Below are 57,671 nucleotides of genomic sequence, written 5' to 3'. Positions count from 1 at the left end.
AAGCTGAATACGCGCCTTCTCACCACCGCTTAAGTCATTAACACTTTTCATGACTTCATCCTGGGTGAATAAAAAGCGGCCCAGAATTTTTCGGACATCACTTTCATTCATATGAGGGTATTCATTCCAAAGCTCATTCAGAACATTATTGTTCGATGTGAATTCGGCCTGTTTCTGGTCATAATAGCCGATTGAGACGTGGGTGCCGTATTGAATGGTGCCGCCGAGTGTCTCAAGTTTCCGGGCAATCGTTTTGACAAGGGTGGACTTACCGATTCCGTTCGGCCCTAAAACGGCCATACGGTCACCCTTATCAACATAAAAATTAATGTGGGCATTTAAAGGTGTATCGTATCCGATGGATATATCCTTTACTTTTAAGACATCATTGCCGCTTTCCCGCATGATATTGAAGCTGAAATCTGCATTCCGGTAATCCTGTCTCGGTGCCTGGATACGGTCCATTGATTCTAATTTTTTCCGGCGGCTTTTGGCCATATTGCTGGTCGAGGCCCGGGCGATATTTTTTTCTACAAAAGTCTCGAGCTTACTGATTTCTTTCTGCTGCTCTTCGTATTGTTTCATCAGCAGACGGTGCCGTTTTTCTTTTTCTGCCATATATTTAGTGTAGTTCGTATGGTAGAGTGTGCCCCGGTTGAGTTCGAGTTCATAGATTTTATCCACTGTTTTATCAAGGAAGAAGCGGTCATGACTGATGATAACGACAGCACCTTGGAACTGCCTTAAGTAACCTTCCAGCCACTCTACAGTTTCCATGTCCAGGTGGTTGGTCGGCTCATCCAGCAGCAGCAGATTCGGCCGGCTTAAAAGAAGCTGCCCGAGAGCAAGGCGTGTTTTTTGGCCGCCTGAAAATTCACTGACATGTCTCTTTAAATCATCCGGTTCAAAATTAAGTCCGGTAATGACGGATTTTATTTCAGTTTCAATATGATAGCCGTTCTGATTTTCAAAAGTATTTTGAAGTTTTTCAAACTTATCAATATGCGCCTCATAATCACTGTGCGTATATTCATGTTCGCTGAGCCACTGTGTCTCAAGGTCCATATCTTCTTTTATCTGTAATATATTTTTAAACGGCTTCATCATTTCATCATAGACAGTCTGTTCAGACTCGAGTGTCATCTGCTGGGTCAAGTATCCGACAGAGACATCTTTCGGCATGCTGATTGTACCTTCATCATAGCTGAGTTCCTGTGCTATAATTTTCATCAGTGTAGATTTACCGGCACCGTTTTTCCCAACGATACCAATGGTTTCCCCTGATTTAATTTCGAGTGTGACGTTATTGAATATCAAGTCTGTCACAAAAGATTTTTTCAAATTTGATAACTGCATTACAATCATTATTATTCCCTCACTTTCTTCAAGTTTACAACAATACAGACAAAAAAACGATGAAATTATATACCTATAATGTATACTAAAAAATTATGACTGTGCTATAATTAAATGACTAGTATATCAGGTAGGTGTAGTTGAAGTGAACAGTAAGAAGAAGATTCCCAATGCAACAATGAAGCGGCTTCCGTTATATTATCGGTATTTTAATCAGGCGGAAGAGGCAGGGACTGACCGTGTATCTTCCAGAGAAATAAGTGAAGCACTGGATATCGATTCTGCGACAATCCGCCGAGACTTTTCTTATTTTGGTGAACTGGGCCGTAAAGGCTACGGATACAATGTTAAAAGTTTACTCAAATTCTTTATGGAACATATTCAGGGTACGGATAAGAAGAATGTGATTATTATCGGTGCAGGTAACCTGGGCAGTGCCTTAATGAATTATAAATTCACTAATTTAAATGATAAGATGACTGTTGTCGGGGCTCTCGACCACAATAAGCATTTGGTAGGAACAGAGGTCAACGGTGTAGACATTTATCATACTGATGAATTAGAGGATATTATCAGCCGTGAGAAAGTTGAAGTGGCAATTCTTACACTACCGGCGTCAGTTTCTCAGGAAATGGCAGAACGTTTAGTTGCTGCAGGCGTAAAAGGTATACTAAACTTTACACCCATAAGATTGAACCTGGATAAAGATATCTATGTACACAATATAGATTTAGGTGTAGAATTACAGGCATTATTCTTTTATATGAAGAATTTATAGGAGGGGCAAATTTATGTTAGAATTACTTATTCCACAAACTTTAATGGCAGTAGGACCTGCAAGCCTGATTGTGATTGCGGTTGTTGCTTTAATTATTTTCGGACCGAAAAAGCTTCCGCAGTTCGGTAAAGCGATCGGCTCAACTTTAAAAGAATTTAAAGATGCGACAAAAGGTCTGGCAACTGATGATGACGACGAAAAAGAACAGCCTAAAAAAGTGGAAGCAAGCGTAGAAGAACCAAAAAAAGTTGAATCAAATAGTTAATAAGGTAAATGAGGTGGCGTAAGCCGCCTTTTTTTAAAGAGGTGAGTTTCTCAGTGAATGAAGAAGAAAGAGAGATAACAGAGCATATAGATGAAATGAGGAAGCGGATTTTAACCGCGGCTTATTTTTTTGCAGCTGCCTTAATTATCGGCTTCTTTTTATCCAAGCCGCTGATATATCAGATGCAGAATGCACCATGGACGGAAAATGTTCAGATGCATGCATTTCAAGTGACGGATCCGCTCAGAATATACATTCTGGTTATCGTTGTGATTGCATTTGTGATTATACTTCCTGTAATTATGTATCAGGTCTGGGCGTTTATCACGCCGGGATTGTACAGTAACGAGCGGAAGTTAACATTGTCCTATATACCGATTGTTGTCGTATTAATGCTGACGGGTATGGCATTCAGTTATTTTGTAGTGGTTCCTTATATTATCAGATTTACATTCGACTTATCTGCTGAGATGGGAATTCAGACTACAATCGGTATCAATGAGTATTTCGGCTTTTTATTCCGGACAGTACTGCCGTTCGGGGTGATTTTTCAAATGCCGATTCTTGTATTGTTCATGACACAGCTCGGTATCATCACACCGATGTTTTTGAAGAAAAATCGTAAGTATGCATATTTTATTCTGTTCATAGTGGCTGCAGTAATCGCACCGCCGGATTTAATGACGCATATCATACTAACCATTCCGATGATTATGCTTTATGAAATCAGTATTATGATTTCGAAAACAGGGTACAGAAGATATTTAAAAGCTGAACAAAAAGCGATAGAAGAAGAACTGGAGTAATCAGGAGGGCTGGACATGAGAGATTTTAATGATGACTATTATAAAAAAATTGAATCACTGGATCGTGAAGCACTCGTCCGGCTGATAGAAAAAGTAGATTCGAGTCCGTGGCGTCAAGGGTATCATACACAGCCGGTGACAGGATACATGTCGTCTCCCGCAGCATTTTTCTATAGAGACGGCAGGTATCATCTGTTTTATAACTGGCATCCTTTAACGGATAAAAATAATATTAATTACTGGTATCACGTGTCTGCGGATAATCTTTCCGATTTTCATAATGAAGGTGTTAAGCTCAGACCGGACGATTTGTATGACAGTCACGGTCTGACGGCAGGTTCGGCAGTGGAAATAGGCGGTGAGCTGTTTGTATTTTATACCGGCCTGTTTGAAAAAGCGGGGAAAGAAATCGCGCCGGTGCAGCTTGCTGCAGAATTCAAAACGGATAAGAAACTCTATAAACATCCCGTACCGCTTATCGAAGAAATGCCGGAAGAAATTAAAACAGTGCGGGACCCTTTTGTATTTAAACAGAGGGATACATATTATATGATGCTCGGCATTGAGAAAGCTGACGGCTACGGCGGTGCGGCACTTTACCGATCAACGGACGGCTTACGGTTTGAGTACAGCGGGGTTCTTGATACACCTTTGACAACATTCGGTGATATGTGGGAGCGTCCGGAAGTATTTGAACTGGACGGCTTTGATGTACTGATGTTCTGCCCAAAAGGGATTGATAAGTACGGTTATAACTTTTGGAATACGGATCAGGCCGGATTCGTCATTGGCGAACTGGATACAGGAAATGTATCAATGGATCACGGTACTTTTTTTGAATTTGACTACGGCTTTGATTTTAATATGCCGATGACAACTGTTGATGCGTGCGGCCGCCGGGTGATGATCGGACTTCTCGGTATGCATGATACAGATTATCCGACAGCTGAGTATGACTGGGCGAACTGTCTGTCTGTACCAAGGGTGCTGAGTATTGAAGACTACAAATTAAAACAGCGTCCGCATCCGGACATAAAGAAACTGAGACAGTCTGAGATTAAAGCAGAAGGTTATTTTGACCACCACCCAAAGCGGCTGAGAGATTTTTACGGAGACAGGTATGAGTTTATTATTAACTTTATAGAGAATGACGCAAGTGAAGTCTACATTAAGTTAAGGGTTTCAAAACGTGAAGAAACGGTCATCACATATAAGAAAGAGCAGGATGAAATTATTCTGGATACGACGTTCAGCGGTGAACTGCCGGTCGGTGTCGACGGGACAAGGCGGCACCTTAAACTGAAGGGTAGCCTCAGACAGCTGCATATCTTTATGGATGATTCAAGTATTGAAATCTTTATCAATGACGGAGACCGTGTCATGTCATCCCGTATTTTTCCGGATAACAGCTCTAAAGGGGTTGAATTATCCACTGAAATCGGGCAGTGTTATGTGGAGATGACACAATATAAATTAAAGGAGTCTGAGCATGAGAAAATTATATACAGTTGGAGAGGCACTGATTGATTTTATACCAAAGCAGCGTGAAGTGGCTCTGAAAGAAGTACAGGAGTTTGAACGCCGTGTCGGCGGTGCACCGCTTAATGTTGCATGTGTTGCCGGTAAACTCGGTGCAGAAGTGAATATGGTTACACAGGTCGGCAGAGATGCATTCGGTGATTTGATTATTGATACTTTAAAAGAGAATAATGTGGATGTCAGTCATGTACAGACAACAGAACAAGCGAATACTGCACTTGCTTTTGTGTCTCTGAAAAATGACGGGGAACGGGATTTTTCATTCTACCGGAAACCTTCGGCGGATATGCTTTATAAAATAGAAAATACAGAAAATGTAAAGACATCAAAAGAAGATATATTATATTTCGGCAGTGTATCATTGAATACTGATGATATGAGAAAAGCGCATGATGCACTGATTGAAAAGCATCAGCAAACAGGCGGAATAATATTCTTTGACCCTAATGTAAGACTGCCACTCTGGGAAGATGAAGCAGAGTGCAGCGCAGTGATTAATACGTATATTCCGCATGCAGATATTATCAAAATCTCGGATGAAGAACTGGAATTTATTACTGGAATTAAAGATGAAACAGAAGCTGTACAGTCTTTATTTAAAGGTAATATAAAAGTCGTTGTCTATACTAAGGGAAAAAACGGTTCAGAATTGTATGTTAATGGTGAGAAGTTGTATGAAGCACCGGGCCTTAATGTGAAGGCACTGGATACAACAGGTGCCGGTGATGCGTTTTCCGGTGCGTTCTTATTTCAACTTTTAAACCGTGATGAAGAAAGTTTAGAATGCTTTTTAAGAAAAGAATTTGAAACTGTCTTAACATTGTCAAACAGACTGGGTGCATATCAAACATTGAATTACGGGGCTGTAGAGAATCTGCCAACTTATCAGAATCTTTTAGAGTTGGATATTTAAGTGCTTTCTTCTTATAATATTTATAATTAATTATGAAATGAATGCGGTTTTATTTCAAAACATGCTATAATTATTTTAATATTTAATAAATATTTTATATGACATTACAAAAGGGGGAACGGCAGAATGTTTTCAGTACTCAGTCAAATATCAAAGCGATTGGAATATATGACACCTGTTGAGCAGAGAATTGCAAGGTTTATGCTGGATAATCCAACGCAGGTGATTAATATGCCTGTAAAAGATATCGCGGAGCAAAGTAATACGAGTGATGCGGCAATTGTCAGGTTTGCAAAGAGAGTCGGTCTTGCGGGAATAAAAGAGTTGAAAGTGGAGCTTGCGAAAGAATTACATACGCTTGAAAAAGAAAAAATTTCCCGTGTGATTGATCTCGAAGTGGATAATCATAAGGATATTTTTGAAAAAGTATTTAAGAATACGATACAGGCATTGTATAACACTGAAAAGATTGTCAGTCGTGAAGTGATGAAAGAAGCGGCACATGAGATACTGAATGCCAAAAATACATTTATTTATGCGGTAGGAGATTCATCCAATGTCGGTCAGGACATTGAACAGAAACTGCACTGTGTAAATGTAAATGCATTCTTTACTTCTGATAAGTATTTGTGTTTAACGCGCCTTTCCAATGCGTGTGAAAGTGATGTGCTTTTTGTGATTACCTTATCCGGTAAAACACAGGAAGTCATCGAAGTGGTGAAAAAAGCAAAAAGTCTCGGCATCAAAACAATTATTCTAACACAGAATCATGCATCAATTGCCAAGCGTCATTCAGATTTGGCAATAGAAATCACAGAGGAAGAGACAAATATTCAATATATGAATATGACCAGCCGTATCGCGGAACTTGTGATTTGTGATGTATTGTTCTTCTATATTTGTAAAGAGCTCGGAACAAAGGCTTACGACAATATCATTAAATCTTATGATGCTACACATTAATACCGGCACACAGAGTCCATTTTAAAATGACTTCTGTGTGTTTTCTTTGTATTACGGACTTCATGTTTGCAATATGAATGAAATATTTACTTCTGCATATTAAGGTTATGTAACAACTTATGGTAATTTATAGATATGACTGTCTTTGTCTAATATACTTAGAATATCGAAATAACTATAAAGTAAAACAGCCTTCGATGGCAGGGGGTTTTGATATTGAAAAAAGGCATTAAAATATGTGCTGGAACTGCACTTGTTTCATCAATGTTGTTTACAATGCCTGTAATTGTATATGCTGATGATGAAGAAAGCATGGACGAAAATACAGATAGTGAAACAGAAATAATAGACGGGGACAGCGATGAACCCGGCGGTTATGAAACATATACAGAACCATCAACGAACATCAATGATACAGAGTCAAATCAGACGGAGAATACTCAGTCCGACAGTGTTGATCTTGAAGCGGATGAAGAGAACCCGGGGATTCAGGAAACACCTGACTCCGGTGAAGAAAGTCCGGACAATGAACCGGGAGGTCCTGTTGACAACGGGAATAATGTAAATGAACCAACAGAAACACCGGATAATGAAGTCACTGAAGAACCTGAAAGTGAAGAGCCGTCTGAACCGGAAGGCGGGAACCAGGGGAACGGTCCTTTAATTCCTGTGGAAAACGGTGAGGACCCGGTTGAAGAAGTGGAAACGCCGGAGAGTGGAACTGAAGAACCGTCTGAGCCTGAAGCATCTGAAGAGGAAAATCTTTCCCCTGAGCCTTCACCTGAACAACCGGATAATGAATCTTCTGAAGAAGGTACTGTAACTGATTATCCAGAGGAAGAGGCGCCGGAAAGTGAAACGGAAGTTCCGGAAAATAATGAACCGACGCAGACTGAGGAAACAGAACAGAATACGACGGATTCAAATCAGGGAAATAATGAAGATAATGTACCTGAGCAGGAATATGAAGAACCTGTTGAGGAAGATACTGTGGATTATTACGAATCGACGTGGGAAAGTGATGTAACAGATCCTGCTGACTTGGACATTTTGGAAAGTGACACTAATACGGTTGAGGAAGACACTGCATCTGAAACTTCCTACAACAGCCGTTATGCAGGAAAACAGCTGTATCAATATAATTTTGGAGATATCTTGAATGGTGTCGATCTTAGACCCGGATCATCTGAAGATTCATTGGCTTTGCTGGATCAGAGAATTCATCAGGTGATGACGTCTAAAATTGTAGGAATGGAAGGCTTATCTGACGAAGATCGTGCAGAACTCGATGAGCAGGTTAAAAATGAAGAGGCAGTAGCGGGTCTTGAGGAACTGCCGAATACAGGTGAGAAATCATATAATATCTTTTACAGTGCAGTATTATTTATTGCGGGTGGAATGTTATTTTATGTAACGAAATACAGTAAGCAGTAATCAAAAGCTCAGGCGGGTTTACCCGCCTGAGCTTTTCTGAATTATAATGAAGTATCATCAATTGTATCGAGATAGGATTTAATATCGGTAACTACCGATTTGACTGTACCGTCTTCAAAAGGAGATTTCAGCCCTGCTGATTCAACAAGTGCACCAAACGGCAGAGAGCCTCCAAGCTTACAAAGGTTCAAATAATCTTCCCAGGCAGAGTCAAAGTTACTTTCTGCTTTCTGCCAGAACTGCATTGCACATACTTGTGCCAGCGTATAATCGATATAGTAGAACGGGCGTCTGAAGATGTGCATCTGTCTATGCCAGAATGCACCGCTTTCCAGAGGCTCGATGCCGTCATAATCTCTATCGGGCAGATATTTTTCTTCGAGCTTTTTCCATTCTTTGCGTCGTTCTTCCGGTGTGAGTTCAGGGTTCTCATAAATAATATGCTGGAACTCATCTACCGCAACACCGTAAGGCAGGAAAGACAGACTGTTTACCATATGGGTGAACTTGAATTTTTCAGTATCATTTCCGAAAAACAGCGGCATCCAGGGGTAAGTCAAATACTCCATACTCATTGAATGAATTTCAGCAGATTCCAGTGTAGCATGGCGGTACTCAGGTGTTTGAAAGTGTCCGGACATATACTTTTGAAAAGCATGTCCCGCTTCGTGTGTCAGAACTTTAACGTCACCGAGTGTACCGTTAAAGTTTGAGAAGATGAAGGGTGAGTTGTATTCCGGTATATATGCACAGTAGCCGCCGGATTCTTTCCCTTTTTTAGCCTCTACATCAAACAGTTCCCTGGCAGACATGAACTGGTAAAATTCATCAGTCTCTTTTGAGAGTTCACTGTACATCTTTGCACCGTTTTCCATAATATCAGAAGCGGAGCCTTCAGGTGTCGGTGTGCCGTCTTTAAATGTAAAACCTTCATCATATGTTTTCAGTTCGCTGAGCCCGATCCGTTTTTTCTGACGCTCTTTTAATTCTGTCACAAGCGGTACGACATGTTCTGCGACCTGATCTCTGAAGTTTTTAACCATATCCGGGTTATAATCGATTCGGTTCATCAAAATATAGCCGACTTCAACAAAGTTGTTATATCCAAGTCCTTTTGCGATCTGATCTCTGGTTTTTACCAGTTCATCAAACAATTGGTCGATATTATCGAGATTGTCGCGGAAGAAGCTCTGCATCGCTGCAGTGGCTTCTTTTCTTATATTTCTGTCTTTATCCTGGGTATATTTCCCGAATTCATTCAGGTTCAGAACTTTGCCGTCGAATTTAATTTCAGCAGAAGCAATCAGTTTAGAATACTCTGTAGACAGCCGGTTCTCTTTGACGTAAAGATCTTTTAATGCTGGATCAAATATCTTTTGGGCATTTTCAGAAAGTGCGAATAACTGGCTGCCGAATGTTTCTTCAAGTTCAGTCCGAAAAGGGCTGGTTGTCAGAGATTTTCTGTACCGGTTTGTAATTTCGGTGACTGCCGGACTGTTTTCATTGAAAAAATTTCTTTCATTATCATAAAACGCATCTTTTGTATCGATGGATGCCCGGATTGAAGCGAGTGACTGCATTGTTCTTAAATATTTTTGATGTTCATAATACTTCTGTAAAATTTCAATCTGCTGATCTGCAGACGCTGCCTGATCAAACTGTTCAAATAAGTCATCCACTATGTCTTTAAGATGTTCTAAATCAGGCCGCTCGTACTTATATTCATTGAAAGTTAACACAGAAATTCCCCTTTATGAAGTGTTATAGTTTTGTATCGTCGATAGAATCCAAATAACTGCTGACCTCATCAACGACTGATTTCAGACTGCCTGCCTCAAACGGTGATTTCAATTTCGCTTTCTCAATCAGACCGCCGAACGGTAATGAACCACCAAGTTTACATAGTTCAACATAATCATGCCATGCAGCATCAAAGTCTTCTACAGCACGTTTCCAGAACTGAATGGCACATATCTGTGCGAGTGTGTAATCAATATAATAGAACGGTGAAGAAAAGAGGTGTCCCTGTCTGTGCCAGAACGAACCGCTCTCAAGAGGCTGGATACCGTCATAGTCTCTGTGCGGCAGGTATTTTTCTTCGAGTTTTTTCCATTCTTCACGGCGTTCTTCCGGTGTGAGTTCAGGGTTTTCATATACAATATGCTGGAATTCATCAATCGCTACACCGTAAGGGAGAAACGACAGATTATCAGCGAGATGGCTGAATTTAAATTTATCCGTTTTATCACCGAAGAATAAATGCATCCACGGATAAGTGAAATACTCCATGCTCATTGAATGGATTTCCGCAGATTCAAGTGTCGGGAACTGATACTCAGGGACATCAAAGTGTCGTGACATATAGCTCTGGAAAGCGTGTCCCGCCTCATGTGTCAGTACCGTGACATCACCTAATGTGCCGTTAAAGTTTGAGAATATAAACGGTGAGTTGTAGGCCGGAAGGAATGTGCAGTATCCGCCGCCTTCTTTCCCTTTCTTCGCTTCAACATCAAACAAGTCGTGCTCAGTCATAAACGTATAAAATTCATCGGTTTCCTTTGACAGTTCTTTATACATTTTTGCACCGTTCGCCATAATGTGTTTTGTATTGCCGACAGGTGATGCATTACCGTCGACAAAATCATAGGCTTCATCGAATGATTTTAAAGATGAGACACCAATTCTTCTGCTCTGGCGTTCTTTTAATTTAGATACTACAGGCACAATATAATCAGCAACCTGGTTTCTGAAGTTTTCAACCATATCTCTGTCGTAGTCAATCCGGTTCATCCGGACATAACCGAGCTCGACAAAATCTTTGTATCCGAGTTTTTTAGCAATCTGGTCACGCGTTTTAACCAGTTTATCGTAAATGTCATCTATTTTTTCAAGATTGTCTCCCATGAATCCCTGTACCGCAACTGCAGCACTACGGCGTGTATCTCTGTCACTGTGCTCTGCATAGGGGCCGAATTCAGAAAGGTTCAAAGTTCTGCCGTCAAATTCAATCTCTGCAGAAGCAAGAAGTTTTGAGTATTCCGTGGATAAACGGTTCTCCTCCTGCATTAGTGAACTGACTGAAGTATCAAATGATTTCAGCTGGTTTTCTGCAAGTGCGAATAACTGTGAACCGTAACGGTTCTCAAGCTTTTCTCTGTATAGACTGTCAACAAGTGCAGTGTAGTATTTATTTTGAATCTCGGTAATTGCCGGACTGTTCTCATCAAAAAAGTTTCTCTCCCGGTCATAGAATTCATCTTTAGTATTAATAGATGAACGAACATAAGCGAGTGAGTACATTGTTTCGATGGTATTAAATATTTCATTTAAGCGGTCAATCACTTTTGTCTGTCCGTCAGCTGAATCTGAGTCGTTAAAGCTTCCGATCAGTGTATCGACTTCTTTTGATACATGATTTAAATCAGGACGTTCATATACATAATCATTAAATTGAGTAACCATTTTTCTTCCCCCTTGATATTTATGAATAACCATTTATAGTTTATCATAAATATTAGATACTTATGTTAATATTAAATATGTTCAGAAAACTGTATAATCCTGAATACAGATTCCCGGAATTTGAGGCGGACAGACGACTTTACAAAAAATAGATGATAAAATAAATGAAAGAAATGTATAGAGAAGAGGACCTACTATGAAAAAATATTTAATACCTATTGGTGTGCTCGCGGGAATTATTATTATCGCAGCGATTATCATTGCCCCAAGGTACAATACTTTAGTCAACCTTGATGAAGAAGTGAATCAGCAGGAAGCGGGAATTGATACACAGCTGCAGAGAAGAAATGATCTGATCCCGAATCTCGTGAGTACTGTAGAGGGTTATGCTTCTCACGAGCAGGAAATATTTACGGAAGTGGCTGAGGCGAGAAGTCAGGTGGCAGGAGCCAATACAGTGGAGGAAATGTCCGAAGCGAATGACCAGATGAACTCTGCACTGTCAAGACTGCTTGCGGTGGCGGAAGCCTATCCGGATCTTCAGGCAAGTGAACAATTCACAGGGTTAAGAGATGAACTGGCAGGTGCTGAAAACCGGATTGCGGTTGCGCGACAGGATTATAATACAGCTGTCGGTGAGTATAACCGTAATACAAGAACGTTCCCGGGGAATATGATTGCCGAACTGTTTGGATTTGCAGATAAGCCGTATTTTGAAGCGGATGAATCTGCGAATGAAGTACCGTCTGTTGATTTTAATTCGGACGATGATGATTCATGAAGAAAGTTTTCATAATTGTTCTGTTTTCACTGCTGCTCATACCCGGGACAGTGTCTGCAGAAGATCTGCCTGAGTTAAATACGGATCATTATTTTGTTCAGGATAATGCCGGTGTTCTTGATAATGAAACAATCAATGAACTGAATGATATGGGTGCATATCTGGAAGAAGGTACGGGTGCTGAAATGCTGCTGTTGACGATGCCGACAACGGGTCAGACGCACAGGCAGGATTTTGCGCTTGAAGCACTAAGAGGTTACGGTGTCGGTAAAGAAGATAAAGATAACGGTATTGTGATATTACTGAATCTTGATAACGGCGATGAATTTAACAACCGTGGTGTTGATGTGCAGGTTGGTTACGGTGTTGAGGGTTATTTAAATGATGCTAAAATCGGCCGCATCATAGATGACACTGCGATGTCTCATTTTGAGGATGCTGTGAATTATACTGATAATGGTGATGAAGCGGCAGCAAATGAGAGCTATCAGGAAGGCCTTAAAAATTTATATACCGCATTATATGATGAGTCACTTGATGCATATGGATATGAGGATGGTGAATTTACAAGAGATGAGCCTGCAGAAGATACCAGCACAGGCGGCGGTATCTTTGGTAATATTGTAAGAATGATTATTACTGCAGCAGTCATTTTCATACTGTTTAAAATCATCTCCGGCGGAGGCGGCCCGGGCGGCCGCGGACGCAGAAGAAGAGGACCGTTTGTGTTTATACCGCCGTCCGGCGGAGGCGGTTCAGGCTTTGGCGGAGGATCATCCGGAGGCGGTTTCGGCGGCTTTGGCGGTGGTTCCGGCGGAGGCGGCGGTGCAGGCCGTGGATTTTAAGAGAAAAAAACAGGCTCCGGCTTTTGCCGGGCCTGTTTCAATTTAGAATGGGAATATTACTTTTAAAATAATTCCAAGTGACTCCTGAAGCTCTTCAATCTCTTCCATATAATCACCGAGCAGCAGGTTTAAGCCGACAACAATACCATTCATCAGCATATGAACCAGAATCGGTACAAGGAGACGCCCTGTAATTACATAAAGAAAACTGAATGTATAACTCATGGCAAGATAAATTAAAATGTGTGTGAAATCCCAGTGTGCCAGTGCAAATATCAGTCCGCTGACTAAACCGGCGACTAAAAAGGCCATGACTTTGGCACCTTTTGAAGAGCCTGGAAACAGTTCATAGATTTCTGCAAATATTGCCCGTCTGAATACATACTCTTCAAGGATAGGTCCGAGAAGTGCAACAACAAGTATCATAAACGGTGCAGTTCTGATCATATCAATAATCTGTGTGGTATTTTCACTCTCAATCGGATTGCCGAGTAAGTTAACATTGATCATTGAAGCAACAAGCTGTGATGCATAGGCAAGGAAAACACCGCCGATAATCCAGACGACTGTTAAAAGCGGGTCAGTCTGTCTGCCGAGTTCGATGCGGTTTTTATTCTGATGAGCCTGCCCGAGTATAATCGCAAGTATGGTTCCGACCAGGAATGACGCTGCCTGAACCGGCAGTATACGCTGTAGAAGTTCCGCCTCAGTGACTGAGGGGTTGGTGAATGCCATAATCATTCCAACGGGAAGTACGGCAAACTGTACACCTAAAAATAATAAAATAAGCAAGCCGCTGTTGACTTGTCGATTGCTGAAAAGACGTTTCAATTCTTAAACCTCCAATGTTGAATAGATTCATTTTAACGTAAAGAGAGAAGAAAATAAAATACTTGCAATTTTGACCATCTTTGATTATTATAAAATTGTTGGCACTTAGAGTGTGTGAGTGCTAAAATTGATTTTCAGTTATTTGATCAGGAGGGCTTTTAAATGTTAAAACCATTAGGAAATCGGGTCATTATCGATTTAGCGCAAAAAGAAGAAACAACAGCAAGCGGTATTATTCTGACTGACTCTGCGAAAGAAAAACCATCTGAAGGTACAGTGGTTGCGGTAGGTCCGGGACGTACTCTGGATAACGGTACACGCGTTGAAGTGGAAGTCAATGAAGGGGACCGTGTGGTTTATTCTAAATTTGCCGGTACAGAAGTAAAGCACGGAGATAAAGAGTATTTAATCTTAACTGACTCAGAAATTTTAGCAGTAGTAGAATAAATTAAACATTAACAGACTATTAAATAGATAATATTTCATAGGAGGAAGAATTGACAATGGCTAAAGAATTAAAATTCTCAGAAGATGCAAGACAGGCAATGCTTGCCGGTGTGGATACCCTTGCGAATGCTGTAAAGGTAACACTCGGACCGAAAGGCAGAAACGTAGTACTGGATAAATCTTTTACATCACCATTGATTACCAATGACGGTGTTACAATAGCGAAAGAAATTGAACTGAAAGACCCATATGAAAATATGGGGGCGAAACTGGTTGCGGAAGTCGCAAATCAGACAAATGAAATTGCCGGTGACGGTACAACAACTGCGACAGTCCTTGCACAGGCAATGATTCAGGAAGGCCTTAAAAACGTGACAAGCGGTGCCAATCCTGTCGGAATCAGAACAGGCATCAACCGTGCTGTTGAAAAAGCAGTAGAAGAACTTCAGAACATTTCCCGCCCGGTGAATGATAAAGAATCAATCGCACAGGTCGGTGCAATTTCAGCTGCAGATCCTGAAATCGGAGAGTATATTTCTGAAGCAATGGAAAAAGTCGGCAATGACGGCGTCATTACCATTGAAGAATCACGCGGTTTTAAAACTGAACTTGAAGTGGTTGAAGGTATGCAGTTTGACCGCGGTTACACTTCACCGTACATGGTGACAGATACTGAAAAAATGGTTGCAGATTTAGAGAATCCGTATATCTTAATTACAGATAAAAAAATCTCAAACTTCCAGGATATCCTGCCGCTTTTAGAGCAGGTCGTTCAGCAGTCCCGTCCGATTTTAATTATTGCGGATGATGTGGAAGGCGATGCGATTTCAAACATTATCCTGAATAAAGTCCGCGGTACATTTACTGCGATTGCTGTGAAAGCACCGGGCTTTGGCGACCGTCGTAAAGCAATGCTTGATGATATTGCGATTTTAACAGGCGGACAGGTGATTACTGATGATCTCGGACTTGATTTGAAAGATACAACAGTAGATATGCTTGGTACTGCATCTAAAGTGAATGTCACTAAAGATGATACAACAATTGTTGAAGGTGCCGGAGAATCAAATTCTATCGAAGCACGTATCGGACAGATTAAAGCACAGCTTGAAGAAACAACTTCAAGTTTTGATAAAGAAAAACTTCAGGAAAGACTCGCGAAACTTTCAGGCGGTGTTGCAGTAATTAAAGTCGGTGCAGCCACTGAAACTGAAATGAAAGAAAGAAAGCTTCGTATTGAAGATGCACTGAACTCAACACGTGCAGCTGTTGAAGAAGGTATTGTTTCAGGCGGCGGTACGGCACTCGTTCAAGTGTACGATAAAGTTGCAGCACTTGAAGCAGAAGGCGACGTTCAGACAGGTATCAACATTGTATTAAAAGCACTCGAAGCACCTATCCGTCAGATTGTAGAAAATGCAGGGCTTGAAGGTTCTGTCATTGTATCCAAACTCAAAGAAAAAGAACCTGGATACGGTTATAATGCAGCCACTGACGAGTGGGTGAACATGATTGATGCAGGCGTGGTAAATCCTACTAAAGTAGAACGCTCCGCACTGCAGAATGCAGGTTCCGTTGCAGCAATGTTCCTGACAACTGAAGCAGTCGTTGCCGATATCCCTGAAGAGGGCGGCGGTGCCCCTGATATGGGCGGCATGGGCGGTATGCCTGGAATGATGTAAAACGTATGAACACTGATATATGAGGTTTTAGACGGTTAAAGTTATGTATTTTACTGTTAATAGATCCTTATAAACAAGTGACTTTTCGCAGAATCTACCATAATTTTGTGAAGTAGTGTAGTTATAAACTAATAAGTAACGCAGGTACCACTTTTCAATTAAAACAATTGGAATGTGGTATTTTTTTGCAGAAAATTTAAAAAATAATCAATAATTTGTTGACGCTAAAGGTTAAAAATGGTAAGTAGTTAAGATACTATTATACTAAGATATAATTTATTTTAGGGGACGGGGATAGCATATGTATCGTATTTTAATTGTTGATGATGAGAAAATCGAAAGAGAAGTTATACGATTTCTAATCAATAAATTTGGCTTCGACCTCGATATTGTTGAAGCTGAAAATGGTAAGGAGGCAATTAATATATTGAAAGAGTGTCATGTTGATATTCTTCTTACAGATGTAAAAATGCCTTTCATAGATGGTATGGAATTGGCAGAGAAAGTAAGACATGTACATAATGATATGGAAATTATATTCTTCAGCGGATACAGTGATTTTAATCTTGTTAAAAAGGCACTAACGTTAAGGGCAGATAACTATATATTAAAGCCTGTAAAACCGGAAGAATTTAACCAGACGTTAAATGCTGTGATTGATACAATAAGGAAAAAGGATGAAGAAAAAGAGAGAACAGAAGTTAACTTGGCATTTACTAAAAAACATATTGTTTATCGTTTATTAAACCAGTCGCCGATAGAAATGCTGAAACAGGAATATTATGATTTAAATTTTGATTTTCTTGAATCATATAATAGAATGATGCTGGTTCATTCTGATTCTGATTTTCTTGAAGGATTGATTGAAGAAAATAGTGGATATATTTATGAGGAAATAAACAAAGTATCAAATTGTATAAAATATGATTTAATCGATTTAAATCAATTTCAAATCATACTATTGTTTAAAGATTCTAAAGAAAATACAGAGATATATAGAAAAATTGCAGAAAGTATACATCGCGGTATTGAGGAGAGATATGGTATTACCGTAGTTATTGCAGTTAGTGAGCCAATAACTGAGACGGTACCAATTTCAAAAACATATAGTCAGTTGGAGAATGATATAAAGGACCGTTTTTTTTATTCTGATACTTATATTTACCCTGTCGATAAGCCATTGTCAGATAATCAGGAATTTGAAGAAGACGAAATTTTGCTCCGTGAGGTGGAGAGAGCGATTGAACATAGCAATATATCAAACCTTAGAAATAATGTCAGTAATCTTATTCAAAAATACTCGGAAAATGCTAATGTTTCCGAGATGTATTTGAGGTTTTTATTAACAAGATTGTTACAGCGCCTTTTTCGGGCAATTCCTGAAAAAAATAAAGAAGATATGAACCGGTATATAGAATTAATATACTCTCATAATCATTATTCTGATATTAGAGATACAATATTGGAAATAGAGAATCAGGCGGAAGCAAACCTTAAAAATGGAACATACTTAACCATGGATCCGATAGAAAAAGTTAAGCAATACATATCAATTAATATAAATCAGGATTTAAGTCTTGATATGCTCGCAGATGAAGTATCTTTAACACCTGGATATTTAAGTGATAAATTTAAGGAAGAGACCGGGCTCGGAATCATAAAGTATATTAAAGAGGTCAGAATGGAAAAAGCAGAAGATATGCTCAGCCGCACTGATATGAAAGTTAATGATATTAGTAGAAGTGTTGGTTACAATAATGTATCTTATTTTATAAAAATTTTCAGAGGACACTTCGGCATAAGTCCGAAGAAGTACCGGGAAATAAAGCAGAGACAGGTGAAATGAGTGAGATGAATAATTTAAAGTTCTGGTTTATCAATTTAAAATTCAGAAATAAAATTCTTTTAATCAGTATTGCTGCAGGCTGTATTCCGATTATAGTTCTCGGGAGTATGTGGTATTACCAGTTGAATGACTCTCTGGTTACCCGTGAAGAAGAAAATTTATCTAATACATTGAATCAGGCCATATTAAACATTGATTACAAAATCGAAAATCATTTGAACATTTTGGAACAAATTATTTGGAATGATGAAATTAAAAATGGTCTCACTGCGGATTACAGCAATAACTTTGAAATGTACCAGTTTTATAAAAATGCATTGGATCCATGGATGTCTACACCTGCAGTTCTTAATAGGGAGATAGAATCTGTTACAATTTATACCGGTAATGAAATGAATCCATATGATGATTTACTCAGACCTTTACATGAAGTCAGTAATGAAAAGTGGTTCGAATCTGCCGCGGCCTCAAATGAACCCATTCTTGAATTTTCGTCAGACGATGAGAAAATTAAATTGATATCCCGAATATTTGATGAGAGAAGAACTGTTGATAATTTTATTCAGATGGAGCTCAATTCTACACAGTTTTTTGAATCGTTGACTCAGCTTTTTGATGAAGCGTATGGACTTGTGATTATAAATGATGACGGTCAGCAGGTATTTAACTATAACTATCTAATAGATTCTGATGAACTTAGTGGATCTTTTGTTACAGATGAGAATGAACCGGTAAATCCAGAGGCGTTGAGAGATAACTTTATTGTTCAAAGTGTTGAATTAAGAACATATCCCTTAACTGTGTATTTATACAGACCGGATGATGTAATTTCGGTGGCGACATTTCCAATGAAACTGACTGTTGTTATAGTGATTTTATTGAGTAGTGTGATTATGTTTCTGTCAATTTATTTACTGGTCAAAGTAGTTGTTAAGCCTCTTGAGAAATTATCTAAAAATATGGAAACAATAGAGAATGGTAATTTATCAGTTTCAGTATTTAGTTCAAGCAATGATGAAATAGGAAGTTTGATTAAACAATTTGGTAATATGGTAAACAAATTAAAGCAAATGATTAATCAGGTGTATAAAAGTAAGATTGAACAGCAAGAATATGAGATGAAAGCACTTCAGGCTCAAATTAACCCTCATTTCTTTTATAATAGTTTATCTTTAATTAACAGTAAGGCTATTATGGCTGAACAGGAAGATATCAGCCAAATGGCTCAGCATCTCTCTATTTTTTACCGGACAACCTTAAATCAGGGAAAAAGTATCATAAAAGTTGAAAAAGAACTTGAAAATGTAAAAGCTTATGTAAGTATTCAAAAAATGATGCACTCAGATTCATTTGATGTTCAATATGAATTAGATACATCAGTATATGATTATACAATGCTGAATTTACTCTTACAGCCGCTGGTGGAAAATGCAATTAATCATGGGATAGATCATAAGGAAGATGGGCAAAAAGGCCGGATTATTATAAAATTAAAACAGATAAAAGATGAATTAGTATTTACTGTGATTGATAATGGACCGGGCATAAGTCAGGAAAAAATGAAGTTCCTGCTGACGAAAAAAAGTGAAGGATACGGTGTCAGAAATGTCCATGAAAGGATCCAGATGTGGTACGGCCCTTTATACGGACTTAAATACGAAAGCAAGATACAGCAGTATACAAAAGTAACACTGACCATTCCGGTGAATGAAAAGAATAGTGATGATTCTCAATAATAGAGTGCTGTGCATATGTACAGCACTCTATTAATTTCAGGAAAATATTATACTAATCTGGATTATTTAATATATATATATAAACTATCTTAATCTAGAATTGTTATTGTAGTGATAATTTGAAGTTGGAGGAGGGAGAAAATGAGAGCGTATTCATTTGGCGGTTTGAAAGTTTTTCTGCTTATTTTAGTAACAGTCGGTGTGCTGTCTGCATGTGTTCAAAAACCTTCTTATGATTCTGAGGAGGATTCAGAAGATGGGAAGCCGGTTACGTATATTGGAAGATCGACAGGAACTAATCCCAGACTTCCCGAGGGAGATACTTTCGAAGATAATGCATATACGAGAGTAGCAGAAGAAGAGTTAGACATTGATATTCGAAATGCATTTGAAGCAAATGGGGAAGATTATACGAGACAGGTATCTCTAGCAATTGCCTCCGGGAGTATTCCGGACATGATGCTTGTTACAAGAGAAGAACTGCAGGATTTAGCAGAGAACGATTTAATTGAAGATTTATCATCAGTTTTCGACGAAAATGCAAGCGATTACATAAAAGAAGTGTATCAAAGTTTTGATAACAGACCACTCGAAGATGCAACATTTGATGATAAATTGATGGGGCTTCCAGGTACTGAGGCACTGGCGGCACCACAAATGGTATGGATTAGAGAAGACTGGATGGAAGAACTAGGAATAGAAATTGACGAAGATGATGACCTTCTCATTACACTTGAAGAGTTGGAAATGGTTGCTGAGTCATTTGTTGAAGAAGATCCGGGAGGCTCAGGGAATCCTGTCGGTATTCCTTTTGAATCTTACTTAACTGCTGATAATTTTGGCGGTTCTTTCACAATGAATTCAATCGCAGCTGTTTTTGAAGGACAGCCTAAGAAATATTTAATAGAGGAGGATGGCAGTATCACATACGGCTCTACCTCAGAAGGTATGAAGGAATCACTTGAATTAATGAACAGATGGTATGAAAAAGGACTTGTAGATCCGCAGTTTGGCACACGTTCTTTTGATGATATCATTTCACTGCTCACTAATGGTCAATCGGGTATTGCACTTGCCCCATGGCATTTCCCGGACTGGGGACTACCTACAGTAAGAGAGATGAACAAGGAAGCTCGTTTTAAACCTTATGCTTTAGCAGATGAAGAAGGCAATGTGAACGTATTTGAACAGAATACAACAGCTAACTATATCGTGGTAAAAAAAGGTTATGATCATGCTGAAAAAGCAGTTGAAATGTTGAATCTGTATTATGATACGATTCCTAACACTGAAGAGAAGGATATGGATACTCGTTTTCCGGAAGTTGCAGAATATTTGGAACTGGGTGTTGATAATTCAACGAAACCGTTCAATATAGTGGTACTTCCTTTGGAAAAATACTTGAATGATTACCATGATGTTGAAGATGTTTTAGATGAAGAAATAACAGTCGGTGAAGTCGCTGATGCTGAGGTTAGACAGAATATCAATGGAATCAAGGAATATACCGAAAATCCTGAAGGTGCGCAGACATCAAGCTGGTCCAGCTATCACTCACGTATTCTTGGATGGGGATTGATGGATACAGTTACCAGAAATGATGCTTTTAAATGGGTGGAAACAGCTTATGTTAATGATACAGCAACTATGGAACAAAAAGGACCGGATTTAGCTAAGACAGAAGAAGAAGATTTTATAAAAATCATTACCGGTGTGGAAGATATTGATTATTTTGATGTATTTGTAGATAAATGGTCCAGACAAGGCGGAGAAGATGTTCTTCTTGAAGTAGAAGAAGCCGTGAAAGAACAGGAAAACCAATGATAAAAAGAAAAGAGTATTTCTGAATTGGGGAGGTATAAAAGGATGACGGCAAACAATCAAGGGGAGATTCTTCATGAGAGGAAAAAGAATATAAAAAAAGCGAGATTAACATATCATCTTATGTTGGCTCCGGGTATGATATTTTTACTTATATTTGTTTTTACTCCAATGTTTGGGATAATAATGGCTTTTCAGGATTTTGTACCGGCAAAAGGTTTCTTTGGCTCAGAATTTGTGGGTCTGGAACATTTTAAATATATGTTTACACTGCCGGATATTGGAAATGTTTTTAGAAATACAATTGTTATTGCTTTAGGGAAGATAATTTTTGGCTCTCTGCTGGCAATTGCATTTGCGATACTGCTTAATGAAATACGACTTAAAATACTTAAAAAATCTATACAGACAATTGTGTATTTACCCCATTTTTTATCGTGGGTTGTACTTGCAACAGTTGTGGTAAATCTATTCAGTCTGGATGGTACAGTGAATGCCATACTTGGAACATTTGGTATAGAGTCTATTAATTTTCTCGGGAGTAATACATGGTTTCAACCATTGCTTATAGGAACAGATGTATGGAAAGAATTCGGGTTTAACTCAGTAATATACCTTGCAGCCATTGCATCTGTGGATCCGGGATTACATGAGGCAGCAAGTATTGACGGTGCTAATTGGTGGAAAAGAGTCTGGCATATTACTTTACCGGGGATGCTGCCGATTATATTACTGCTTGCAATACTAAGCCTTCCAAGCGTACTGGATGGTGGTTTTGATCAAGTCTATAACCTTTATTCACCGATAGTGTATGAAACTGGTGACACTATTGATACGTATGTATATCGAAATGGTTTAATTGGACGTGATTACAGTTTTGGTGCAGCAGTTGGATTATTGAAATCAGTAATTGCTTTAATTTTGATTCTGTCAGCGAACAGTGCAGCTAAGAAATTTACAGAAAGAAAACTATTCTAAAGGAGATGAGACATAGTGATAGAAGGAAAAAGTTTTTCAAGTAAGTTCGGGAAATTTATTATATATTTTATCGTGATTGCTCTTGGACTGATTTGTCTGCTTCCTTTATGGAATATTGTTGCTATTTCTTTCAGCAGCGGTGCAGCAGTTGCAGCGAATAATGTTGGTCTGACACCGGTGAATTTCTCACTGGGAGCCTATAAGATGATTATGGAAGATATTCAGTTCTGGAGATCTTTTTCTATATCGGTTCAGCGGGTAGTACTGGCTCTTATATTGAATCTATTGTTGATTGTACTTATGGCCTATCCGTTATCTAAAACAAAACGGGAATTTAAGAGTAGAAATACGTACATGAATATTATTATTTTTGCAATGTTATTTAACGGAGGATTAATTCCAACATATATTGTGATAAAAAATTTAAATTTACTTGATTCAATATGGGTACTTATATTGCCTCAGGCAGTGCCGATATTCAGTGTAATTCTTATTATGAACTTTTTTGTGGGTGTACCGAAATCACTGGAGGAAGCTGCGATCATTGATGGTGCAAGTCCACTGCAGATTTTATCTAAAGTGTATATTCCGGTTTCACTTCCAGCACTCGCAACTGTCGCACTTTTCAGTATCGTAATGAACTGGAATGATTTTATGCAGGGGTTAATATATATGACCCAGGTGAGTAACTACCCGATTATGACCTACATTCAATCACTGACTATAGATATATCAGAACTTGTTAGTGCGGGTGCAAACAGTCAGGAACTACAGAATATTGCAGAAGTACAAAATCGTAATTTAAATGCTGCAAAAATTGTTGTCTCTACAATTCCTTTACTGCTTATCTATCCATTTCTACAAAAGTATTTTGTGACTGGAATTGTTGTAGGTTCAGTGAAAGAATAACAATGCAGAGGGAGAGATAGATTATGGGAAATATTTTCAGTATAGAAGGGCCGGTATATCGTTTTTTATACAGAGTTGTTGATTTATTGCTGCTGAACTTACTGTTTATTTTATGTTGTATCCCAGTAATAACAATCGGCGCATCTATGACAGCACTGTTTTCGATGACATTAAGGATGGTGAGAGACGAAGATGGCGGATTGGTCACTGGATTTTTGAAAGCATTCAGGAAGAATTTTAAACAGAGTACAGTTATCTGGGGGATTTTATTCTTCGCCGGCAGTCTTCTTGCCATCAATTTCTATCTGCTGATATTTTACACCGGTGGACTATCTTTATTGATATTAATGGGGCTAATTATATTTACGGTTATCTTCTGTATGTATCTGGCATTGATATTCCCATATCTCGCACGGTATGAAGGAACAATAAAACAGGCTTTGATAAACGTTTTTAAAATTGGTACGACTAATATATATATGGTACTTTCCATCACGGTACTAATTGCCGGTCCGATGATATTAATGTTTTTCTCACCACTTTGGATGGTTGCGAAATTATATATAGATACATTCATTGGCTTTTCTCTTCTGGCATATCTTATTTCTTTCATAATAAGAAACACATTTGATAAATATGAGACAAACTAATCCATTTATATGATTTGTAACTCAGTGAAATAAATTTATGATACATCATCAATTTAATGAAGGAGAATGTAAAGATGAAAGTAACAGTCTGGAACGAATACAGACATGAACAGATTAATGATGAATCAGCAGCAATTTACCCGGATGGTATGCATAATATAATAAAAACATTTTTATCAGAAGCAGGTCATGATGTCACGACTGCCACACTTGATGAAGACGAGCATGGTTTAACAGCATCAGTATTGAATCAGACGGAGGTACTGATATGGTGGGGACATCTTGCACACCATGAAGTTTCCGATGAAGTAGTTGAGCGTGTTAAAGAAAGAGTGCTTGATGGTATGGGATTAATCGTACTTCATTCCGGGCATTTTTCCAAAATATTCAAATCATTAATGGGCACGGGCTGTGATTTAAAATGGCGGGAGTCGAATGATAAAGAACGGATTTGGAATGTCGATCCTACGCATCCAATTACAGAAGGTATCGGTGAGTATTTTGAAATTGAAAAAGAAGAAATGTATGGTGAACATTTTGATATACCAACTCCTGACGAACTAATTTTTATCAGTTGGTTTACAGGCGGGGAAGTGTTTAGAAGCGGGGCGACGTTTAAAAGAGGACGGGGCAGAATATTCTATTTCCGCCCGGGCCATGAAACATACCCGACTTATCATCAAACTGAAGTGCAGCAGGTCATTAAAAATGCAGTAAACTGGGCAAAAAACAAAAATACACCGAAACATACGTACGGCAATTATGAAGCACTTGAAAATAACACAGAGAAAGAGGTATAGGAATGGTTTTAAAAGTAGGAGTTATCGGATGCGGAAGTATTGCAAAATACCGTCATTTAATAGAGTACAGTCAGAACAGTGAAGTTGAAATTACTGCAGTTTGTGACATTGTTAAAGAACGGGCTGAATCAGCAGCGGATACATATGATGCAGAAGTCTTTACAGATTATAAAGACATGCTCGAATCTACAGACATCGATGCGGTAAGTGTGTGTCTGCCGAACTATCTGCATGCGCCGGTCAGCATTGATGCACTCAACAGCGGAAAGCATGTGCTTTGTGAAAAGCCGATGGCCACTTCAAAAGAAGAAGCGGAAGAAATGATACAGACAGCAAATAAGAACAATAAAAAACTCATGATTGGTCATAATCAACGATTTGTACCCTCCCACCAAAAAGCAAGAGATCTAATCGCATCCGGTGCTATCGGAAGAGTATACAGTTTTAGAACGACATTCGGTCACGGCGGTCCTGAGGGCTGGAGTGCGGACGGCAGCAACAGCTGGTTCTTTAAAAAAGAAGAAGCATTTATCGGTGCGATGGGGGATTTAGGTGTCCATAAAGCAGATTTAATACGTTATATTCTCCAGGATGAATTTACAGAAGTCAGTGCTTTTGTAGAAATCAGTGCAAAAGCACATTCAGATACAGATGATAATGCGGCATTAATTTTAAAATCGGAATCAGGTATTATCGGGACACTAGCAGCCAGCTGGGCTTATAATGCTGCTGAAGATAATTCAACAGTGATTTACGGTGAAAAAGGGATGCTTCGCCTGGAAGATGATCCGAAATATTCTTTGATTGCCCAGTATACCAATGGTGAAACGGTAAATTATGAATTGGGTGCGATTCAGTCCAATGATGAAGGCGGTCAAACGACTACACATGTAATTAATCACTTTGTTGATTCAATTTTAAATGATACGACACCGTTAATTGACGGTACTGAAGGAAAAAAATCTCTTGAGATTATTCTCGGAGCCCTGGAATCAGTGGAAACAAAAAGAATCTGCACATTGGAGAAGTGATACATCATGGCAAGGCTGAAAATGGGAATGATTGGTGCAGGCGGCATTGCGGTAAACCGTCATATCCCAATCTATCAAGCAATGGCTGAAAATGTGGAAGTGTACGCAGTTCAGGATATTAATATCGAGCGTGCAGAAGCAGTAGCCGAATCACATAGTATCCCACATGTATATGAAGATTATTCAGAGATGTTCGAGCATGTAGATGCAGTGACTATATGTACACCAAATAAATTTCATGAAGTAATTTCAACAGAAGCATTGAATCGAGGGGTTCATGTGTTCTGCGAGAAACCGATGGCGATGAATGCTTTTGAAGCAGAGAAAATGCTTCAGGCATCAAAGGAAAATAACAGAGTATTGATGATTGGTTACCATTACCGTTTTATGGAGTCAGTGCTGCTCTCAAAACAATCTATGAGGGAAGTTGGTGCACCGATTGTCACGCGCGTCAGTGCAATGCGTCAGAGAAAAGTACCTGGATGGGGTGTATTTATTAATAAAGATCTCCAGGGCGGCGGCAGTTTAATCGACTGGGGATGCCATTTGCTGGATAGTGCACTGTGGCTTCTTGAAGGTTCAAAACCTGTTGAAGTCAGTGCAGAAGTATATCAGCGGTTAAGTAAACAGCCGAACCAGATTAATGACTGGGGGCGCTATGATCATTCATCTGTCAATGTTGATGATCATGTCAGTGCGTACATCCGTTTTGATGATCAGAGCACACTACTGTTCGAATGCTCATGGGCAGCAAATATAAAGTCAGATAAAAATCATATATCAATATCGGGTGAATCCGGTGGTATAAATGTATTTCCGTATGAATTATACCAGTCGAAATACGGACGGATGATGGAGACAACTGTAGAAACAAAAGATCAGGAACATGAAGCAGCATATCTGCAGGCAGAGAATTTTATCGGTGCCTGTCTAGGCAGGGAATCTCTGAAGAGCAGGCCGGAAGATGCGCTGGTTGTATCGAAAGTGATAGATGCTGTGTACAGAAGCAGTGAGGAGAAACGGAGTATTTCAATTATTTAGGAGGCTAACAATGAAACTGGGTGTATTTACTGTTTTATTCGCAGATAAAAATTTTGAAGAGATGCTGGATTATGTTAAGGAATCCGGGCTTGATGCAGTCGAAATTGGTACCGGGGGAAATCCCGGAACGGCGCACTGTGACCTGAATGAACTGCTTGAAGACAGCGGGAAAAGAGCAGCATTTAAAGAAAAGATTGAATCAAGAGGGCTTACTATTAGTGCATTCAGTTGTCATGACAATCCGGTGTCGCCGGATAAACAGCTCGCTAAAGAGAGTCATGATACTTTTGTGAAAACTGTGAAGCTTGCTTCATTACTCAATGTACCGGTGGTTAATACATTTTCAGGGACACCTGGATCCAATGAAGACTCTAAATATCCGAACTGGCCGGTTACACCATGGCCGACAGAATACTCGGATATTCTGAAATGGCAGTGGGAGGAAAAGTTGATTCCGTACTGGAAAGAACAAGCTGAATTTGCAAAGGCGCACGGTGTGAAAATTGGGTTGGAACTCCATGCAGGTTTTCTTGTACATACCCCGCACACTCTTTTGAAACTGCGTGAAGCAACGAATGATACGATTGGTGCGAATCTTGACCCGAGTCATTTATGGTGGCAGGGTATTGATCCGGTTGCAGCCATTAAAATACTTGGAAAAGCAGGTGCGATTCATCATTTTCATGCGAAAGACACTTATATCGATCAGGACAACGTCAATATGTACGGATTAACTGATATGCAGCCTTATGACGCGGTACAAACACGTGCATGGACTTTCCGGTCAGTCGGATATGGACATGGAATTGAAGAATGGTCGAATATTGTCAGTGCACTTAGAACCTACGGTTACGATTATGTAATCAGCATTGAACATGAAGATCCGATTATGTCAGTGAATGAAGGATTTCAGGCAGCAGTAAAAAATCTAAAACAGGTCAATATTTTAGAAGCGCCGGCAGACATGTGGTGGGCATAAGGGTTCATAATACATATCTGAACATGTGGTGGATAAATGAATTTTAAGGGGTTATTAAAATGGCGGAATTAAAATTAAATCATATTCAAAAAAGATACGAAAAAGATGTACTGGCAGTGAAGGATTTTGATCTTCATATCAAAGATAAGGAATTTATTGTGTTTGTCGGCCCGTCCGGATGTGGTAAGTCAACGACACTGCGTATGATTGCAGGACTTGAAGAGATATCCGAGGGAGAATTTTATATTGATGATCGGTTGATGAATGATGTGTCACCAAAAGACCGTGATATCGCGATGGTGTTTCAAAATTATGCACTGTATCCTCATATGAATGTGTTCGATAATATGGCATTTGGACTAAAGCTCAGAAAATTCAAGAAATCAGAGATAAAAGACCGCGTGGATAATGCCGCAAAAATTCTCGGACTTGAAGAATTTTTAGACAGGAAACCAAAAGCATTGTCCGGTGGTCAGAGACAGCGTGTCGCACTCGGCCGTGCAATTGTCAGAGATGCGAAAGTCTTTTTAATGGATGAGCCTTTATCGAATCTGGATGCGAAACTGCGCGTTCAGATGCGTGCCGAAATTCAAAAACTCCATCAACGTCTTCAGACAACAACAGTCTATGTCACACACGACCAGACAGAGGCGATGACAATGGCGACACGTCTCGTAGTGATGAAAGACGGTGTCATCCAGCAGATTGGTGCACCTAAAGATGTGTATGACCTGCCTGAAAATATGTTTGTCGGCAGCTTTATCGGTTCTCCTTCAATGAACTTTTTGACAGGCATTATTGAAGGTGGACAATTCAAAATAGGCGCTCATGCGTTTGATATTCCGAAGCCAAAGCTCACGCCTTTAATTGAAGGAGGATATGAAGGGAAAGAAATTGTTCTGGGTATTCGTCCAGAGGATATTCATGATGAAAATCTCTTTCTTGAATCTTTCCCTGAATCAAAATTGACAGTTCAAATTGAAGTAGCGGAATTGATGGGTGCAGAATCAGTACTCTATTCCAATATCAATGGTCAGGAATTTATTGCCCGTGTAGATGCACGTTCAAATGTTGAAGCAGGTAATCAGCTTGAGATTGCGTTTGATATGAATAAAGTTCATTTCTTTGATAAGGATAATGAAGATAGAATTCGATGAATACTGAATAATCTATATTATATGATGTAAGGTAATTTAATTTTAAAACAGATGTTCTCACTAAAATTTGTGAAAATGTCTGTTTTATTTTTATAGGGAAATACTAAAAATTAAATGATGTGTATATTTAAACTATAAACAGGGTAAAAGTAAAAAAGCGGAATTTGTCATGAATGAGCTACACACTATGATGCAGGGAATGTTGCTATGAAAATATATAAAGACTGGAAACGGAACCGGCAGGTTAAAAAATCAAGGAGGGTGACGGGCATCGTATCCGCCCGTTTCGTTTCTGGGAGATATTCAGCCGGACGATGTTTCATATCAATTTATTGGATGAAGAAGGAGAGAACCGGAGGTATTCGGTGACGGTTAATTTCTTCGGCTATGAAGAAGCTGTCAAATTGTTCAAGGATGGAAGGCATCAGGCGACTTCCGAGGCGCCGGCAAGTTTTCCTGTCCCCGGCGGCTATATTGAAGTGGGTGTATCCACTGCGGGTCTAACCCGTATGCATTATGTGAGTGGTGAAAAGGAGGAGGTTCTGTCACCGAATAAGGGGACAGCAGAGTATTTACGGAGTCGTTTCGGAAAGCGTTTTCCGATTACGAGCAGAGTGATTGGAATGATTGCTGTGGTGATACTTTTAATATCGCTCGTTTTTGGAATCCCGCAGCTTATTGAGTATATCAGTCATATAGAAATCATCCGGGATAATATTGGTACATTTACGTCACCGCTTCAACTGCCTGGACCGTTAAATATGACTTTATTGATTCTGGCTGCACTCGCAGCCATGGAGCGTGCTTTGACACTGAAAAACCATTGGCTGATTGATATGGAAACAACGATATATGATGATTAATATCAAGTTTTAGGGAGGCGTGATGTATGGAACAATACAGTACGAAAGACCGGCTCTTTGCACTTTTAATCGATTATCTTGTAATCTGTGTTTATTTAATTCTGCTGTTTACAGCATTTATGATGATATATTTTATCATCATGGATGGTCTCCCTGAATACAGTCAGATGGAAGCACAGGTTCTCTCATTTACGACGACTGTACTTCCGGTCACTCTGGCTTTCTCAATAATGGAAAGTGATCCGCCCTGCGGGACTGTTGGAAAAAGAATCAGGGGAATAAAAGTAACTTATAAGAAACGTACCTTTTTAAACAGTTTATTAAGAAACACAGCTAAATTTCTACCGTGGCATATCGGTCATGTCGGGGTTATTGCGGCAATATATAATGACTATTCGACCGGGTGGTTTATGTTAGCCAATGCAGGATTCGCGCTTGCTGTGGTGTATTTATTGATGGCAGTATTCAGAAAAGATCACAGACACATACCGGATATGCTCGCCGGTACTAAGGTGATTCGAAAGTTTTCATAGAAAATTTACTAAACTGGGACGGCAGGGGGCGGATGGATGAATACGGAAAAAAGGAAGCAGGGAAAGAAACGTAAATGGCTCGGCCTTATTATCGGTCTGTTAATTTTGATTCCGGTTATTACAGGTGTGTACCAGCATTTTAAGAGTCTGCCTGACGGTATATCTTATGAAGGGGAAGTATATCAGACAGATTCAGTTGATTTTTTGTTTGATTTGACCTATGCAGATGTTAACGGCGATGAAACAAGCGAACAGGAAATATTCGACGAAATTGATACAATGATTGATGAAGCTGAAGAATTTCTGATTATTGATATGTTTTTATTCAACGATGATTATGATCACGGGAATGCAGAACTCGATTTCCCGCCGATGTCTATGGAATTTGCAGAGAAAATTACTGAAAAGAAACGTGAAAATCCGGAAATGGATATTGTATTTATTACCGACAGGCTCAATACATTTTATGGAACGTATGAACCGGAGCATTTTAAAATGCTGCGTGAAGCAGGTGTTCACCTGGTTGAAACAGATGTCAGTCCGCTCCGTGATTCAAATCCAATATATTCAAGTGTTTACCGTTCCTACCTGCAGTGGGGCGGGACTTCAGAGGGCAGCTGGCTGATGAATGCACTGAGGCCGGAAGGTCCGGAAGTGAATATACGGTCGTATTTAAGTCTTTTAAATTTTAAAGCGAATCACAGGAAGATTGTGATTAACGAAAAAGAAGCGGTGGTGACGTCTGCGAATCCTCATGATGCGAGCTTCTATCATTCGAATATTGCATTTAAAGTGAGCGGGGAAATCCTGAATGACCTGCTTCAGTCGGAACGGTCGGTACTGGAGATGTCCGGTGCAGATGCTTCGATGTTTGATGATTTTATAGTTGAAACGGAAACAGACACGGGACCGTACACAGTGCAGCTTGTCACAGAGAAGAAAGTGAAGGACAGTATGATTGAAATGATGGAAACTGCCGGTGAGGCTGACAGTATTAAAATCGGTATGTTTTACCTGTCCGACCGGGATGTTATCGGGGCATTAAAGGAAGCTCTCGAACGCGGTGTCAGTGTCCAGATGATTCTCGATGTCAACCAGGATGCGTTCGGTAATGAAAAGAACGGTATCCCGAACCGGCCGGTGGCAGCAGAGTTAATGAAAATGGATACACCGCCTGAAATCAGGTGGTATGAATCACATGGCGAGCAGTACCATTCAAAAATAATGATTGTTGAAACAGGAGATGAAGTAGCTGTTACGGCGGGATCTTCTAATTTTACGAGACGGAATATTGAGGATTATAATTTAGAAACAAATGTTGTGGTGACGGGACATAGAGATGAAGCGGTCATGGATGAAGTACTCCAATATTATAACCGCATCTGGAATAATGAGGACGGCACATACACAGTTGAATATGAAACGTATGCAGAAGACAGCTGGATGAAAACAATAATGTACAGAATACAGGAGGCAGCAGGGCTCTCGACATTCTAGCCTGCTGCCCCGCTGTCAATTTTAAAATCATAGTCAACCTGGCCTGTCGCGTCATCATGAAGGTATGTGCGTTCTGATAAGCGGACTTCATTGTCATGAGAGACCGTCAGTACGGTAGAACATCTGGTGCCGTAGTAGGGTGTATCGATAAACATAGAGGAAAGCGCGTATTCAAGTCCCCTGGACAGTCCGGTTTCTGGGAGTTCTGAGTCCGTTGCTTTTTCTTTGTCTCTGAGTAAATCAAATACTGCTTCAGTATCAAATGCTTCTGCTGTCAGTGATTCAAGAAGACTCATACCACGTATGACTTTCGGCCAATCTGTATCAAGATAATGATTACTGAGGCCGTGTACACCATCCGTCACCTGTACAATCTGATTTTCATAATTGTTCATGTAGTATAGATGATCTGCATCACCGACGAGCAGGTTAAATCCTGCATATTCGCCGCTGTCCGGAATCAATTGAGATAAGTATTCTTCAGGAGCTGCACTGCTGCTTAAAAATCCACTGACCAGTTCTCCGCGTGTTTTACGGTATGACTCAAGCATTTCTTTGTCTGTTCTGATATTAGTCAGCATAGCAATCCGGCCTGTTTTAGTAATACCAAGCCATGTCCCCATGCCGCGTAAATCTCTGCCTGCTAAAATATACGGTTCATCATCCCAGTAATGAACTTCCTTTGTCGGACGGTCGTAAGATTCATCACGATTTGCAGCAACAATCAGTTTATATTCAGGATGGTCCCCGAATTGAAAGTTAATGAGACACATTGAAAATCCTCCCAACAATAAAATATGAACGAATGAAAGTCATATTCAGCTGAGACAATCATTCGTTCAATAAAAAATTTATAATTTTGTTTCTAATTTGGCTTCTTAGTTTTTGTTTGTTGAAGCATCAAAGATAGATTCAACAGCATCATTTAAAGAAGTATCAAATTCATCGTCAGTTAAGTCTTCTTTTAACTCTGAAGCGAGAGCTCTTGAGAAGCTTGCGATTAAGCCGTCATTTTCTTTTAGTTTCTCATTCGCTTCCCGTCTTGTATATCCGCCTGACAAGGCAACGACACGAAGTACCTGCGGATGATCAATGAGTTCTTTGTAGAGATTTGCTTTTGTCGGAATAGATAATTTCAACATAACAAATTCATCATCATCGAGCTGGTTCAGGTGATTGATGATTTCATTTTTTAATATTTCCTCAGAATCCGCCTTATCTTCAGAGTAAACATTTACTTCAGGTTCGATAATTGGAACGAGCCCGGACTGAGTAATCCGTTTACCGACTTCAAACTGTTGTTCCACTACGGATTTTATGCCGGTCTCATTTGCTGACAAAATATTTGAGCGCATTTTAGTACCGAAAACACCGCGTTCCACAGCACGGTGCAGTAAATCATCCAAATCCGGTACAGGTTTCATCAGCTGAACACCGTCCGTTTCATCGGCAAGACCTTTATCGATTTTAAGGAAAGGGACAATCCCTTTATCTGCAAGATATTCCGCAGTATATTTACCTTCGATTTCTCTGTCCATCGTCTGTTCAAATAAAATCGCGCCGAGTATGCGTTCTTTATTAAAAGAAGGTGCAGTGATAATTCTTGCCCGCATTTTATGGACTAAATCAAACATTTCTTCTTCGGTGGAGTAGGCATCTTCAGAAATTCCGTATGCTTTCAGTGCTTTCGGTGTGGATCCGCCGCTTTGGTCCAGTGCCGCAATAAACCCGTCATCATTCTTCATTCTGTTAAACTGCTCTTGATTCATTCAAAATCACTCCTTAAAAAATATATTCAATACTACTATTCCCGATACAGGGATGACAAAACTTCAATATGCAATATAATTAGATTTAAAGGCAGAATCAATACAAACATTTAAGATGGTGAATAATATATGGAGATATCAAAGAAAAAGATTTATGAGGAAATTGTCGATTTGATCATTCAAAAAATAAAGGAAGGAACTCTTGCACCCGGGGACAGACTGCCTGCCATTACGAAGCTTGCAGAAGAGTACAGTGTTTCTGCCGCTTCAGTCAGAGAAGCATTGAACAGCTTGAAAATGATGGGAATTGTTGAAGTTAAGCACGGTCAGGGTACATTTGTAAAATCCGGAGAGTCTATTAACTTAGAATTTAAAGTTCAGGTACTGAACAAGGCAGATATTAAAAATCTGCTTGAAGTCAGAAGGATTGTGGAAACGGGATGCGCTGCGATTGCCGCGAGACGAATCACAGAGGAGGAGCTGGTTGAGCTCGAGCGTGTACTTGAAGAGATGCATACTGTAGTAGATGATGATTCGCTCGGGGAGAAGGCGGATTATGAGTTCCACGTCATGATTGCAAAGGCATCTTCCAACCCGATGCTGATTGAACTGCTTGAAAATATTTCCGGAATCATGATTGAAGGGATGAGGGAAACAAGACGTATATGGCTGTACAATAAGGTTGAGACGATACAAAATATTTATGAACAACACTCCGCTATTTATCGGGCAGTGAGAGATGGGGATGCTTTTGGAGCGGAACAAGCAATGCATGCACATTTGGACAGTGTAGAGAAAACATTGTTAAAGCATTTGTAAAAATTTGTGAAGAAGCATTGACAAATGGAAAGCGATTTCATAAAATACAGTTATTAGTCATCAGATGACTAGATGACTTCGGCGTCATGAGAGGGGTTTTATTATGCAGGTATTATTTAGTTTACTGCCGATTATATCAATATTTTTCTTTTTAGTTATTTTAAAATACTCAGCCCGGCGCGGAATGCTGTTCAGCTTTATCATCACCGTGTTGATTGCATATTTCGGCTGGCAGATGGGCGGAACGGAAATTCTCGCTGCTTCAATTAAAGGAGCACTGACTGCTCTTGAAGTAGGTGTCATTGTATTCGGGGCTGTACTGCTTTTGAATGTGATGAAGGAAAGCGGTGCAGTTGATGTTATCCGTGCGTCGTTTACGAGCATTTCTCCGGACAGACGTGTCCAGGCAATTATTGTGGCATGGCTTTTCGGTACATTTTTAGAAGGTGCCGCAGGCTGGGGTGCGCCGGCAACCATTGTGGGTCCTTTGTTAATCGCACTCGGATTCCCGGCACTTGCAGCGGTTATGGTGGCAGTCATACTGCAGTCTACGCCGGTATCATACGGGGCTGTTGGAACACCGATCCTTGTTGGTGTGAATACGAGCCTTGAAAATCAGCCGATTGTTGATACATATTTAGCAGGTCAAAATATGGAATTGTCTTCCTTAATTTTTGACATTGGTGCACAGGTCTCTATTTTTCACGGGATGGTCGGTGTGTTTATACCACTCTTTATGGTAGCGATGCTCACCCGGTTTTTTGGTGAAAAGAAAAGTTTTCTTGAAGGATTTAAAATCTGGCCGTTTGCAATTTTTGCCGGGTTAATGTTTGTGATTCCTTACATGCTTGTAGCAAACTTCATCGGGCCGGAATTTCCATCCATACTCGGTGGACTGATAGGTCTTGCGATAGTAGTGCCGCTTGCTAAGAAAGGTTTCCTGATGCCGAAAGATACATTTGATTTTGCACCGAAACAGAAATGGGACAGCTCATGGTTAAGTGATATCAGTGTTGAAACGAAAGTGAATAAAAATTTATCATTAATAAAAGCTTGGATGCCTTATATTTTAGTCGCGGTTCTTTTAATTTTAACAAGAATTCATGAACTCGGAATTAGAGGAATTCTGTCTTCGTGGGAACTTGTATTTAATGACATTCTCGGAACGGGGATTAATCACAATGTATCTCCTTTGATGATTCCGGGTACTGTTTTTATCGTTGTGGCTTTAATCAGCGGTGTCATTCATAAAGTGGATTTAAGGGGTATGGGGGAGGCGTTTAAGGTTTCCGGTAAAACGATTGTTGCAGCGATGAGTGCATTGATTGTGTCAGTCCCGCTCGTTCAGGTATTTATTAATTCCGGACTGAACACAGGCGGTTTTGACTCGATGCCGATTGTGCTTGCTGAGGGTGCTGCGAATTTATTCGGAGACAGCTGGCCGCTCATATCACCAACCATTGGTGCCATTGGTGCCTTTGCCGCAGGAAGTAATACCGTAAGTAACATGATGTTCGGCTTGTTCCAGTTTGGAGTAGCGGATACAATCAGTGCCAACCCGATTATCATTGTTGCACTCCAGGCGGTCGGTGGTGCTGCAGGAAATATGATTTGTGTGCATAATATTGTTGCAGCAAGTGCAGCGGCAGGTGTTGTCGGTAAAGAAGGTACGTTGATTACCAAGTTGTTAATCCCGACTGCCTTTTATGTCCTGCTCGCCGGTGCGATTGGTTTTGTATGGCTGAATGGTATTGGATTGAATATCGGTATGATAATTATTGTTGCTTTGTTAAGCGTGATTATTGTTATGATTATCCGTTCTTATAATCAGAGAGAAAGTCTGAGCCGGTAATATTATTTCTTTCAGGTGTAAACTTGAAAGTATGTAAAAGAGATTGACGGAATTCCGTCAATCTCTTTTTAGTCTTTATACATAATCAATACAGCAAGTGTACTACCACAACTGAATTTAATATCAATAATATCAGCATACGGATTATCATACATAAACTCGGCAATTTTTTTATCCAGACCTTTCTCAGTCATGGCACTTAATGTTTTGGTTTTCATCAATCTCTTCCTCCCGCCCCGGGTATAGTATTTTAATACTATACCCGGATTTCAGCTTTTAACTCGAAGTACTCTTTTTCTTGTTCTCGAGTATCATGCCGATAATCAAAAAGGCGATGATAAACAGTACGAGGATGGAAATCGGCTGGAGTGCTTCTGTCCATGTGATATCAGGTTCTGCATAGATCTGAGTGAAATGATACAGCGGCAGGAATTGTGCCACTCTCTGCACAGAGTCTCCGAGGACTTCTGCAGGAATCATAACTCCTGAGATAAATGCCATACCTATGGAAATAAAGTTCGCAAGACCGTTGATGATATATTTATTGGTTGTGACGGCACCGATGACATAATGGAGTGCCAGTGTGAAAATACTGATTAAAACCATTGCGGTAAACATTTTACCGAGCGGGACATCACTTAAATTATCGGACCGGATGAATATACCGCCGAAAAACATGACCAATACAACAAATAATGCAATAACACCCTGTGCTGAAATCATTTGAAGCGTATAGCTTGATGTTTTATACGGGGATACATGAATCCTCTTTTTAAGTTCCGGCTGGTTAAATTCAGTCATTACATTACCAATCAGCATGAGCATGAAGAGCATAATCCAGTAGCCGGCAAAGTTTGTAAACGTCTGCATATATTGAAATGAGTCCTGCGTTGACAGGGAATCCGGGTCCGCAATTTCAACATCAATTTCCTGGTTCATGATGTCAATAATATGTGCAGTATCAATTTCCCCTGAATAATTGTATTCGGCGCTCAGAAATGAGAAGAACTTATTCACCTCATTTTCAAGCTGCAGACTCGACGGGTTTCTCGGATCTGTAATGACTTCCACTGTATCAGCACCTGACTCGAACCGTGAGTCAATATCCGGGTCTATCAGCAGTGCACCGTGTTTCATCTGCAGATAGACATCTTCTTCTAAAGCACTGGTGTCTACTTCACTGACGACTTCCACATTGTTATCCTGTTCGAGATATTCGATTAAGCCGCCGGCAATTTCTGAATCTGTCGGATTAACAATCGTAATATCAAGGCTCGCACTTTCAAAGGAGTCGGCACCCCGGTCCAGTGAGAATATTACAGCGAAGCTGAAGAATACGGCGGTTAGTCCGACAATCATAAATTTATACTTCCAAAAGTGGAGGAGAATACCTTTAAATACTGTCATATTGTTTCCTCCTTAAAGCAATTAATGACAACAGGAAGAAGAATAATCCGATACCTGCAAGGTAAAGAATCGTTGTCCAGTAATCGCTGTAATTATTTAAAATATTGATGCGGAGCATCGTATCTGTCACACGTGCAACAGGGTTTAGTGTATTTAAAATGGGGACATGTTCATCAAGTAAATTTTTCAAATCTGGTCCCGCCATCCCTGACAAAAAGGCGAGGAAAATGACAGTAATGACTGCAGTCACTGTTTTAAAGTTTACACTCAGTTTCGGAATCAGGCCGATCGCAAAACCGATACCAATCGCAGAGATGTTCGCCACTAAAATTAACAGAAATGTTCTGCCGAAATTTTCGAACAGTGTAGTGTCGTTAAATATCATTAAATAGACAATGACGAGTATATTTGAGAATAACCCCAAGAGCAGTGCCCCGATTGAATTCGCAAATAAAAACTTGAATTTGCTGAATGGTGTCGCATTAAATCTTGCACCGTGGTTGGACAGGTTCGGCTGCACGGAAGATATAAGGTCTATACTTGAAAACATGCTGTAAAAAGTCGTCATCGCAATCAGTGAATAAAACATAATTGTTGCCGGGTCGGAGTTCAAATCCGTCTGGGCGGTAAATGACTGTGTAAAATCAAAATTTTCAAAAGGAATGCCGGACGTTGTCATTTGAGTCATTTGATTGAGCACAGACTCAAGTACAGTTTCTTCAAATCCGGATTCATTTACGATTAAATTCTGATCTGCTGTAATAAAACCGGTGATTTCATCGTCGTTCAGCATATCCAGTCCTTCATTTTCTGTTGTCTCATGTACATTCATAAAGTCAATACTGTTGAACGCTTCGATATAAGGGTGACCGTCTTCTACACCGACTTCTATGTCTTGAATTTCTGCACTGTCGATACTTGAAGCAGTCAGCATAAAAAGTGTGGCCATCAGTAATGGGTAACACAATGTCCAAAACCAGTATCCAAAATCCTTGAAACTGATTAAGAGCATATAATAAGCGATTCGAAGGGTATGCATCAGTCCCTCAGCTCCTTACCGGTGAGTTCCAGGAAGATATTTGACAATGATGGTTTCTCACTTGATATTTGTGAATAGGTAAGTTGATGTTCATCAACAAATTTTATTAAGTTTGATAAATTATTCTGACTCTTTTCAAAGTGAATTTCAAAAGCATCATTTTTTTCCAATACTTTAATCACATGCGGAATCTCTTGTAACTGTGTTTTCAGCCCTTCACTGTCGTCGATAAAACTGATTGTGATTGACTCCTGTGTGGAGATTGAACGTTGAAGTTCATTGAGTGTGCCCTGGGCAACATTTCTGCCGCCGTCCATAATCACGAGTCTGTCACATAAATCCTCAGCTTCTTCCAGGTAATGTGTTGTATAAATTACTGTTGTGCCGTTTTCCTTCATCTTTTTAACGCCTTCCAAAATGAAGTTACGGCTTTGTGCATCCACCGCAACGGTAGGTTCATCTAAAAATAGAAGGTCCGGTTTATGTGAGATACCGCATGCGATATTCAGTCTCCGCTTTAAACCGCCGCTTAACTGTTTCGGGGCAAATTTTTTATATTTTTCAAGACCGACAAATTCAATAGCCTCTTCAACGAGTGCTTTACGTTCTTTTTTATCGGAAACATAAAGTCCGCAGTAAAAATCAATATTTTCATAGACATTTAACTTTTCGAATAATGCAAGCTCCTGCGGTACAATGCCGATCCGTCTTTTTGCTTTGTTATTGTTCGGATTGACAGGCTGGTCAAAGACTGTGATTTTTCCCTGGTCAAATGTCAGCAGTGACAACATACAGTTAATCGCAGTAGTTTTACCACAGCCGTTCGGACCGAGAAGCCCGACAATCTCATTGGGTCTTGCCTCAAAAGTAAAATGGTCGAGGGCAATGGTCTTTTTGTATCGTTTTACGACACCATCCATGTAAATCATATTGATAACCTCCTGATTTCAATTTATTATGACGGATACAGTTAGGTGGTAACAGACTGTATCATTTGTTATATATAAGTTTATAATAAAGTAAAGAATCACATCAGTGTCTGCAGTAATGACTTGATATGACAAATGTCATATTGTGAGGAGAATAATATGAGGACTATCATAGAAAAACTAATTATATATACTGTCCTGAGCGGATATTATTTCATAATGGAAGATGAATTCAATATTATTATTGCATTAATTTCATTTATTTTGATATTTAGTACGGATTTAGTCCGGGTGAAATCGTTTAATGTGATTGTTTCCCTGATAATGACCGGACTCGTATTCATAGATTATGACTGGCTTTATTATTTTCCGATGGTTGTCCAGCTGACCGCGCTCACATTCGGTAAATGGTCAGTTCCAAGTCTTTTAATGTTTACTTTATTTCCGGACTGGATGCTTTTTGCATCGTCAATTGCTGTAATGTATACAGCAAAATTGAACAACCAGCTGGATATCCTGGAATTTGAAAATAAAAACATCAGGGATCAGCTGACAAAGGACAACCTTAGACTCCGGTCACAGCATAATGAACTGATGAAAAATCATGAACGGGAAGTCTATCTCGCCGGGCTGAATGAGAGGAACAGGATAGCAAGGGATATGCATGACGCCCTCGGTCATTCATTATCGAGCAGCATATTATTAATTGAGTCTCTGCAGTATGTTAAAGAGCCTGAGAAGATTGAAGCGTCTTTGAAGCAGCTCCAGGGCCGTTTGAAGTCGGGAATGGATGACATACGGACGAGTATTCATCATTTATACGATACATCAATTGATTTTAAAAGCAGGGTGGAGGAGTATCTCAGTGAAATGGAGCACTGGAATACAGACTTTCAGTATCAAGTCGAATCGACACTGCCGCACTATTTAAAGGTCGACCTTCTGTCGTTGATCAGAGAAGCGTTAACGAATGTCAGAAAACATTCTGCCGGGGATAGTATCACTGTTTTAATCCGGGAGCATCCGGAGTTTATTACAGTGTCGGTGAAAGATAACGGCACACATTACCGTCCAGGGAAAGGGATGGGAATTGAGACCATGAAGGAAACTGTCCATAAATATCGAGGGGTTTTGAACACGTTTTTCGATAAAGGATTTACAGTGCATGTGATTTTGTATAAGGAGGCAGTCTTTGATGAAGATCATAATTATTGATGATGATGCGCTCGTTGTGACGGCGCTGACAACAATCGTAGAAGGTGCAGGCTATGACGTGACCGCATCCGGTAACAGTGGAAAAGAAGCGGTTCTGTTATATAAAAAACATCAGCCTGACTTACTGATGACTGATATTAGAATGAGTGAGATGTCGGGACTTGAGGCATCAAAAGAGATATTGAAAGAATTTCCGGAAGCGAATATTTTATTAATTACGACGTTTAAAGATGATGAATATATTTATGAGGCTTTAAGAACAGGCTGCAGAGGGTATTTATTAAAGGATAACTTTAAAGGCATCATCCCTGCAGTTCAGGCAGTAGAAGCGGGTAACATGGTGTTTGACAGTGAAATTGTTTCCAGTATCGCAGTCAAATCACACAGAAATATTACAGATGACTTATCTAGCAGGGAGCAGGATATACTGGCGCTGGTCGCTGAAGGTCTGAATAACAAAGAAATCGCAGAATCTCTGTTTTTAAGTGAAGGGACAGTGCGGAATTATATTTCCCAGATGCTCTCGAAACTCAATCTGCGCGACCGGACACAGCTTGTCGTTTACTATTATAAAAGTTAGGGGTGTTAAAATGATACTGGATATCAGAAAAGTAGAAGTGGGAGATACTGATAGGATTGCTGACGTCTGCAGCAACGGCTGGAGGGAAACAGTGGCCGGGAAATTATCGGAAACTGCCCAGAGAAAGACAGTGAGCCATTGGTATAATCATGAAAAAGTAAAAAGTGATATCAAAAAAGGAAGCTACACTTATGCAGCAGTTGCAGACAACAGAGTCATCGGCGTCATCGGCGGCGGGATGGCAGGGAAGAATACAGGGCATATTTTTGTGTTCTATATTGACCAGAATTACAGGTATCAGGGGATAGGGAAGAAACTGCTCAGGAAAATAACAGAACACCAGATTCAAAAAGGGGCGGAAGTTCAGAAAGTGTCCGTACAAAAAGATAATGAACTGGGGCTTCCTTTCTATCAAGCACACGGTTTTAAAGTAATCGAAGAAGTCGAAGCATCAACCGGCACCGATGAAATACAGATTTCACTTAAGATGCAGCGGGTGCTTGACGTGTGATACAGAAATTTATCAGGATATTAACTCACATTTTCACTTATATTAAATGATGTGAAAAAATTAAAGGGGATGGTTAAGAGTGAAAGTATTGGTGACTGGTGCAAGTGGTTATATTGGCAGAAACTTAATAAATACATTGAAGAAAGACTGTGAAATTATTGCAGTATCAAGGAACACCTCAAATAAAAAGAATGAAAAAAATGTGGTGTGGAAACAAGCGGATTTATATTCACAGATTGATATCGAACGCGTAATGGAAGAAATTGATGTTGCGGTGTATCTTGTGCACTCCATGCACCCTTCCTCCAAATTAACGCAAGGGACTTTTAGGGATATGGATGCGATTCTGGCAGACAATTTTGCGCGGGCAGCCAAAATTAAAGGGGTCCGTCGAATGGTTTATCTGAGTGGTATCATTCCTGATGATAAAAAACTATCCAATCATTTAAAAAGCCGTCTTGAGTGCGAAAATATTTTAGGTTCTTATGGAATCCCTGTTGTCACTCTGAGAGCAGGATTGATTGTGGGACAGAACGGGTCATCATTTCCAATTTTAAAGAGTCTGGTCGAGCGCCTCCCTGCAATGATTTTACCTTCATGGGCATACCATAAAACCCATCCAATTGCCTTAAAAGATGTGATTAACATTCTGAAGAGTACAATTACAAGAGAAGTCAGCTGTAATCAAATTATCGATATTGGAGGGCCGGAGGAGAAGAATTACAGAGAGTTATTCGAAGAAACTGCACAGGTAATGGAGAAGAAACTTCCAATGATAGATTTACCGGTCATTCCCATTACAGTATCAAAATTCTGGGTCCGGCTGATTTCACAGGCACCTAAAGAGATGGTATATCCGCTCCTCGAAAGTCTAGTACACGACATGACAATGAATAAGAATCATTATGTTCACGGTATATCCAATGCACCGACCACATTTAAAGAAAGTGTAAGAACCGCGTTGGATAATGAAAAAGCAAAAAACACATTAAAGAAGAAACGTTTTAATATAAAGAAAGAAATTAATAGAAATGATGTGAAATCAGTACAAAGAATAAAAATTCCATCCCAATGGGAAATTTCGGATGTTGCTGATTATTATATTTACTGGCTTTCAAGAATGAGCGGGAGGGTGGTTAATACAGATGTTAAAGAAGATATTACACATATTACTCTGCCATTCTTTAAAACACCCATTTTAACACTTGAAAAATCAAATGCACGTTCGTACAGGGACAGACGGCTGTACTACATTAAAGGAGGCAGTTTTGCCTTTATGAGAAAAGAAGGAAGGTCACGGCTCGAATTTAGAAGGGTACTTGATACAGACGAGGTACTTATTGCACTCCATGAGTACGAGCCTGCACTTCCCTGGTTTGTATATTCAATCACCCAGGCGCGCATTCACCTGATTGTCATGAGACTATTTGGCATCGAAACGAAAATACTATCCAAAATACTAAATCATTCAACCATTGAAAGTCATTAAATAACCGGATTTAATTTACAGTGAACTCCTGAAATTGAATGTTAACATTCAATTTCAGGGGTTTTTATGTGTATTTTAATAGTTTCTGATTTTGGCTGCTTTAATGGTTGATTAAACATTTTGATTATAATTAAAATATTTATTTAAAAAAGTGATCCAAATTAATATGATTTACGTATACGTATTTAAAGCATATTTATGAGTGGTAATTTTCACTTAATTTAATAACAATTATATTTCATATACGAGGTGATTGGTTCATGAACAGCGAGTTAAATATAAGATCCAAAAGAAAGGACCAGCATGTAAAGCACGCACTCTCACAAAAAATAGATGGGGATTCTGATTTTAATCATGTTCACTTAATTCATCAATCGCTCCCGGCTGTCAATTTAGATACAGTGAACTTAAATGCCTGCTTTGGTGAGTTTGAATTCCAGTCACCTATATATATCAATGCCATGACAGGCGGCAGCGAATGGACAAAGTCGATTAATAGAAAGCTCGCCGAAGTAGCTGCAGCAGTGAAGATACCTATGGCAGTCGGGTCAATGCATGCTGCGATTAAGGATGACAGTGTGATTGATTCTTTCAAAATCGTCAGAGAAAAAAATCCGGATGGAATCATTTTTGCAAACGTTGGGGCAGATGTGTCACCGGCAGATGCGTGTTACGCTGTTGAATTACTTCAGGCGGACGGGCTGCAGATACATATTAACGCGCCGCAGGAACTTATTATGCCGGAAGGTGACCGGGACTTTAAAAACTGGCGGGAGAATATCATAGAAACTAAGAAGGCTGTTAAAGTTCCCGTGATTGTTAAAGAGGTGGGTTTTGGTATGTCTAAAGAGACGATTCAAACCTTGGTCCAAGCCGGAATAAAGTATATAGATGTCAGTGGAAAAGGGGGAACAAACTTTGCCGAGATAGAAAACAGAAGGCGTTTCGGTCAGGATATGAACTTTCTGTTTAACTGGGGACAGTCAACAGTAGTGTCTCTGATAGAGTCCAAGCCGTTTCAGAATGATTCTTTTATTTTAGCAAGCGGTGGTGTGACATCTCCTTTGGATGCAGTAAAAAGTATTGCGCTTGGTGCCAATGCAGTGGGAATATCAAAAGCAGTACTTGAAAAAATACAGACTGATGGTGTAGAGGGAACAGTGCGGTACATCGAACAGTTTATCGTGCATATGAAAAAGATATCGGTAATGGTGTCGGCTGAAAATATACAACAGCTGCAGAAAACACCTGTTGTCCTCTCAGCAGAAATAGAGAGCTGGAAGAGACAGAGAAATTTATAAACATCAGGGGGGAGTAGAATGACGAAAAAAGTACTTGTTACAGGTGCCGGTGTTGCCGGTCTTGCAAGTGGAATCAGGTTGTTAAATGAGGGTTACGAAGTTGAAATTATAGAGAAAAACAGTACTCCGGGCGGTAAAATGAATCAAATTGAACTGGATGGATATTATTTTGATCTCGGCCCGACTATTGTTATGATGCCGGAATTATTCAGAGAAATATTTGAAATATCCGGAAAAGATCCGAATGATTACATCACAATGGAAAGAGTCGACCCTATGTACAGCAGTTATTTTGATCATGGGAGAAAAAATTATCAGGTATCCAATGATTTAGTGAAAATTATGGAAATGTTTGAAAACGTCAGTGAATCAGATGCAGAAGGTTTCTTAAAATATTTAAGTGATATTTACAAACGTTTTAATGTGGCAAAAAATCATTTTATCCAAAGACCGTTCAGGAGTGCAAAAGAGTTTTACAACCCTTTTATGTTAAATCAGGGTCTGAAGTTGAAAACACTGAATTCAGCTGAAAAAATGCTTGAAAAGTATATTAAGGATAAAAGAATGAGACAAATGATCAGCTTTCAGACCTTATATATCGGTATTGCCCCTTCTAAAGGGCCATCTTTATATACGATTATTCCGATGATTGAATTTCTGTATGGTGTGTGGTTTATAAAGGGCGGCATGTTTAGTATGGCCCGTGGAATGGCACAGTTATTTGAAGATCTCGGCGGTAAGATAAGATATAATCATTCGGTTGAAAATATCGTGATTGAAAATAATAAAGCCATTGGACTTCAAGTGAACGGTAGTTTTATTCCCGGAGATTTAGTTATGTGTAATGCAGATTTTCCTTATGCGATGAAGCATTTGATTCGTGATAATCAGCATAAGGGAAAATATAATGATAAAAAAATCGACAGTATGTCATATTCGTGCTCGTGTCTCTTGTTTTATTTCGGAATGAATAAAAAATACCCTGAGATTAAAGATGTACATAATTTTATATTTTCAGAAGATCTGGATCAGAATATTAAAGATATCTTTGAAGGACGCATGATTTCAGATCCTTCTTTATATATGTATATTGCCTCAAAAATTGATCCGGGGCTTGCACCAAAAGGGAAAGACGGTATTTACGTTTTAATGCCTGTATCAAATACTGAAACCATGAAGTATACATGGAATGAAGCGATGATAGAGCATTACCGGACGAAAATCATTGATAAGTTAAAAGAACTGCCGGGAATGGCGGAATTTGAAGATGACATTGTAACAGAAACCAGAGTAGATCCACATGATTTTCAAAATCAATTCAATGCATACAGAGGTGCGACGTTTGGGTTGATGCCGACATTAAACCAGAGTAATCACTTAAGACCTCAGAGTAAGGCGACGCACTGTGAAAACTTATATTTTACGGGGAGCAGTACACACCCCGGTGCGGGGGTACCGATTGTATTATTGTCTGCGAAGATAGCAGTTCAGGAATTGTTGAAAGATGATAAGGGGTGATGATAATGATTGACAAAAAAGTGGATAGATTAGAACAGGATTACTACGACTGTGAAACCATTATTAAAGAGTATTCAAAGAGTTTCTATTACGCTTTCTCACAACTTCCAAGACATGATGCGAATGCTGTATATGCAATTTATGCGTTTTGCAGAAAAGCAGATGACAGTGTGGATAAGGCTGATAATATTCAGGAGAAAAAAGTTCAGCTAAGAAAACTGGAAAAAGAGGTGAGTGCTTTTTTGGATGGTATTCCTCAGGATACGCCGATGTGGAGAGCACTGGATGATGTTAAGCAGCGCTATAAAATCAATGCCGATATGTTAAAGGTTCAGTTAGAAGGACAAAGAATGGATGTGGATTTTAAGCAGCCGGCTGATATTGAAGAACTCATCGAATACTGCAAATACGTCGCCGGCTCAGTAGGCTGCCTGCTTCTGCCCATATTATCTGATAATATAGATAATCAAAGGTATATTGAAGCGGAAAAGCTGGGTGTTGCGATGCAGATTACGAATATTCTCAGAGATGTAGGGGAAGATTGTTCAAACCTTAACAGGATATACTTACCAGTTTCATTAATGAAAGACAGTAAATATACAAAACAGGATTTAGAACAAGGCATTATTAATGAAGCTTTTATCAATGTCTGGGAAACACTTGCCGAAACTGCGGAAAATTTATACGATGATTTTGTAGAAGAATTAAAATATTATAAAGTGGAAGCACGGCTGCCTCTTTTAATTTCATTGAATGTTTATAAAGAATTATTAAATGAAGTCAGAAATCATCAATATGACTGCTTTTCAAAGAAGCATGCGGTGACTAAAGCCAGAAAACTATATTTAAAGAAAGTATCAAAAAAGTACATACAACAGCACTTTAAGGGGTGAAATATGACTTATCAGAGAAAAATTGCCGTCATAGGCGGTGGTCTTGGCGGCATTTCAGCTGCTGTGTCATTGAGACAAAAGGGATTTGATGTGACTGTTTATGAAAAAAATAGTCACATCGGCGGTAAACTGAACCGGCATGAACAGGATGGATTCGGCTTTGATCTCGGACCCTCTTTGTTAACAATGCCTGATATATTCAGAAGATTATTTGAAGCAAGTCATGTTGATATGACGGACTATGTTGATATTGAAGAGATTGAACTTCAATGGCGTGCATTTTTCGGTAAAAAAAACAAAGTAATCGACTGGTATGGTGATATTAATCAAATCAAATCGGCAAATCCTTTTTTACAGCACAAAGATATAAAAGACATTGAGTCCTTTTTAAAGTATTCAAAAAAATTGAATGATGTCACAAAGTCTGGTTACTTTGATGCCGGACTTGACAATCTTAAGGAAATCATCCGTTTTCACGGTCCTTTGAGTGCTTTAAAAGATTTTGATTACTTTCATACGATGCAGTCTGCTATAAATAAAAGAATTAATGACCGGGACTTAAGGGATATGCTTGGATATTTTATAAAGTACGTGGGTTCAAGTGCATATGATGCCCCTGCGATATTAAATATGCTGCCTTATATGCAGTATGAACAAGGTGCATGGTATGTCAAAGGCGGACTGCATCACTTATCTGCGGGTATTGTCCGTCTGGCAGAAGAAATTGGAGTTAATATTTGTACGGGTATAGAAGTGAAAACCGTTATAACAGATGACAGTGACAGAATTAAAAATATTGTTCTGAATGACGGCTCAGTGATTCCTGTGGATTATGTGGTCTCTAATATGGAAGTAATTCCATTTTATAAAAAAGTACTGGACCGGCCGGTTAAGAATCTGCCTGAACTTGAGAAGAAATATCCTCCGGCATCTTCCGGGCTTGTACTGCATGTCGGTGTTAAAGGGCATTATAGACAGTTGAAGCACCATAATTTTTTCTTCTCAAACGACTCAAAGAAGAACTATAAAACGGTGTTTAAGGATAATCAACTACCTGAAGATCCAACGATATATCTTGTAAATACAAATAAAACAGATACATCACAGGCACCGGAAGGATTTGAAAATCTTAAGATTCTGCCTCATATCCCAAATTTGAAAAATACGAATTTTACAAAGGCGGATTATCTTGAATTTCGTGAGCGTGTATTGATTAAACTTGAGAATATGGGGTTAAAGGATCTTCGCAAGAATATTGTGACGGAGTACCTGCTGACGCCACATGATATTGAGCAGATGTATCATTCAAATCATGGTGCAATATACGGCACATTATCGGATCGAAAAGTTAATAAAGGTTTCAAGCATCCTAAACACTCAGAAGAAATTAATAACCTATATTTTGTCGGTGGTACTGTAAACCCTGGAGGCGGTATGCCGATGGTAACATTGAGCGGACAGCAGGTCGCGAAAATGATTGCTGAAGCTGAGGCTCTGAAGTAACGGTAAAAGTGGGTGACATTAATTAATGATGATATTTTTTATAATAATATTAATGATTTTAATCGCATATATCAGCAGTGTGTGTATGTTTTATATGCCGAACATAGAAAAAAATAATCATGGCAGTCGTGAAATACCATTGGTATCGATTATTATACCTGCGAGAAATGAAGAAAGAAGACTGCCTTCTTTGATGAGGTCAATAAGGAAGCAGCAGTTCAAAAACTATGAAGTGATTGTAGTGGATGATGACTCTGATGATGATACTTCAAGTGTTGCAAAATATTATGGGGCAGAGGTGATTCTTGCTCAACCGATAAATGATATGCCGCCTGGTAAACAGAGGGCATGCGCGTCAGGTGCTATACAGGCAAAGGGTGAATGGCTGTTGTTTTTAGATGCAGATGTTAAGTTGGTTTCTGAGCATAGTTTAGAGCAATTTCTGAGTACTTACCACACTTATCAATGTAAAGGGATATTATCTTTACAGCCATATCACCAGACAGGAAAATTCTATGAAAATCTCTCTGCTGTATTTAGTGTGATTGTCATTGCAGGAATGAATGTATTCAGCATATGGCGTGATAAATTTAAAACAGCAGGTTCTTTTGGACCTGTGATTTTATGTGACCGCATAAGCTACTTTCAGTCGGGAGGACATGAAGCCGCTGAAGATTCAATTATGGATGATTTTGCCTTAAGTGACTTGTTTACACGTAATCACCTGCCAGTAAATAATATTTTAGGGTATGGGTATTTTACACTGCGCATGTATCCAGAAGGAATAAAAAGTTTAATTGAAGGGTGGACGAAAAATCTGGCGACGGCATCACAGTCGACGCATCCTTTTATAATGATGTTAGTGATTTTTTGGGTACTGGGTGGATTGATAAGCATTATACCGTTTTTATATGCAGTGATTTATGGTGATGTAATACTGATTATAATTGCGTTTTCTGCATATATATTATTTGGAATCTCTGTTTACAGAAGAGTACATGGTGCAGGGGACTTCAGCAGATGGACGGTTTTGATATACCCACTATTCTTTATGTTTTTTGTGTTTATTTACAGTTATTCGTTTTTTCGGACCCATGTTTTGAAAAGTGTAAAGTGGAAAGGACGTAACATAAAACTTTAGGTAAGGAGAGGCTGTTTCGGTGATTTTATTAATTATCATCAATATTGTAGTCTGGGGATTACTGCATTTTTTAATCTCATATTTATGTTTTATTATTCCGCTTCATATATTTTTAAAAGATTTGTCCATTTTTAAAATCAGCAGATTTGAAAAAAAGACACAAATCTGGCAGCGGATATTTCTTGTTAAAAGGTGGAAAGATCATATTCTGGATGGTTCGATGATTGTAAATAAAAGTTTTGATAAGAGAGTACTAAAGGGGAAAAACATCAATGTAATTATGCACTTCTCTGCAGAAACGAAACGGGCAGAATTGACACACTGGTTACTGATTCCTCCTGCATTTCTGTTCTTTTTATGGAATCCTGTATGGGCAGGGTGGATCAATGTATTATATGCTGTTTTTGCCAATGTTCCATTTATCATTGTTCAGAGATATAATCGTGGGCGTATAGAACGAATGATCAGTAGAGTAGATGTTTAAATTTTATGAATGCATTTCTGTAATAAGTCATTCTTTCATGAAACGGTTGTGAATGAACAGAGGGTTACTGACATAAAATAATTTGACCGATCATTAGAATTTCATGGCAGGGAGGCCGTTCATTATGACAATAACAGAGAGTCAGAGAATTTTCTTTCAAACAGGACAGACACTGCCGGCTGCATGGAGGAAAAAACAGCTGCGTGGACTTTTAAAAGCGATTAAAACCCATGAGAGAGAACTTTATAGCGCTTTTGAAAGTGATCTACGTAAAAGCAGATTCGAAACAATGCTTACAGAAACGGGACTTATTAAAAAAAATATCAGAGACACTATTAAGTCCCTGGACGGTTGGATTAAACCAGTAAAGAAAAAGACACCTTTCTTTCTTTTCGGAAGAAGCAGTTATACAGTTTATGAGCCTTATGGTACCGTTTTGATTATTGGACCGTTTAACTATCCGTTTTTATCTGTGTTCGAACCGTTGATAGGCGCTATTGCTTCAGGGAATACAGCAGTTGTAAAACCCTCTGAACTCACACCTAATATCAGTAATGTCATCCGTGAAATCATTGATACAGCTTTTTCTGATGAATATGTGTCTGTTGTGATAGGTGGAGCAGAAACGACCACGGAATTATTAGAACAGCATTTTGACTTTATCTTCTTTACAGGCAGCCCGAGAGTCGGGAAGATTGTCATGGAGTCAGCATCAAAGCATCTCACTCCTGTGCTTCTTGAGCTTGGCGGTAAAAGTCCGGTCATCGTGTGTGAAACATCCGATATTAAGTGGGCGGCCAAACGAATCATATGGGGGAAACTCTTAAATGCAGGCCAAGTCTGTATTGCACCAGATTACTGTTTAGTACCAGATAAATTAAAACAATCTCTGATAGAAGCAATGATAACCGAGATTAAGATGCTGTATGGTGAAAATGCAGTACATTCAAAAGATTACGGAAGAATTGTGACTTTGAGCCATGCAGACCGTCTGCATAGTATTATTCAAGCACATAAAAAAGATATTGCTTACGGTGGGAAACGTTCGGGGACATTTATTGAACCGACAATTTTAGATATCACATCAATTGATTCTAAAGCAATGGAGGAAGAAATATTTGGTCCGATACTGCCCGTTATCGGTTATGAATCAATTGATGAAATGTACGATATGATTTCGAAAAATCCAAAGCCGCTCGCCTGTTATGTATTTTCAGGTAAGCGAAAAAAAGCAGAAGAAATTATTTCAAACATACCCTCAGGCGGTGCAATGATTAACGACGTGATTTTGCAGGTGGTTAATCAACATATTCCTTTTGGCGGTGTCGGGAGTTCTGGAATGGGCCAGTTCCACGGTAAATACAGTATAGAGGCCTTTTCTAATCAGAAGTCAGTTATGCGTACATGGTTCTTTGGAGGTGCCCGTTTGACTACAGCACCGTACTCTAAAAAGAAACATTTAATTTTCAAATGGTTTCTCCGCTGATTATAAGGTTCAATATTATGGATGTACTGAAATCAGGCGTTATATAAAAGTAGAATATACCTTTCATCTGAAAGGAATAAAACCTGTGCCGCACTTGAACATTCTCAAGTGCGGCGCAGGTTTTGGGTTTGGAAGTCAGTGGGTATGTCTCAACCCCATGAACGGTACTTTAACGGATATTCTGTGTCAGAGAGCTATTTTACTTTTTGGTTTCTTCTTTTTTGGGTAATAACAATGGCACCTGCAGCAACAATACCAGCCATTATTAATATGATTAATGAATAATTATTATCGTTGTTTACAGCTGTGTTCGGCATCTCATCAGGCATATTAGATTCAAACATTTCAGGGTACTGCATCACAATTGCGTTTGTAAGTCCTTCTGCCGGTCCGAGCATGTGGTGATATGCCTCACGTGTTAGATCGTATGCAGTTGCATAGTCACCTGAGTTGTATGCTTCGAAAGCATTGATTAACTGATCCACATGCATTCCGAGTCCTTCTGCAAGATCGTCTTTAGCGAAATTTCCTTCAGTAGCAGTGTCCATAAAAGTAGAAAACTCATCCTGGTAATCAGCGAGGTTTTCTAAAGCTTCTTCTTTCCCTGCTTCATCTTCTTCTGCAGTGGCGTTCACATAATCAACGAAATAACCGATATGATCACTCCATAATGTGTTAAATTGCTCTGCACCCTCAGGACCGTACACATCTTCAACTGCAGCTGTAAGGTCTTCAGTATTTTGATCTAATGCCATGGCTGATGCTTCGAAATCTTCAGCACCATCAATACCATTCTGCATTGCGATAACAGCAAAACCGGCATGTTCAGTAAACAGGTAGTTAAGTTCACTTCGTAAATCAGAGGCAGGTGTTACTGCTTGGGTATGATTGAATTCCTCAGGAAACTGTTCAGTAATTGCAGTGGAAAGTCCTTTTGAAACCATCAGCATATGATGAATTGCTTCACGCTCATAATTATAGCTTGTTTCATAGTCTCCCATGACATATGCATCAAAAGCACCAACCAATTGGTCAACATGCATTTGCAGTCCTTCTGCTAAAGCTTCGGCTTCTAAACGTTCTTCGGTTGCAGTTTCAAGGAATTGTGAAAAATCTTCTCTATATTTACCCAGTGCTTCTAAAGCTTCTTCTTGTCCAGCTTCATCTTCTTCTGTGACTGCAACGACATAATCAACAAAAAATCCAATATGATTCGTCCACATTTCATTAAATGAGTTTCCAGCGTCTTCACCGTAAACACCTGCAATTGCAGAAGATAATTCTTCTGTATTTGCATTTAATGCATTGACGGAGCTTTCAAAATCTTCGGAGCCGTCAGCGCCATTCTTCATCACTTCAATCGCCAAAAATGCATGTTCAGTTAAAAGGTGATCAAGTGAAGTACGTAATTCAATTGCTTCGGTTTGAATGTTCAATTCATCCATCTCATGGTGTGAATCAGCTGATGCAACACCTGAATTTACAAACAGCAGTGTTGTTACCAGTGGTAAAGTTAAGAATTTTTTGTAGTCCATATTTCCATCTCCTTTTGCTTTATACTAGATATACGCATGAAGTTCAGAAATGGATTACTAAATTTTAAAAAAATAATTAAGTGTGATTTATTAGAAGAAAAAAAGAGAAGCTAATTGAATTAACTTCTCTTAAAAATATATATTTGGTTATTTTATGAAGGGTACTACATCTCTGAACTCATGATAATATCACCTTCAGGCAGTGAGTGGTGCGGCGAAGTTTCTATGGTCACAGCAAGCTGGTCCCAGTCGACATCTTCTACATCATCACCCAGAGTGTAAAGAATAGTGACTTCACCCTCGTCATTTGGTACTAATGTACCTGCACGATGAGGTGCATCATCTTTAATCAGCCATAATTGATATACTTGTCCAGGTTCTAAATTTGTGAAATTATAGGCATCTACTGAAACAGCCTGACGCCCGTTATCCAGCTGATGGAGTTCAACTTCAGCATGCATTTCTTCCTGTTCTTCTGATTGAATATTAATGACTTCTATTACATTATCATCAAGTGTACTGCTTGAAAACATAAAGTAGGCATTCCCGGCGAGTGACAGAAGAAGCGCGGCTGCAAGACCGATTATCCATCCCCGGTTAAACATTTTTTTGTTTCTGGTATTTTCGACTATATTATCTTGCGGTAAAGCAGTTTCATTTTCATCGACATCATCGAAAATAGAGGTTAAAATCCGGTCTTCCATGCCTTCTGGCGGTTCAACCAATTCAACATCCTGGATGGATATGTGATTTAATTCGTGAAGCTCATCAAGAAGTTCTCTGCATTCCGGGCATTCGTTTAAATGCTTTTCAAAAGCTTCACGTTCTTCTTTATTTAAATGACCATTAAAATAATCAAAAACATTAATGTGACTGTTATGCATTGTCATTCTGAATGCCCCCTTCCTGATTAGTTTTAATATGTTTCTTCAAATGTTTTAACGCCAGCCTGAGCCTGCTTTTGACCGTTCCAAGTGGAAGGTTGAGTTCATTTGATATTTGTGACTGTGTTAGTGCTCTAAAATAAAATAGTTCAATCATTTGCTGCTGCTCAGTGCTTAAGTTTTTTAGTGCAGTAGAAATGATATGTGAATCTTCATTTTGTATGACTTTTGATTCAGTAGGTGACTCAGCATTTTTGTCTGATTCAGTCATGGAATCACGTTCCTCATATTCTGAGAAATCAACTTTCTTTTTTCGGAGTTGATCTACTACAGAATTTCTTGTTAGTGTAATCAACCAGGTAGAGAGACGGCCTTTATCAGGTTTAAATGCACCTTTTTTCTGCCATACTTTCATAAAAACATCCTGCACGACTTCTTCTGAAATTGAGGTATCAGAGGTCATTTTGTAAGCGTAAGAAAACAATAATTTTTCATATTTCCGATAGAGTGTTTTAAAGGCTTCTTTATCACGGAGCTCTACCATTTCATACAGTTTCTCATCAGTTTGTACCATACACCACGCTCCATAAATTATTTATTCTTCAATAATTATAACGTATAAAATAATTTATTAGGGAATTTTATATTATTCTATAAGCTCCGAATAAACTACCCATCGGTTTGGTGTACCCTCTATTTCATCAATCCAAGGGCCTTCACAAGTGATTAAATTTAAATTACTTCTATGTGAATATCCAAATATTTTATCAACAGGTGCATCATCTGCATTATAAAGTGACTTATCAACGACTTCAAAGGCTAACATATTATTGTTGTTGTCATACACTTCAATAACATCTCCAGGTTCAAGCAGATGCAGGTCGTAAAACACTCCGGGTGTTACCTGGTCATCAACATGTCCGGCAATAACAGAGTTGCCGGGTGCACCCACGCTATATCCCGGTTCAAACCATGATGTTTCATGAATGGACTCCGGTACTGACATTTCTCCATTTTCCTCAAGCCCTAAATGTAGAACGTCGGCATCTACATTAATAGCTGGAATGACAATTCTGTCAGGAATCAGCCCGTTACGCTCATCTTTTATAATGTCAACTGGTGTTTTATTTTCCTGAGAAGAAACGTTGTTATCTTCGTCCGGATTACTGTCTTTGTCATCCAGATTACTGTTGTTTTCGTCCGAAATCTGTATATTTTCTCTCGGTGATGCTTCATGTGGCTCATCTGAATTTTCATTACTACAGGATGACATAATAACTATAATTATAAGCGAAAAGAAAATTTTCATAATTATCCCCAACCTTCCAGTTAAATTAATTATATAATATACGGTTTAAACGTCAGTATGGATTACTTTGTTTAATACTGCCTTCAAAATACAGTTAATTTTTATGGTCCGGGATAAGTAAAAGAGCAGAGATTCATTTGGAATTGAATTTCTGCTCTTTTGAAGTGAGTATTTTAAATGATTAAAAGTAATTCAAATTTACGATTTTATACTTCCGCCGTTTGTAGCGATAACATTTTTATACCAGTCAAAACTTTTTTTCTTGCTTCTTTTTAGTGTACCGTTGCCTTCATTGTCTTTATCCACATAGATAAAGCCGTAGCGTTTTTTCATCTCACCTGTGGATGCACTGACAAGGTCTATCGGTCCCCAGCTTGTGTAACCGATGACTTCACAGCCGTCTTCAATGGCTTCACGAAGTTCGTGTAAATGCTGATTCAAATAATCAATTCTGTAATCATCATCGATACTGCCGTCCGGGTTTACAGTATCTACTGCACCGAGACCGTTCTCTACAACAAACAAGGGTTTCTGATATCTGTCCCAAAGCTGGTTGGTTGTGATTCTGAAGCCTTTTGGATCAATAGTCCATCCCCATTCACTCACTTCTGTATAAGGGTTTTTGATTGATCCAAAGACATTTCCGGCAGTCATATCTTTTAATACTTCAGGATCTGCACTTGTTGTACGGCTGGAATAATAGCTGTATGAAATGAAATCGACAGTGTTTTCTTTTAATACTTTTTTGTCATCTTCAGTGATATCAAGTGTGATATTGTTCTCCTTTAAGAAACGTTTCGCGTAGCCCGGATATTCTCCGCGTGCCTGAACATCGATAAAGAAATAAGATTCTCTGTCCTTATCCATCGCTTTAAATATATCGTCAGGCGCCGGTGTATACGGATAAAACATGCCTGCTGCAAGCATGCAGCCGATTTGTCCGTCAGGGATAATTTCTTTCATCGCTTTGACAGCTTTCGCACTCGCGACGAGCTGATGGTGTGCTGCATTATAAAGGACGCTGTTACGGTCTTCATTCTCGTTGATCGTAATTCCTGCACCCATAAATGACAGGTGAAGAAGCATATTAATCTCATTGAATGTAATCCAGTATTTAACCTTATCTTTATATCTTTCGAATAAAGTAATCGAATATTTTTCAAAGAAATCAATCAGTTTACGGTTTTTCCAGCCGTCGTAATTTTTAATCAGTTCAACCGGCACATCAAAATGAGCAATAGAAACGAGTGGTTCAATGTCGTATTTTTTTAATTCGTCGAACACGTCGTCATAGAACTGAAGTCCTTTTTCATTCGGTTCACTGTCGTCACCATTTGGGAAAATACGCGCCCATGAAATAGACATACGGAATACTTTAAAGCCCATTTCGGCAAACAGTTTAATATCTTCTTTGTAAGTGTGATAAAAGTCAATCGCTTCATGGCTTGGATACATGTATTTATCCTGAAGATCCAGGCTGTTGATGTTTCCTTTGGCAAATGTAATTCTGTCACTGCCTGTCGGCATTAAATCAACGTTAGTCAGTCCTTTGCCGTCAGCTTTGTATGCTCCTTCAATTTGGTTTGCGGCTGTTGCGCCGCCCCATAAGAACCCTTCCGGGAATTGTTTGTTTTCAGTCATAATGATCCTCCTAATTATTTTTCTCTTTTGTAATAATAATAAAATCTTCATTGGTTACACTGTTACTTGTCGTAATTTCCAGTTCTTCATAGTCATTTGTATTTGTCAGAATCACAGGTGTAACGACAGAATATCCGGCATCCTCAATTGCGGTTATATCAAACTCTACCAGCAAATCACCCTGCTTAACTGTATCACCTTGAGCAACATGTGCAGTGAAGTGTTCTCCTTCAAGTTCTACAGTATCCATACCAATGTGAATTAAAACTTCAGCACCGTGATTTGTTGTAATACCGACAGCGTGTTTTGTTCTGAACAATGTCGTCACCGTTCCGTCTGCCGGGGCATAGACTTTACCTTCAGATGGTGATATGCCGATACCATTTCCCATAGCACCTGTGCTGAACACTTCATCCGGCACTT

54 protein-coding genes (2 of these 54 only partly in view) are annotated in these 57,671 nt (G+C 39.2%); 38 read left to right on the top strand and 16 right to left on the bottom strand.

Annotated features, from left to right (window positions below):
• On the bottom strand, positions 1–1,365 hold the 5' portion of the coding sequence (locus ACFSX4_RS14045) for an ABC-F family ATP-binding cassette domain-containing protein (protein ID WP_377775916.1). The gene continues 540 nt to the left of window position 1, outside the view; 1,365 of the gene's 1,905 nt are visible here — the first part of the coding sequence; its start codon is at positions 1,363–1,365; its stop codon lies off the left edge, out of view.
• Between the two features lie 136 nt (positions 1,366–1,501).
• On the opposite strand from ACFSX4_RS14045, the gene ACFSX4_RS14040 reads away from it, so the two are divergent.
• From ACFSX4_RS14040 to ACFSX4_RS14010, 7 genes are all read left to right on the top strand, one after another.
• Positions 1,502–2,134: a redox-sensing transcriptional repressor Rex gene (locus ACFSX4_RS14040; protein ID WP_377775915.1), complete on the top strand. Its 633-nt coding sequence runs from the start codon at positions 1,502–1,504 to the stop codon at positions 2,132–2,134.
• A gap of 43 nt (positions 2,135–2,177) precedes the next feature.
• The gene (locus tag ACFSX4_RS14035) at positions 2,178–2,399 is read left to right on the top strand and encodes a twin-arginine translocase TatA/TatE family subunit (protein ID WP_377775932.1); all 222 of its coding nucleotides are present in this window, start codon (positions 2,178–2,180) and stop codon (positions 2,397–2,399) included.
• 53 nt (positions 2,400–2,452) lie between these two features.
• Positions 2,453–3,205 carry a twin-arginine translocase subunit TatC gene (tatC, locus tag ACFSX4_RS14030; RefSeq protein ID WP_377775914.1) on the top strand — a complete coding sequence of 251 codons (753 nt, stop codon included), beginning with the start codon at positions 2,453–2,455 and terminating at the stop codon, positions 3,203–3,205.
• Positions 3,206–3,220: 15 nt separating this feature from the next.
• Complete coding sequence (locus ACFSX4_RS14025) at positions 3,221–4,732, top strand: glycoside hydrolase family 32 protein (RefSeq protein WP_377775913.1); 1,512 nt, start codon at positions 3,221–3,223, stop codon at positions 4,730–4,732.
• Positions 4,695–5,657 carry a carbohydrate kinase family protein gene (locus ACFSX4_RS14020; protein WP_377775912.1) on the top strand — a complete coding sequence of 321 codons (963 nt, stop codon included), beginning with the start codon at positions 4,695–4,697 and terminating at the stop codon, positions 5,655–5,657. The genes ACFSX4_RS14025 and ACFSX4_RS14020 overlap by 38 nt, the downstream gene beginning before the upstream one ends.
• 126 nt (positions 5,658–5,783) lie before the next feature.
• Entirely contained in the window at positions 5,784–6,620 is an 837-nt protein-coding gene (locus ACFSX4_RS14015) for a MurR/RpiR family transcriptional regulator (RefSeq protein ID WP_377775911.1), read from the top strand.
• Positions 6,621–6,836: 216 nt separating this feature from the next.
• The gene (locus ACFSX4_RS14010; RefSeq protein ID WP_377775910.1) at positions 6,837–8,054 is read left to right on the top strand and encodes an LPXTG cell wall anchor domain-containing protein; all 1,218 of its coding nucleotides are present in this window, start codon (positions 6,837–6,839) and stop codon (positions 8,052–8,054) included.
• 41 nt (positions 8,055–8,095) lie between these two features.
• Here ACFSX4_RS14010 and ACFSX4_RS14005 read toward each other — a convergent pair whose 3' ends face one another.
• Positions 8,096–9,793 carry a M3 family oligoendopeptidase gene (locus ACFSX4_RS14005; protein WP_377775909.1) on the bottom strand — a complete coding sequence of 566 codons (1,698 nt, stop codon included), beginning with the start codon at positions 9,791–9,793 and terminating at the stop codon, positions 8,096–8,098.
• A 22-nt stretch (positions 9,794–9,815) separates the two neighbouring features.
• On the bottom strand, positions 9,816–11,516 hold the full coding sequence (locus ACFSX4_RS14000; protein WP_377775908.1) for a M3 family oligoendopeptidase: 1,701 nt from the start codon (positions 11,514–11,516) through the stop codon (positions 9,816–9,818).
• 196 nt (positions 11,517–11,712) lie between these two features.
• Here ACFSX4_RS14000 and ACFSX4_RS13995 point away from each other — a divergent pair, with 196 nt between their 5' ends.
• A complete protein-coding gene (locus tag ACFSX4_RS13995) occupies positions 11,713–12,297 on the top strand; it encodes a LemA family protein (protein ID WP_377775907.1) in 585 nt (194 codons plus the stop codon).
• Positions 12,294–13,142 carry a TPM domain-containing protein gene (locus ACFSX4_RS13990; RefSeq protein ID WP_377775906.1) on the top strand — a complete coding sequence of 283 codons (849 nt, stop codon included), beginning with the start codon at positions 12,294–12,296 and terminating at the stop codon, positions 13,140–13,142. Before ACFSX4_RS13995 ends, ACFSX4_RS13990 begins: the two co-directional genes overlap by 4 nt.
• A gap of 42 nt (positions 13,143–13,184) precedes the next feature.
• On the opposite strand, the gene ACFSX4_RS13985 is transcribed toward ACFSX4_RS13990, so the two are convergent.
• Entirely contained in the window at positions 13,185–13,973 is a 789-nt protein-coding gene (locus ACFSX4_RS13985; RefSeq protein ID WP_377775905.1) for a CPBP family intramembrane glutamic endopeptidase, read from the bottom strand.
• 162 nt (positions 13,974–14,135) lie between these two features.
• Here ACFSX4_RS13985 and groES point away from each other — a divergent pair, with 162 nt between their 5' ends.
• The 16 genes from groES to ACFSX4_RS13905 all read left to right on the top strand — a co-directional run bounded on the left by groES (position 14,136) and on the right by ACFSX4_RS13905 (position 31,943).
• Positions 14,136–14,420 (top strand): co-chaperone GroES, encoded by a 285-nt coding sequence (gene groES, locus ACFSX4_RS13980; RefSeq protein WP_377775904.1) that lies wholly within the window; start codon positions 14,136–14,138, stop codon positions 14,418–14,420.
• Positions 14,421–14,476: 56 nt separating this feature from the next.
• Positions 14,477–16,102 (top strand): chaperonin GroEL, encoded by a 1,626-nt coding sequence (gene groL / locus ACFSX4_RS13975; protein ID WP_377775903.1) that lies wholly within the window; start codon positions 14,477–14,479, stop codon positions 16,100–16,102.
• Between the two features lie 301 nt (positions 16,103–16,403).
• Entirely contained in the window at positions 16,404–17,948 is a 1,545-nt protein-coding gene (locus ACFSX4_RS13970; RefSeq protein ID WP_377775902.1) for a response regulator transcription factor, read from the top strand.
• 5 nt (positions 17,949–17,953) lie between these two features.
• The gene (locus ACFSX4_RS13965) at positions 17,954–19,684 is read left to right on the top strand and encodes a cache domain-containing sensor histidine kinase (RefSeq protein ID WP_377775901.1); all 1,731 of its coding nucleotides are present in this window, start codon (positions 17,954–17,956) and stop codon (positions 19,682–19,684) included.
• Between the two features lie 141 nt (positions 19,685–19,825).
• The gene (locus ACFSX4_RS13960) at positions 19,826–21,508 is read left to right on the top strand and encodes an extracellular solute-binding protein (protein ID WP_377775900.1); all 1,683 of its coding nucleotides are present in this window, start codon (positions 19,826–19,828) and stop codon (positions 21,506–21,508) included.
• A 120-nt stretch (positions 21,509–21,628) separates the two neighbouring features.
• Positions 21,629–22,483, top strand: a complete 855-nt coding sequence (locus ACFSX4_RS13955) for an ABC transporter permease (RefSeq protein ID WP_377775931.1) — start codon at positions 21,629–21,631, stop codon at positions 22,481–22,483.
• Between the two features lie 15 nt (positions 22,484–22,498).
• Complete coding sequence (locus ACFSX4_RS13950; protein WP_377775899.1) at positions 22,499–23,392, top strand: carbohydrate ABC transporter permease; 894 nt, start codon at positions 22,499–22,501, stop codon at positions 23,390–23,392.
• Between the two features lie 23 nt (positions 23,393–23,415).
• A complete protein-coding gene (locus tag ACFSX4_RS13945; protein WP_377775898.1) occupies positions 23,416–24,042 on the top strand; it encodes a YesL family protein in 627 nt (208 codons plus the stop codon).
• Positions 24,043–24,116: 74 nt separating this feature from the next.
• On the top strand, positions 24,117–24,842 hold the full coding sequence (locus ACFSX4_RS13940) for a ThuA domain-containing protein (protein WP_377775897.1): 726 nt from the start codon (positions 24,117–24,119) through the stop codon (positions 24,840–24,842).
• Between the two features lie 2 nt (positions 24,843–24,844).
• Positions 24,845–25,873, top strand: a complete 1,029-nt coding sequence (locus ACFSX4_RS13935) for a Gfo/Idh/MocA family protein (RefSeq protein ID WP_377775896.1) — start codon at positions 24,845–24,847, stop codon at positions 25,871–25,873.
• A 6-nt stretch (positions 25,874–25,879) separates the two neighbouring features.
• A complete protein-coding gene (locus ACFSX4_RS13930) occupies positions 25,880–26,914 on the top strand; it encodes a Gfo/Idh/MocA family protein (protein ID WP_377775895.1) in 1,035 nt (344 codons plus the stop codon).
• A gap of 10 nt (positions 26,915–26,924) precedes the next feature.
• Positions 26,925–27,893 carry a sugar phosphate isomerase/epimerase family protein gene (locus ACFSX4_RS13925; RefSeq protein WP_377775894.1) on the top strand — a complete coding sequence of 323 codons (969 nt, stop codon included), beginning with the start codon at positions 26,925–26,927 and terminating at the stop codon, positions 27,891–27,893.
• 59 nt (positions 27,894–27,952) lie between these two features.
• Complete coding sequence (locus tag ACFSX4_RS13920; protein WP_377775893.1) at positions 27,953–29,050, top strand: ABC transporter ATP-binding protein; 1,098 nt, start codon at positions 27,953–27,955, stop codon at positions 29,048–29,050.
• Between the two features lie 365 nt (positions 29,051–29,415).
• The gene (locus tag ACFSX4_RS13915; RefSeq protein WP_377775892.1) at positions 29,416–29,913 is read left to right on the top strand and encodes a hypothetical protein; all 498 of its coding nucleotides are present in this window, start codon (positions 29,416–29,418) and stop codon (positions 29,911–29,913) included.
• A 26-nt stretch (positions 29,914–29,939) separates the two neighbouring features.
• A complete protein-coding gene (locus ACFSX4_RS13910) occupies positions 29,940–30,446 on the top strand; it encodes an RDD family protein (RefSeq protein ID WP_377775891.1) in 507 nt (168 codons plus the stop codon).
• A 36-nt stretch (positions 30,447–30,482) separates the two neighbouring features.
• Positions 30,483–31,943 (top strand): phospholipase D family protein, encoded by a 1,461-nt coding sequence (locus ACFSX4_RS13905; RefSeq protein ID WP_377775890.1) that lies wholly within the window; start codon positions 30,483–30,485, stop codon positions 31,941–31,943.
• On the opposite strand, the gene ACFSX4_RS13900 is transcribed toward ACFSX4_RS13905, so the two are convergent.
• Together ACFSX4_RS13900 and ACFSX4_RS13895 are read right to left on the bottom strand one after the other, a co-directional pair.
• The gene (locus tag ACFSX4_RS13900; protein WP_377775889.1) at positions 31,940–32,716 is read right to left on the bottom strand and encodes an NRDE family protein; all 777 of its coding nucleotides are present in this window, start codon (positions 32,714–32,716) and stop codon (positions 31,940–31,942) included. The genes ACFSX4_RS13905 and ACFSX4_RS13900 overlap by 4 nt on opposite strands.
• Positions 32,717–32,821: 105 nt before the next feature.
• Complete coding sequence (locus ACFSX4_RS13895) at positions 32,822–33,712, bottom strand: fructose bisphosphate aldolase (protein ID WP_377775888.1); 891 nt, start codon at positions 33,710–33,712, stop codon at positions 32,822–32,824.
• 129 nt (positions 33,713–33,841) lie between these two features.
• Here ACFSX4_RS13895 and ACFSX4_RS13890 point away from each other — a divergent pair, with 129 nt between their 5' ends.
• Complete coding sequence (locus ACFSX4_RS13890; protein ID WP_377775887.1) at positions 33,842–34,531, top strand: FadR/GntR family transcriptional regulator; 690 nt, start codon at positions 33,842–33,844, stop codon at positions 34,529–34,531.
• Positions 34,532–34,634: 103 nt separating this feature from the next.
• Complete coding sequence (locus ACFSX4_RS13885) at positions 34,635–36,383, top strand: L-lactate permease (RefSeq protein ID WP_377775886.1); 1,749 nt, start codon at positions 34,635–34,637, stop codon at positions 36,381–36,383.
• Between the two features lie 68 nt (positions 36,384–36,451).
• Here ACFSX4_RS13885 and ACFSX4_RS13880 read toward each other — a convergent pair whose 3' ends face one another.
• From ACFSX4_RS13880 to ACFSX4_RS13865, 4 genes are read right to left on the bottom strand one after another with little or no spacing between them, the layout of a single operon-like run.
• Positions 36,452–36,601: a hypothetical protein gene (locus ACFSX4_RS13880; RefSeq protein ID WP_377775885.1), complete on the bottom strand. Its 150-nt coding sequence runs from the start codon at positions 36,599–36,601 to the stop codon at positions 36,452–36,454.
• A 58-nt stretch (positions 36,602–36,659) separates the two neighbouring features.
• Positions 36,660–37,790: an ABC transporter permease gene (locus ACFSX4_RS13875; protein ID WP_377775884.1), complete on the bottom strand. Its 1,131-nt coding sequence runs from the start codon at positions 37,788–37,790 to the stop codon at positions 36,660–36,662.
• Positions 37,777–38,829, bottom strand: a complete 1,053-nt coding sequence (locus ACFSX4_RS13870) for an ABC transporter permease (RefSeq protein WP_377775883.1) — start codon at positions 38,827–38,829, stop codon at positions 37,777–37,779. Before ACFSX4_RS13870 ends, ACFSX4_RS13875 begins: the two co-directional genes overlap by 14 nt.
• On the bottom strand, positions 38,829–39,758 hold the full coding sequence (locus ACFSX4_RS13865; protein ID WP_377775882.1) for an ABC transporter ATP-binding protein: 930 nt from the start codon (positions 39,756–39,758) through the stop codon (positions 38,829–38,831). The genes ACFSX4_RS13870 and ACFSX4_RS13865 overlap by 1 nt, the downstream gene beginning before the upstream one ends.
• 159 nt (positions 39,759–39,917) lie before the next feature.
• Between ACFSX4_RS13865 and ACFSX4_RS13860 the strand changes: the two genes are divergently transcribed.
• From ACFSX4_RS13860 to ACFSX4_RS13810, 11 genes are all read left to right on the top strand, one after another.
• A complete protein-coding gene (locus ACFSX4_RS13860) occupies positions 39,918–40,973 on the top strand; it encodes a sensor histidine kinase (protein WP_377775881.1) in 1,056 nt (351 codons plus the stop codon).
• The gene (locus tag ACFSX4_RS13855) at positions 40,954–41,553 is read left to right on the top strand and encodes a response regulator transcription factor (RefSeq protein ID WP_377775880.1); all 600 of its coding nucleotides are present in this window, start codon (positions 40,954–40,956) and stop codon (positions 41,551–41,553) included. The genes ACFSX4_RS13860 and ACFSX4_RS13855 overlap by 20 nt, the downstream gene beginning before the upstream one ends.
• A gap of 10 nt (positions 41,554–41,563) precedes the next feature.
• Positions 41,564–42,064, top strand: coding sequence for a GNAT family N-acetyltransferase (locus ACFSX4_RS13850; RefSeq protein WP_377775879.1), 501 nt, complete (start codon positions 41,564–41,566; stop codon positions 42,062–42,064).
• Positions 42,065–42,143: 79 nt separating this feature from the next.
• On the top strand, positions 42,144–43,553 hold the full coding sequence (locus ACFSX4_RS13845; RefSeq protein ID WP_377775878.1) for an NAD-dependent epimerase/dehydratase family protein: 1,410 nt from the start codon (positions 42,144–42,146) through the stop codon (positions 43,551–43,553).
• A 260-nt stretch (positions 43,554–43,813) separates the two neighbouring features.
• Entirely contained in the window at positions 43,814–44,854 is a 1,041-nt protein-coding gene (fni, locus tag ACFSX4_RS13840; RefSeq protein WP_377775877.1) for a type 2 isopentenyl-diphosphate Delta-isomerase, read from the top strand.
• Between the two features lie 18 nt (positions 44,855–44,872).
• Positions 44,873–46,372, top strand: coding sequence for a phytoene desaturase family protein (locus ACFSX4_RS13835; RefSeq protein WP_377775876.1), 1,500 nt, complete (start codon positions 44,873–44,875; stop codon positions 46,370–46,372).
• Between the two features lie 5 nt (positions 46,373–46,377).
• Positions 46,378–47,265 (top strand): phytoene/squalene synthase family protein, encoded by an 888-nt coding sequence (locus ACFSX4_RS13830; RefSeq protein WP_377775875.1) that lies wholly within the window; start codon positions 46,378–46,380, stop codon positions 47,263–47,265.
• 3 nt (positions 47,266–47,268) lie between these two features.
• The gene (locus ACFSX4_RS13825; RefSeq protein ID WP_377775874.1) at positions 47,269–48,768 is read left to right on the top strand and encodes a phytoene desaturase family protein; all 1,500 of its coding nucleotides are present in this window, start codon (positions 47,269–47,271) and stop codon (positions 48,766–48,768) included.
• Positions 48,769–48,862: 94 nt separating this feature from the next.
• Positions 48,863–49,909 carry a glycosyltransferase gene (locus ACFSX4_RS13820; protein ID WP_377775873.1) on the top strand — a complete coding sequence of 349 codons (1,047 nt, stop codon included), beginning with the start codon at positions 48,863–48,865 and terminating at the stop codon, positions 49,907–49,909.
• Positions 49,910–49,928: 19 nt separating this feature from the next.
• Positions 49,929–50,393: a glycosyl-4,4'-diaponeurosporenoate acyltransferase CrtO family protein gene (locus tag ACFSX4_RS13815; RefSeq protein ID WP_377775872.1), complete on the top strand. Its 465-nt coding sequence runs from the start codon at positions 49,929–49,931 to the stop codon at positions 50,391–50,393.
• Positions 50,394–50,517: 124 nt separating this feature from the next.
• Entirely contained in the window at positions 50,518–51,879 is a 1,362-nt protein-coding gene (locus ACFSX4_RS13810) for an aldehyde dehydrogenase family protein (RefSeq protein WP_377775871.1), read from the top strand.
• A 194-nt stretch (positions 51,880–52,073) separates the two neighbouring features.
• On the opposite strand, the gene ACFSX4_RS13805 is transcribed toward ACFSX4_RS13810, so the two are convergent.
• From ACFSX4_RS13805 to ACFSX4_RS13780, 6 genes are all read right to left on the bottom strand, one after another.
• The gene (locus ACFSX4_RS13805) at positions 52,074–53,414 is read right to left on the bottom strand and encodes a copper amine oxidase (protein WP_377775870.1); all 1,341 of its coding nucleotides are present in this window, start codon (positions 53,412–53,414) and stop codon (positions 52,074–52,076) included.
• Positions 53,415–53,578: 164 nt separating this feature from the next.
• Complete coding sequence (locus ACFSX4_RS13800) at positions 53,579–54,304, bottom strand: anti-sigma factor domain-containing protein (protein ID WP_377775869.1); 726 nt, start codon at positions 54,302–54,304, stop codon at positions 53,579–53,581.
• The gene (locus ACFSX4_RS13795) at positions 54,291–54,872 is read right to left on the bottom strand and encodes an RNA polymerase sigma factor (protein ID WP_377775868.1); all 582 of its coding nucleotides are present in this window, start codon (positions 54,870–54,872) and stop codon (positions 54,291–54,293) included. The genes ACFSX4_RS13800 and ACFSX4_RS13795 overlap by 14 nt, the downstream gene beginning before the upstream one ends.
• A 72-nt stretch (positions 54,873–54,944) precedes the next feature.
• On the bottom strand, positions 54,945–55,607 hold the full coding sequence (locus tag ACFSX4_RS13790; RefSeq protein WP_377775867.1) for a class F sortase: 663 nt from the start codon (positions 55,605–55,607) through the stop codon (positions 54,945–54,947).
• Positions 55,608–55,805: 198 nt separating this feature from the next.
• Positions 55,806–57,248, bottom strand: coding sequence for a 6-phospho-beta-glucosidase (locus ACFSX4_RS13785; RefSeq protein WP_377775866.1), 1,443 nt, complete (start codon positions 57,246–57,248; stop codon positions 55,806–55,808).
• A 10-nt stretch (positions 57,249–57,258) separates the two neighbouring features.
• Positions 57,259–57,671, bottom strand: partial view of a beta-glucoside-specific PTS transporter subunit IIABC gene (locus ACFSX4_RS13780; protein ID WP_377775865.1) — the end only. It continues 1,522 nt past the right edge of the window; 413 of the gene's 1,935 nt are visible here — the last part of the coding sequence; the start codon falls outside the window, past its right edge; its stop codon occupies positions 57,259–57,261.

This window comes from Corticicoccus populi (genome assembly GCF_042686195.1).
GTDB lineage: Bacteria > Bacillota > Bacilli > Staphylococcales > Salinicoccaceae > Corticicoccus > Corticicoccus populi.
The sequence above is the reverse complement of the archived record's forward strand: the minus strand, read 5'-3'. Positions and strand labels throughout refer to the sequence as shown.

Coding starts and splice junctions, on each gene's coding strand:
- ACFSX4_RS13830 (WP_377775875.1), top strand. CDS start 46,378: ATGATTGACAAAAAAGTGGATAGATTAGAACAGGATTACTACGACTGT.
- ACFSX4_RS13910 (WP_377775891.1), top strand. CDS start 29,940: ATGGAACAATACAGTACGAAAGACCGGCTCTTTGCACTTTTAATCGAT.
- ACFSX4_RS13925 (WP_377775894.1), top strand. CDS start 26,925: ATGAAACTGGGTGTATTTACTGTTTTATTCGCAGATAAAAATTTTGAA.
- ACFSX4_RS14015 (WP_377775911.1), top strand. CDS start 5,784: ATGTTTTCAGTACTCAGTCAAATATCAAAGCGATTGGAATATATGACA.
- ACFSX4_RS13790 (WP_377775867.1), bottom strand. CDS start 55,607: ATGAAAATTTTCTTTTCGCTTATAATTATAGTTATTATGTCATCCTGT.
- ACFSX4_RS13825 (WP_377775874.1), top strand. CDS start 47,269: ATGACTTATCAGAGAAAAATTGCCGTCATAGGCGGTGGTCTTGGCGGC.
- ACFSX4_RS13860 (WP_377775881.1), top strand. CDS start 39,918: ATGAGGACTATCATAGAAAAACTAATTATATATACTGTCCTGAGCGGA.
- ACFSX4_RS13850 (WP_377775879.1), top strand. CDS start 41,564: ATGATACTGGATATCAGAAAAGTAGAAGTGGGAGATACTGATAGGATT.
- ACFSX4_RS13885 (WP_377775886.1), top strand. CDS start 34,635: ATGCAGGTATTATTTAGTTTACTGCCGATTATATCAATATTTTTCTTT.
- ACFSX4_RS14020 (WP_377775912.1), top strand. CDS start 4,695: ATGAGAAAATTATATACAGTTGGAGAGGCACTGATTGATTTTATACCA.
- ACFSX4_RS13865 (WP_377775882.1), bottom strand. CDS start 39,758: ATGATTTACATGGATGGTGTCGTAAAACGATACAAAAAGACCATTGCC.
- ACFSX4_RS13880 (WP_377775885.1), bottom strand. CDS start 36,601: ATGAAAACCAAAACATTAAGTGCCATGACTGAGAAAGGTCTGGATAAA.
- fni (WP_377775877.1), top strand. CDS start 43,814: ATGAACAGCGAGTTAAATATAAGATCCAAAAGAAAGGACCAGCATGTA.
- ACFSX4_RS13875 (WP_377775884.1), bottom strand. CDS start 37,790: ATGACAGTATTTAAAGGTATTCTCCTCCACTTTTGGAAGTATAAATTT.
- ACFSX4_RS13960 (WP_377775900.1), top strand. CDS start 19,826: ATGAGAGCGTATTCATTTGGCGGTTTGAAAGTTTTTCTGCTTATTTTA.
- ACFSX4_RS14025 (WP_377775913.1), top strand. CDS start 3,221: ATGAGAGATTTTAATGATGACTATTATAAAAAAATTGAATCACTGGAT.
- groL (WP_377775903.1), top strand. CDS start 14,477: ATGGCTAAAGAATTAAAATTCTCAGAAGATGCAAGACAGGCAATGCTT.
- ACFSX4_RS13890 (WP_377775887.1), top strand. CDS start 33,842: ATGGAGATATCAAAGAAAAAGATTTATGAGGAAATTGTCGATTTGATC.
- ACFSX4_RS13820 (WP_377775873.1), top strand. CDS start 48,863: ATGCCGAACATAGAAAAAAATAATCATGGCAGTCGTGAAATACCATTG.
- ACFSX4_RS13945 (WP_377775898.1), top strand. CDS start 23,416: ATGGGAAATATTTTCAGTATAGAAGGGCCGGTATATCGTTTTTTATAC.
- ACFSX4_RS13785 (WP_377775866.1), bottom strand. CDS start 57,248: ATGACTGAAAACAAACAATTCCCGGAAGGGTTCTTATGGGGCGGCGCA.
- ACFSX4_RS13920 (WP_377775893.1), top strand. CDS start 27,953: ATGGCGGAATTAAAATTAAATCATATTCAAAAAAGATACGAAAAAGAT.
- ACFSX4_RS13835 (WP_377775876.1), top strand. CDS start 44,873: ATGACGAAAAAAGTACTTGTTACAGGTGCCGGTGTTGCCGGTCTTGCA.
- groES (WP_377775904.1), top strand. CDS start 14,136: ATGTTAAAACCATTAGGAAATCGGGTCATTATCGATTTAGCGCAAAAA.
- ACFSX4_RS13895 (WP_377775888.1), bottom strand. CDS start 33,712: ATGAATCAAGAGCAGTTTAACAGAATGAAGAATGATGACGGGTTTATT.
- ACFSX4_RS13855 (WP_377775880.1), top strand. CDS start 40,954: ATGAAGATCATAATTATTGATGATGATGCGCTCGTTGTGACGGCGCTG.
- ACFSX4_RS13900 (WP_377775889.1), bottom strand. CDS start 32,716: ATGTGTCTCATTAACTTTCAATTCGGGGACCATCCTGAATATAAACTG.
- ACFSX4_RS13870 (WP_377775883.1), bottom strand. CDS start 38,829: ATGCATACCCTTCGAATCGCTTATTATATGCTCTTAATCAGTTTCAAG.
- ACFSX4_RS13990 (WP_377775906.1), top strand. CDS start 12,294: ATGAAGAAAGTTTTCATAATTGTTCTGTTTTCACTGCTGCTCATACCC.
- ACFSX4_RS13965 (WP_377775901.1), top strand. CDS start 17,954: ATGAATAATTTAAAGTTCTGGTTTATCAATTTAAAATTCAGAAATAAA.
- ACFSX4_RS14000 (WP_377775908.1), bottom strand. CDS start 11,516: ATGGTTACTCAATTTAATGATTATGTATATGAACGTCCTGATTTAAAT.
- ACFSX4_RS13955 (WP_377775931.1), top strand. CDS start 21,629: ATGTTGGCTCCGGGTATGATATTTTTACTTATATTTGTTTTTACTCCA.
- ACFSX4_RS13905 (WP_377775890.1), top strand. CDS start 30,483: ATGAATACGGAAAAAAGGAAGCAGGGAAAGAAACGTAAATGGCTCGGC.
- ACFSX4_RS13940 (WP_377775897.1), top strand. CDS start 24,117: ATGAAAGTAACAGTCTGGAACGAATACAGACATGAACAGATTAATGAT.
- ACFSX4_RS13810 (WP_377775871.1), top strand. CDS start 50,518: ATGACAATAACAGAGAGTCAGAGAATTTTCTTTCAAACAGGACAGACA.
- ACFSX4_RS13935 (WP_377775896.1), top strand. CDS start 24,845: ATGGTTTTAAAAGTAGGAGTTATCGGATGCGGAAGTATTGCAAAATAC.
- ACFSX4_RS13930 (WP_377775895.1), top strand. CDS start 25,880: ATGGCAAGGCTGAAAATGGGAATGATTGGTGCAGGCGGCATTGCGGTA.
- ACFSX4_RS13805 (WP_377775870.1), bottom strand. CDS start 53,414: ATGGACTACAAAAAATTCTTAACTTTACCACTGGTAACAACACTGCTG.
- ACFSX4_RS14035 (WP_377775932.1), top strand. CDS start 2,178: ATGGCAGTAGGACCTGCAAGCCTGATTGTGATTGCGGTTGTTGCTTTA.
- ACFSX4_RS13800 (WP_377775869.1), bottom strand. CDS start 54,304: ATGACAATGCATAACAGTCACATTAATGTTTTTGATTATTTTAATGGT.
- ACFSX4_RS13970 (WP_377775902.1), top strand. CDS start 16,404: ATGTATCGTATTTTAATTGTTGATGATGAGAAAATCGAAAGAGAAGTT.
- ACFSX4_RS13995 (WP_377775907.1), top strand. CDS start 11,713: ATGAAAAAATATTTAATACCTATTGGTGTGCTCGCGGGAATTATTATT.
- ACFSX4_RS13795 (WP_377775868.1), bottom strand. CDS start 54,872: ATGGTACAAACTGATGAGAAACTGTATGAAATGGTAGAGCTCCGTGAT.